This is a genomic window from Streptomyces sp. NPDC093586, from assembly GCF_044764905.1.
GTDB lineage: Bacteria > Actinomycetota > Actinomycetes > Streptomycetales > Streptomycetaceae > Streptomyces.
The window spans coordinates 44,125-101,795 of record NZ_JBIWJA010000001.1; the positions used below are offsets into that span (position 1 = coordinate 44,125).

The 57,671-nt window shown below is 73.1% G+C and carries 48 protein-coding genes and 2 tRNA genes (1 of these 50 running past the window's edge); 9 read left to right on the forward strand and 41 right to left on the reverse strand.

Annotated elements, in window-relative coordinates; all coding sequences use genetic code 11:
- Positions 1-309: 309 nt before the first annotated feature.
- Together ACIRFH_RS00240 and ACIRFH_RS00245 are read right to left on the reverse strand one after the other, a co-directional pair.
- The gene (locus ACIRFH_RS00240; RefSeq protein ID WP_403516641.1) at positions 310-1,443 is read right to left on the reverse strand and encodes a carbohydrate kinase family protein; all 1,134 of its coding nucleotides are present in this window, start codon (positions 1,441-1,443) and stop codon (positions 310-312) included.
- Positions 1,444-1,715: 272 nt separating this feature from the next.
- Positions 1,716-3,005, reverse strand: a complete 1,290-nt coding sequence (locus tag ACIRFH_RS00245) for a glucarate dehydratase family protein (RefSeq protein ID WP_403516108.1) — start codon at positions 3,003-3,005, stop codon at positions 1,716-1,718.
- A 204-nt stretch (positions 3,006-3,209) separates the two neighbouring features.
- On the opposite strand from ACIRFH_RS00245, the gene ACIRFH_RS00250 reads away from it, so the two are divergent.
- Together ACIRFH_RS00250 and ACIRFH_RS00255 are read left to right on the forward strand one after the other, a co-directional pair.
- The gene (locus ACIRFH_RS00250; protein ID WP_403516111.1) at positions 3,210-3,992 is read left to right on the forward strand and encodes an IclR family transcriptional regulator; all 783 of its coding nucleotides are present in this window, start codon (positions 3,210-3,212) and stop codon (positions 3,990-3,992) included.
- A 173-nt stretch (positions 3,993-4,165) separates the two neighbouring features.
- Positions 4,166-5,515, forward strand: coding sequence for an MFS transporter (locus ACIRFH_RS00255; protein ID WP_403516114.1), 1,350 nt, complete (start codon positions 4,166-4,168; stop codon positions 5,513-5,515).
- A gap of 3 nt (positions 5,516-5,518) precedes the next feature.
- On the opposite strand, the gene ACIRFH_RS00260 is transcribed toward ACIRFH_RS00255, so the two are convergent.
- The 10 genes from ACIRFH_RS00260 to hrcA form a co-directional block, all read right to left on the reverse strand.
- Complete coding sequence (locus ACIRFH_RS00260; RefSeq protein WP_403516117.1) at positions 5,519-6,517, reverse strand: adenosine deaminase; 999 nt, start codon at positions 6,515-6,517, stop codon at positions 5,519-5,521.
- 20 nt (positions 6,518-6,537) lie between these two features.
- On the reverse strand, positions 6,538-7,443 hold the full coding sequence (locus tag ACIRFH_RS00265) for a ribonuclease Z (protein ID WP_403516120.1): 906 nt from the start codon (positions 7,441-7,443) through the stop codon (positions 6,538-6,540).
- 16 nt (positions 7,444-7,459) lie between these two features.
- Complete coding sequence (locus ACIRFH_RS00270) at positions 7,460-7,813, reverse strand: histidine triad nucleotide-binding protein (protein WP_403516123.1); 354 nt, start codon at positions 7,811-7,813, stop codon at positions 7,460-7,462.
- Positions 7,814-8,065: 252 nt separating this feature from the next.
- On the reverse strand, positions 8,066-11,305 hold the full coding sequence (locus ACIRFH_RS00275) for a S41 family peptidase (RefSeq protein ID WP_403516126.1): 3,240 nt from the start codon (positions 11,303-11,305) through the stop codon (positions 8,066-8,068).
- 87 nt (positions 11,306-11,392) lie between these two features.
- Positions 11,393-11,935, reverse strand: a complete 543-nt coding sequence (locus ACIRFH_RS00280; RefSeq protein WP_403516128.1) for a hypothetical protein — start codon at positions 11,933-11,935, stop codon at positions 11,393-11,395.
- Between the two features lie 88 nt (positions 11,936-12,023).
- Entirely contained in the window at positions 12,024-12,416 is a 393-nt protein-coding gene (locus ACIRFH_RS00285) for a VOC family protein (RefSeq protein ID WP_403516131.1), read from the reverse strand.
- A 68-nt stretch (positions 12,417-12,484) separates the two neighbouring features.
- Positions 12,485-13,234, reverse strand: coding sequence for a 16S rRNA (uracil(1498)-N(3))-methyltransferase (locus tag ACIRFH_RS00290; protein WP_403516135.1), 750 nt, complete (start codon positions 13,232-13,234; stop codon positions 12,485-12,487).
- Positions 13,231-14,361 carry a nitronate monooxygenase gene (locus ACIRFH_RS00295; protein ID WP_403516138.1) on the reverse strand — a complete coding sequence of 377 codons (1,131 nt, stop codon included), beginning with the start codon at positions 14,359-14,361 and terminating at the stop codon, positions 13,231-13,233. Before ACIRFH_RS00295 ends, ACIRFH_RS00290 begins: the two co-directional genes overlap by 4 nt.
- A 110-nt stretch (positions 14,362-14,471) precedes the next feature.
- Complete coding sequence (gene dnaJ, locus ACIRFH_RS00300) at positions 14,472-15,608, reverse strand: molecular chaperone DnaJ (RefSeq protein ID WP_403516140.1); 1,137 nt, start codon at positions 15,606-15,608, stop codon at positions 14,472-14,474.
- Complete coding sequence (hrcA, locus tag ACIRFH_RS00305) at positions 15,609-16,625, reverse strand: heat-inducible transcriptional repressor HrcA (protein ID WP_403516143.1); 1,017 nt, start codon at positions 16,623-16,625, stop codon at positions 15,609-15,611.
- A gap of 162 nt (positions 16,626-16,787) precedes the next feature.
- Between hrcA and ACIRFH_RS00310 the strand changes: the two genes are divergently transcribed.
- Positions 16,788-17,513, forward strand: a complete 726-nt coding sequence (locus ACIRFH_RS00310) for an MBL fold metallo-hydrolase (protein WP_403516146.1) — start codon at positions 16,788-16,790, stop codon at positions 17,511-17,513.
- 34 nt (positions 17,514-17,547) lie between these two features.
- Positions 17,548-18,360, forward strand: a complete 813-nt coding sequence (locus tag ACIRFH_RS00315) for a DUF3097 domain-containing protein (protein ID WP_403516149.1) — start codon at positions 17,548-17,550, stop codon at positions 18,358-18,360.
- On the opposite strand, the gene ACIRFH_RS00320 is transcribed toward ACIRFH_RS00315, so the two are convergent.
- The 5 genes from ACIRFH_RS00320 to lepA all read right to left on the reverse strand — a co-directional run bounded on the left by ACIRFH_RS00320 (position 18,338) and on the right by lepA (position 26,601).
- Positions 18,338-18,916 (reverse strand): Uma2 family endonuclease, encoded by a 579-nt coding sequence (locus tag ACIRFH_RS00320; protein WP_403516151.1) that lies wholly within the window; start codon positions 18,914-18,916, stop codon positions 18,338-18,340. The genes ACIRFH_RS00315 and ACIRFH_RS00320 overlap by 23 nt on opposite strands.
- Before the next feature lie 100 nt (positions 18,917-19,016).
- A complete protein-coding gene (gene hemW / locus ACIRFH_RS00325; protein WP_403516154.1) occupies positions 19,017-20,249 on the reverse strand; it encodes a radical SAM family heme chaperone HemW in 1,233 nt (410 codons plus the stop codon).
- A gap of 27 nt (positions 20,250-20,276) precedes the next feature.
- The gene (locus ACIRFH_RS00330) at positions 20,277-22,376 is read right to left on the reverse strand and encodes a SpoIIE family protein phosphatase (protein ID WP_403516157.1); all 2,100 of its coding nucleotides are present in this window, start codon (positions 22,374-22,376) and stop codon (positions 20,277-20,279) included.
- A gap of 193 nt (positions 22,377-22,569) precedes the next feature.
- Entirely contained in the window at positions 22,570-24,447 is a 1,878-nt protein-coding gene (locus tag ACIRFH_RS00335; protein WP_403516160.1) for an AMP-dependent synthetase/ligase, read from the reverse strand.
- A 285-nt stretch (positions 24,448-24,732) separates the two neighbouring features.
- A complete protein-coding gene (lepA, locus tag ACIRFH_RS00340) occupies positions 24,733-26,601 on the reverse strand; it encodes a translation elongation factor 4 (protein WP_403516162.1) in 1,869 nt (622 codons plus the stop codon).
- Positions 26,602-26,852: 251 nt separating this feature from the next.
- Between lepA and rpsT the strand changes: the two genes are divergently transcribed.
- Positions 26,853-27,119, forward strand: a complete 267-nt coding sequence (rpsT, locus tag ACIRFH_RS00345) for a 30S ribosomal protein S20 (RefSeq protein WP_403516165.1) — start codon at positions 26,853-26,855, stop codon at positions 27,117-27,119.
- A 493-nt stretch (positions 27,120-27,612) separates the two neighbouring features.
- Here the strand turns inward: rpsT and holA are convergent, their stop codons facing one another.
- From holA to leuS, 8 genes are all read right to left on the reverse strand, one after another.
- Positions 27,613-28,602: a DNA polymerase III subunit delta gene (gene holA, locus ACIRFH_RS00350; protein WP_403516168.1), complete on the reverse strand. Its 990-nt coding sequence runs from the start codon at positions 28,600-28,602 to the stop codon at positions 27,613-27,615.
- A gap of 81 nt (positions 28,603-28,683) precedes the next feature.
- Positions 28,684-28,929: a hypothetical protein gene (locus ACIRFH_RS00355; protein ID WP_403516170.1), complete on the reverse strand. Its 246-nt coding sequence runs from the start codon at positions 28,927-28,929 to the stop codon at positions 28,684-28,686.
- 42 nt (positions 28,930-28,971) lie between these two features.
- Positions 28,972-29,853, reverse strand: coding sequence for a YceI family protein (locus tag ACIRFH_RS00360; RefSeq protein ID WP_403516173.1), 882 nt, complete (start codon positions 29,851-29,853; stop codon positions 28,972-28,974).
- A gap of 188 nt (positions 29,854-30,041) precedes the next feature.
- Entirely contained in the window at positions 30,042-32,789 is a 2,748-nt protein-coding gene (locus tag ACIRFH_RS00365) for a ComEC/Rec2 family competence protein (protein WP_403516175.1), read from the reverse strand.
- Positions 32,786-33,886, reverse strand: a complete 1,101-nt coding sequence (locus tag ACIRFH_RS00370) for a helix-hairpin-helix domain-containing protein (RefSeq protein ID WP_403516178.1) — start codon at positions 33,884-33,886, stop codon at positions 32,786-32,788. Before ACIRFH_RS00370 ends, ACIRFH_RS00365 begins: the two co-directional genes overlap by 4 nt.
- Before the next feature lie 128 nt (positions 33,887-34,014).
- Positions 34,015-34,860 carry a DegV family protein gene (locus tag ACIRFH_RS00375; protein WP_403516181.1) on the reverse strand — a complete coding sequence of 282 codons (846 nt, stop codon included), beginning with the start codon at positions 34,858-34,860 and terminating at the stop codon, positions 34,015-34,017.
- Between the two features lie 104 nt (positions 34,861-34,964).
- Positions 34,965-35,696, reverse strand: coding sequence for a hypothetical protein (locus ACIRFH_RS00380; protein ID WP_403516183.1), 732 nt, complete (start codon positions 35,694-35,696; stop codon positions 34,965-34,967).
- A 152-nt stretch (positions 35,697-35,848) separates the two neighbouring features.
- Positions 35,849-38,728: a leucine--tRNA ligase gene (gene leuS, locus ACIRFH_RS00385; RefSeq protein ID WP_403516186.1), complete on the reverse strand. Its 2,880-nt coding sequence runs from the start codon at positions 38,726-38,728 to the stop codon at positions 35,849-35,851.
- Between the two features lie 546 nt (positions 38,729-39,274).
- Between leuS and ACIRFH_RS00390 the strand changes: the two genes are divergently transcribed.
- Both ACIRFH_RS00390 and ACIRFH_RS00395 read left to right on the forward strand, forming a co-directional pair.
- The gene (locus tag ACIRFH_RS00390; protein ID WP_403516188.1) at positions 39,275-40,516 is read left to right on the forward strand and encodes a cytochrome b/b6 domain-containing protein; all 1,242 of its coding nucleotides are present in this window, start codon (positions 39,275-39,277) and stop codon (positions 40,514-40,516) included.
- A complete protein-coding gene (locus ACIRFH_RS00395; RefSeq protein WP_403516191.1) occupies positions 40,513-42,123 on the forward strand; it encodes an NADH-ubiquinone oxidoreductase-F iron-sulfur binding region domain-containing protein in 1,611 nt (536 codons plus the stop codon). Before ACIRFH_RS00390 ends, ACIRFH_RS00395 begins: the two co-directional genes overlap by 4 nt.
- Before the next feature lie 55 nt (positions 42,124-42,178).
- On the opposite strand, the gene ACIRFH_RS00400 is transcribed toward ACIRFH_RS00395, so the two are convergent.
- From ACIRFH_RS00400 to ACIRFH_RS00445, 10 genes are all read right to left on the reverse strand, one after another.
- Positions 42,179-42,251, reverse strand: a tRNA-Ala gene (locus ACIRFH_RS00400).
- Between the two features lie 127 nt (positions 42,252-42,378).
- A complete protein-coding gene (locus ACIRFH_RS00405; RefSeq protein ID WP_003976229.1) occupies positions 42,379-42,612 on the reverse strand; it encodes a hypothetical protein in 234 nt (77 codons plus the stop codon).
- Between the two features lie 3 nt (positions 42,613-42,615).
- Positions 42,616-42,789 (reverse strand): hypothetical protein, encoded by a 174-nt coding sequence (locus ACIRFH_RS00410; RefSeq protein ID WP_403516194.1) that lies wholly within the window; start codon positions 42,787-42,789, stop codon positions 42,616-42,618.
- Between the two features lie 211 nt (positions 42,790-43,000).
- Positions 43,001-43,073, reverse strand: a tRNA-Ala gene (locus tag ACIRFH_RS00415).
- Positions 43,074-43,193: 120 nt separating this feature from the next.
- Positions 43,194-43,865, reverse strand: coding sequence for a histidine phosphatase family protein (locus ACIRFH_RS00420; protein ID WP_403516196.1), 672 nt, complete (start codon positions 43,863-43,865; stop codon positions 43,194-43,196).
- Entirely contained in the window at positions 43,862-44,308 is a 447-nt protein-coding gene (gene rsfS, locus ACIRFH_RS00425) for a ribosome silencing factor (RefSeq protein ID WP_077798827.1), read from the reverse strand. The genes ACIRFH_RS00420 and rsfS overlap by 4 nt, the downstream gene beginning before the upstream one ends.
- A 334-nt stretch (positions 44,309-44,642) precedes the next feature.
- Positions 44,643-46,418, reverse strand: coding sequence for an LCP family protein (locus ACIRFH_RS00430; RefSeq protein ID WP_403516199.1), 1,776 nt, complete (start codon positions 46,416-46,418; stop codon positions 44,643-44,645).
- A gap of 16 nt (positions 46,419-46,434) precedes the next feature.
- Positions 46,435-47,121 carry a nicotinate-nucleotide adenylyltransferase gene (gene nadD, locus ACIRFH_RS00435; RefSeq protein ID WP_403516202.1) on the reverse strand — a complete coding sequence of 229 codons (687 nt, stop codon included), beginning with the start codon at positions 47,119-47,121 and terminating at the stop codon, positions 46,435-46,437.
- Positions 47,122-47,171: 50 nt separating this feature from the next.
- Positions 47,172-47,336, reverse strand: a complete 165-nt coding sequence (locus tag ACIRFH_RS00440) for a hypothetical protein (RefSeq protein WP_094057638.1) — start codon at positions 47,334-47,336, stop codon at positions 47,172-47,174.
- 146 nt (positions 47,337-47,482) lie between these two features.
- The gene (locus ACIRFH_RS00445; RefSeq protein ID WP_403516205.1) at positions 47,483-47,644 is read right to left on the reverse strand and encodes a hypothetical protein; all 162 of its coding nucleotides are present in this window, start codon (positions 47,642-47,644) and stop codon (positions 47,483-47,485) included.
- A 142-nt stretch (positions 47,645-47,786) separates the two neighbouring features.
- Between ACIRFH_RS00445 and ACIRFH_RS00450 the strand changes: the two genes are divergently transcribed.
- Positions 47,787-48,935 carry a M48 family metallopeptidase gene (locus tag ACIRFH_RS00450; protein WP_403516642.1) on the forward strand — a complete coding sequence of 383 codons (1,149 nt, stop codon included), beginning with the start codon at positions 47,787-47,789 and terminating at the stop codon, positions 48,933-48,935.
- Positions 48,936-48,983: 48 nt separating this feature from the next.
- On the opposite strand, the gene ACIRFH_RS00455 is transcribed toward ACIRFH_RS00450, so the two are convergent.
- The 6 genes from ACIRFH_RS00455 to galE form a co-directional block, all read right to left on the reverse strand.
- Positions 48,984-50,051, reverse strand: coding sequence for a hypothetical protein (locus ACIRFH_RS00455; RefSeq protein WP_403516208.1), 1,068 nt, complete (start codon positions 50,049-50,051; stop codon positions 48,984-48,986).
- Positions 50,052-50,136: 85 nt separating this feature from the next.
- A complete protein-coding gene (locus ACIRFH_RS00460) occupies positions 50,137-50,715 on the reverse strand; it encodes a hypothetical protein (RefSeq protein WP_403516211.1) in 579 nt (192 codons plus the stop codon).
- 132 nt (positions 50,716-50,847) lie between these two features.
- Positions 50,848-52,134: a glutamate-5-semialdehyde dehydrogenase gene (locus ACIRFH_RS00465; RefSeq protein ID WP_403516213.1), complete on the reverse strand. Its 1,287-nt coding sequence runs from the start codon at positions 52,132-52,134 to the stop codon at positions 50,848-50,850.
- A 148-nt stretch (positions 52,135-52,282) separates the two neighbouring features.
- Entirely contained in the window at positions 52,283-52,798 is a 516-nt protein-coding gene (locus tag ACIRFH_RS00470; protein ID WP_403516216.1) for a hypothetical protein, read from the reverse strand.
- Positions 52,799-52,933: 135 nt separating this feature from the next.
- Positions 52,934-54,058, reverse strand: a complete 1,125-nt coding sequence (gene proB, locus ACIRFH_RS00475; RefSeq protein ID WP_403516219.1) for a glutamate 5-kinase — start codon at positions 54,056-54,058, stop codon at positions 52,934-52,936.
- Between the two features lie 356 nt (positions 54,059-54,414).
- Complete coding sequence (gene galE, locus ACIRFH_RS00480) at positions 54,415-55,386, reverse strand: UDP-glucose 4-epimerase GalE (protein ID WP_403516222.1); 972 nt, start codon at positions 55,384-55,386, stop codon at positions 54,415-54,417.
- A 330-nt stretch (positions 55,387-55,716) separates the two neighbouring features.
- Here galE and ACIRFH_RS00485 point away from each other — a divergent pair, with 330 nt between their 5' ends.
- Positions 55,717-57,671 carry the 5' portion of a CDP-glycerol glycerophosphotransferase family protein gene (locus tag ACIRFH_RS00485; protein ID WP_403516224.1) on the forward strand. 331 nt of this gene lie beyond the right edge of the window, so only the first 1,955 of its 2,286 coding nucleotides appear in the window; its start codon is at positions 55,717-55,719; its stop codon lies off the right edge, out of view.

The window sequence follows — 57,671 nt, forward strand, 5'->3', positions numbered from 1 at the left end:
GGCCCCACTCGGCACGCCGGCCACGCGGCGGCAGCCGCACATCGACCCAGCCTCGACCCGCACGTGAAGGTCGCCAAGGACCGGCAGCGCGACCCGAAGCAGCTGCGCCGGCTCGGGTTCCGACCGGCCCGGCCGGCTGCCGTACGCCGGCCCTCCGGCCCCACTCGGCACGCCGGCCACGCGGCGGCAGCCGCACATCGACCCAGCCTCGACCCGCACGTGAAGGTCGCCAAGGACCGGCAGCGCGACCCGGAACAGCCGCGCCGGCTCGGGTTCCGACCGGCCCGGCGATCCCGGCCGTCCGGGTGGTCAGGCCGGGCGGCGGAAGCCGATGGTCGGGACCGCCCGGCGCAGGGGCCACGGCCTGACCGGTTCGTCCGGGACCAGGTCCGCCAGGAACGCGTACCGGCTCAGGGCCGCCGGGTCCTGCCCCTCGACCGACTGGACCTTGCGCCACCAGGTGGCGATCTCGGACCAGCCCGGCGCCGACAGGGAGCCGCCGAACTCCTGGACGGAGAGGGCGGCGGTCAGCCCGGCGAAGGCGAGGCGGTCGGCGAGCGGCCAGCCGGCCAGGGTGCCGGTGACGAACCCGGCGACGAAGACGTCCCCGGCGCCGGTCGGGTCCAGGGCCTCCACGGCGATGGCCGGGACCTCGGCGCTCTCCCCCGTCCGCCGGTCCACCGCGTAGGCGCCGTCCGCGCCGAGGGTGACCACCGCGAGCGGCACGTGCTCGGTCAGGGCGTGCGCGGCGGCGCGGGGGCAGTCGGCACCTGTGTAGCGCATGGCCTCCTCGGCGTTCGGCAGGAACGCCTCGCAGTGCGCGAGGTCGGCCAGCCCGGCCAGGTCCCAGGCGCCGGTGTCGTCCCAGCCGACGTCGGCGAAGACGCGGGTGCCCTGCGCGGCGGCCTGGGCGATCCACGGGGCGCTCACGCCGGGCGTGAGGGAGGCGATGGCGGCCCGTGCGCGGGGCGGGCAGTCGGGGGCCGGTTCCTCGGGCGGCGGCTCGTGGCCGTGGGAGACCATCGTGCGCTCCCCCTCGTACGCCATGGAGACCGTCACCGGCGAGTGCCAGCCGGGCACGGTGCGCGAGGGGGTCAGGTCGATGCCCTCGCCCTGGGCGAGCGCGTCCCAGCAGTAGTCGCCGTAGTGGTCGTCGCCGAAGGCCGCGGCCAGCGAGGTGCGCAGGCCGAGGCGGGCCAGCGCGGTCGCCATGTTGGCCACGCCGCCCGGGCTCGACCCCATCCCGCGCGCCCAGGACTCGGTCCCGCGCACCGGGGCGGAGTCGAGCCCGGTGAAGATGACGTCGAGGAAGACGGTGCCGGTGAGATACACGTCCCAGGGCGGGTCCTGCGGGGTGCGCAGGGCGGCCAGGGGATCGACCTGTGCGTGTCGGTGCGATCCCCCGCCCTGCGGGTGGCGGTGTGTTCTCTCGTCGGCGGACATGGCGGTCATGACGGTCACGTCGGACGCCGCGGACCCGGTGGACGCTGTCACGGTGCGCTCCCTGGCATGGTGCGGATCAGGCCAGTGTGCACCACGCCGCCGGAACGCGGTGGCGTTCGCGCCGGTGGGTGTCAGGCCGCCGCGGAACCGGGTGGGTCCCGGCCGCGCCGGGGTCCGCACCCGGCCGCGGGGACGCCGGCCGCCACGGCCGGGTGCGGCCCCGGGCCCGATCGGCGGTCACGGCCGTACGAGGGGCGGGGCGACGCCGCCCGTCACCAGCGCGGCACGGACGGGGTGACCCACTCGGGGTCGGCGACCCGCATCGCCGCCGCGTCGTCGCGGTCGCGGAGGGCGCCGTCGTCGTCGAGCCAGCGGCGGTGCAGGAACTCCAGCCGGTCGCGGTCGAGTTCGACGCCGAGGCCGGGGGCGTCGGAGACGGTGACCCTGCCGCCGTCGAAGGGGAGCCGTTCGGTGAGGACGTCCTCGGACTGCCAGGGATAGTGGGAGTCGCAGGCATGGTGGAGGTTCGGCACGGTGGCCGCCACGTGGGTCATGGCGGCGAGGCTGATGCCCAGGTGGGTGTTGGAGTGCATGGAGACGCCGACGCCGAAGGCGCGGCAGACGGCGGCGAGTTGCTGGGTGTTGCGCAGCCCGCCCCAGTAGTGGTGGTCGGAGAGCACGACCTGGACGGCGCCCTTGGTGAACGCCTCCCGGATCTCGGTGAACGTCGTCACGCACATGTTGGTGGCGAGCGGCACCCCGGTCCTCGCGGCGACCTCGGCCATCGCCGGGGTGCCGAGCGCGGGGTCCTCCAGGTACTCCAGGACGTCCCCGAGTTCCGCGGCCACCTTCAGCGAGGTCTCCACGGACCAGGCGCCGTTGGGGTCGAGGCGCAGGGGGTGTCCGGGGAAGGCCTCGGCTAGGGCCTTGACGGCGGCGATCTCCTCCTGCGGCGGGAAGACGCCGCCCTTGAGCTTGAAGGACGTGAAGCCGTACCGCTCGGTGAAGGCGCGGGCCTGGGCGACGACGCCCGCCGGGTCGAGGGCGGCGCCCCAGTCGTCCTTCTCGCAGGCCACGCCCTCGGGGTGACGGGCCCACTTGTAGAACAGGTAGGCGCTGTACTCGACGGCGTCGCGGACCTTGCCGCCCAGCAGCGCGTGCACGGGCAGGCCGAGCGTCCTGCCGAGGGCGTCGAGGCAGGCGACCTCGAAGCCGGAGACGACGGACAGGCGGAGCTTGTCGGCGGTCTGGACGCCGCGCAGCCCGCCTACGTCGACCTGGCCGGAGACACGGGAGGAGTCGACGGCGACCTCGTCGGCGAGCGTGAACAGGCCGTTGAGATCGCCCACCTGCCGCCCCACCAGCTTGTCCGCGAAGGGGCGGGCCAGCTCCAGGTACTTGGTGTCGCCGTAGGTCTCGCCGACGCCGGTGACCCCGTCGGCGGTCTCCACTTCCACGATCAGGCGGGGGGTGTACGGCTGGTGCACGCCCTGGGTGTTGAGCAGCGGCGGGTCGGCGACGAGGATCGGCGTCAGGCGGACGTCGGCGACGGTGAGGTTCACGGTGCGGCTCCTGCGGGTCGGGTCCGGCGGTGAGCGGGGTCTTGGGCGCGGCCGGTCCGGCGGCCGACGGGCCGGTGAGCGGGGCACCGCGCTCGCCATCACCCGCTGTCTCTGTATGTAGATGACGTCCACGTACGGAGATGGAGAGTAGAGAGGTGGACGACAGGCGTCAATGGGCGGGCGGCGCCCGTCTACGATCGGCGCATGTCGGAGACAGGCGGCGTCCGCGAGGTGAAGTCGGCGGCGCGCACGGTCGGGCTGCTGGAGGTGCTGGCCGCGCGCGGGGACCGCCCGGCCCGGCTCCAGGAGCTGGCGGACGAGCTGGACGTGCCGCGCAGCTCGATGTACGCGCTGCTCCAGACCCTGATCTCGCGCGGCTGGGTGCGCACCGACGTCACCGGCTCGCTGTACGGCATCGGCATCCGCGCCCTGCTCACCGGCACCGGCTACCTCGACTCCGACCCCCGGGTGCGGGCGGTGCGGCCGTACCTCGACGCGGCGTCCGAGGCACTGGGCGAGACGATCCACCTGGGGCGGCTCGACGGGCGCGACGTGGCCTATCTGGCGACCCGTGAGTCGCACGAGTACCTGCGCACCATCAGCAGGGTGGGGCGCAGGCTGCCCGCCCACGCGGGCGCCCTCGGCAAGGCGCTGCTGGCCGAACGGCCGGACGCGGAGCTGCCCGAGGGTCCGTACGAGGCGCTGACCCCGCGCACGCACGCCGACCGGGAGTCCCTGGCGGCCGACCTCGCGGAGATCCGGGAGCGCGGCTGGTCCGTCGACCGCGAGGAGAGCGTGACGGGCATCGTCGGCTTCGGCTTCGCGCTGCGCTACGAGGCCCCGGCCCTGGACGCGATCAGCTGCTCGGTGCCGGTGGCCCGGCTGACGCCGGATCACGAGGCGCGGATCGTCGCGGTGATGAGGGAGATCCGGGCCAAGGTGGAGGCGTCGGTTCCGGCCGGGGGCGGCTCGGTCCACTGGCGGTGACGCCCGCTTCTACCCAGATTCCGGAACACCAAACAGCACAGTGACTCAGATCACACCCCCTCGCCTGTTTTCCGCCTCCCCGCGCTTGATACAAATTGCGCGCGCGTTCCTGTCCGTCGACGGTCGTCGCCCCCTCCCCTCCCACGTCCCTTCCGCATGCCCCGGGAACGCCCGTGTTCGCCCCCCGCACCACCCCCTGGCCCCTCGTCGCCCTTTTCACGGCCGGATACCTTCCTCCCTACCTGCTGCCCACCACCGTCGGCAGACTGGACACCGGTCTGCCGCTGACCGCCACGCAGGCGGGCGCCGTCGGCAGTGCGCTGCTGCTGAGCTCGGCGACCGCGGGCTTCCTGCTCGCCTCCCGGGTGCAGCGGATCGGCGCCCGCACCCTGGCCCGGTCCGGGCTCGTCCTGGCGGTCCTCGGTTACGGCTCCGCCGCGCTCACCACCGCCGTCCCGGCCGTCGTCGCCGGCGCCGTGCTGGGCGGTTTCGGATCGGGCACGGCCACCACCGTCGCCGCCACCCGGATCGCCGCCGAGCGGGACCCGCACCGCGCCTCCACGCTGGGTCTGCTGACCGTGTCCGCGCTGGCCGGCGCGGTGTATCTGACGGTGCCGCACCTCGGCCGGGCGCACGGTCTGCCGCTGGCCGCGATCGCGCTGACCGCCCTCGCGGTGTGGCCGCTGACCGGCCGGCTGCCCGGCGGCACGGCCACGTCACCGGCCGCGCACGACACGGGCGTCACCCCTCCGCTCCCCCGCCGTCGCTCGGGACCGGTCCTGGCGGCCACCGTGATGTGCTGGTCCCTCGCGCAGAATTCGCTGTGGGGCGTCAGCGGCCGGATCGGGCTGACGCAGGCCGGTCTCGGCGATGCCGCCCTCGGGGTCGTCTTCGCCGTCGCCCTGGGCGCGGGCCTGGTCGGCGTCCTGGCGGCCGGCGCGCTCGGGCCGCGGCTGGGGCGGGCGATGCCGATCGGGGCGGGCACGGTGCTGATCGCGTGCTGCATCGCGGTGAGCGCGTCCGCGACCACGCCCGTGACGTTCGCGGCCGGCGAGATCGCCTGGAACACGGTGTACCCGGTCGTGCTGTCGTACCTGATCGGCCTCGCCGCCTCGCTCGACCCGCGCGGCCGGTGGGCGGTGCTCGTCGGGTCGGCGTCCTCGCTGGGCACGGCGGCCGGTCCGCTGACCGGCAGTGTGCTGTCGGCGCAGGCCGGTTACCCGGGCATGGGTCTGGTCCTCGGCGCCGGTCTGCTCCTGGCCGCCGTGCCGATGACGGCCGTCGCCCTGCACACCGGCGGACGCCCGCTGCTGCCCGGCGCGGTCCGCCGCCGCGGCGGCACCCCGGCCGCCCTGGTCGCCGCCGCCACCGGCACGCCCAGCGGTGCCGTGCCCGAGGTCGGCGCCCCGGAGCAGCCGGTCGTGGAGATCGACGTGGCGGCACCCGCCGTGCCGGTGCGGCGCGCCTACGACACGGCGGGCCCCCGGGCGGCGGCGACCGCACCGGGGTCCGGAACGGGCTGAGTCCTACTCCGCCGGGAAGGCGTACGCCTCCACCTCGGCCAGGCAGCGCGCCCGCAGCTCCTCGTCGTCCTCCAGGAAGGAGGCGAGGAAGGAGTTGCGGGCCAGCTCCCGCAGCCGCTCCTCGGTGAGGCCGAGCGCGGCGCGCACGGCGTCGACGTTGTCGCCCGCGTAACCGCCGAAGTAGGCGGGGTCGTCGGAGTTGACCGTGCACATCAGCCCGGCGTCGAGCATCGCGGGCAGCGGGTGGTCGGCGAGGGTGTCGACCGTGCGCAGCCGGACGTTGGACAGCGGGCACAGGGTCAGCGGGACGCGGTCGCGCACCAGCCGCTCGACCAGCGCCGGGTCCTCCATCGCGCGCAGCCCGTGGTCGATCCGCTCGACGCCGAGCACGTCCAGGGCCTCGGTGACGTACTCCGGCGGCCCCTCCTCGCCCGCGTGCGCGACGCGGCGCAGGCCGAGGGCGGCGGCGGCCTCGTACACCTCGCGGAACTTCACCGGCGGGTGGCCGACCTCGGCGGAGTCCAGGCCGACGCCGGTGATGCGGTCCAGGTACGGCTTCGCGGCCTCGAGGGTCGCGAGGGCCGACTCGGCGGACTCGTCGCGCAGGAAGCACATGATCAGCCGGGTGGAGACGCCGTGCTTCTCCCGGCTGCGGCCCAGCGCCCGCCACAGGCCCTCCACGACCGTGCCCATCTCCACGCCCCGGGCGAGGTGCGCCTGCGGGTCGAAGAAGATCTCCGCGTGGCGTACGCCCTGCGCGGCGGCGCGGGCCAGGTAGGCGTCGGCCAGGTCCTCGAAGTCCCGCTCGGTGCGCAGAACGGCCATGAGCTCGTAGTACAGGTCCAGGAAGGACTGCAGGTCCTCGAACCGGTACGCCTCGCGCAGGGCGTCCGTGTCCGCGTAGGGCAGGGCGACCCCGTTGCGGGCGGCCAGCTCGAAGGCCAGCTCCGGCTCCAGGGTGCCTTCGATGTGGAGGTGCAGTTCCGCTATCGGCAGGGGCATCAGAGCATCGTACGGCGGTTTCACCGACGTTTCGGAACCGGTACGCGCATGAGGTCCCGGGCCACGGTCAGCTCGCCCTCGTAGCCGGCGGCCCTCGCCTGCCGCTCGAACTCCTCGGGGTCGGAGTAGCGCTGGCTGAAGTGGGTCAGCACGAGGTGGCGCACGCCCGCCTCCCGGGCGGTCCGCGCAGCCTGGCCGGCGGTCAGGTGGCCGTGGTCGGCGGCGAGTTCCTCGTCCTCGTCGAGGAACGTCGACTCGATGACCAGCAGGTCGCAGCCCTCGGCCAGCTCGTGCACCCCCGCGCACAGCCGGGTGTCCATGACGAACGCGAACCGCTGGCCGGGGCGGACCTCGCTGACCTCGTCCAGCGGGACACCGCCGAGGGAGCCCTCGCGCTGGATGCGGCCGACGTCGGGGCCCTCGATGCCGTGCGCGGCCAGGCGCTCGGGCAGCATGCGCAGGCCGTCGGGCTCGGTGAGCCGGTAGCCGTACGACTCGACGGGGTGCGAGAGCCTGCGGGCCTCCAGCGTGTAGGCGGGGGTGACCACCAGGGGTCCCTCCGTGTCGACCGGGGCCTCGGTGAGGGCGACCGTCTCGCGGTAGGCGGTGGCGTACCGCAGGCGGTCGAAGAAGCGCTGCCCGGAGCGCGGGTAGTGGGCGGTGACCTCGTGCGGGACCCGGTCCAGGTTGATGCGCTGGATCACGCCGGCGAGACCGAGGCTGTGGTCGCCGTGGAAGTGCGTGACGCAGATCCGGTTCAGGTCGTGGGCGGCGACCCCGGCGCGCAGCATCTGGCGCTGCGTGCCCTCGCCGGGGTCGAACAGGATGCCCTCGCCGTCCCAGCGCAGCAGGTAGCCGTTGTGGTTGCGGTGGCGGGTCGGGACCTGGCTGGCGGTGCCGAGGACGACGAGTTCGCGTACGGACATCGTGGGTCGTCCGGGGCTATCCGGGGGGCCATTGGAGGCCGCGGCCGCCGAGGACGTGGGCGTGGGCGTGCCAGACGGTCTGGCCGGCGCCGCTGCCGGTGTTGAAGACGATGCGGTAGCTCTCCAGCTTCTCGCCGTCGGCGACCGCCTGGGTCTCGCGCAGGACGTCCGCGGCGAGTTCCGGGGCGCCGGCGGCGAGGGCGGCGGCGTCGCGGTAGTGCGCCTTGGGGATCACCAGGACGTGGGTGGGCGCCTGCGGGTTGATGTCGCGGAAGGCGATGGTGGTGTCCGTCTCGCGGACGACCGTCGCGGGGATCTGGCCCGCGACGATCTTGCAGAACAGGCAGTCGTCCTGTGGCTCGCCGAGCATGGGCGCTCCTTACGGTGGTGATCTTCTGGGGGCATCGTAGCGAGCCCGGGTGCGTGGGGCGCCGGGTGCCGGGGTGGCTGTGGAGGTGGGTGTGCTTGCCCGCGCCTGCGGGATGCCTCCCCCGAAGGGGGTGCCCCCAGCGCCCGCCCGTGCCGCCCTGGGGGTACCTCCCAGGTCCTTGAGGCACTGGGGGAGGCACGACTGCCCGCAGCGGCGGCACGGCTACGGCTACGGCTACGGCTACGGCTACGGCTACGGCAGGCTCGGCGGGGTCTTCGCCGGTGTCGTCTCCAGCGCCTCCAGCGCCAGCCGGATCGCCTCGTCCAGCTGGGGGTCGCGCCCCGCCGCATGGTCCTGCGGCCGCTGCGGGACCTCCACGTCCGGATCGACGCCGTGGTTCTCGACGCCCCACCCCTGGCCCTCCAGCCAGAACGCGTACTTCGGCTGCGTGATCAGCGTCCCGTCGACCAGCCGGTAACGGCTGTCGATGCCGATGACCCCGCCCCAGGTGCGCGTGCCGACGACCGGCCCGATGCCGAGCGCCTTGATCGCCGCGTTGACGATGTCGCCGTCGGAGCCGGAGAACTCGTTGGCGACGGCGACGACCGGGCCGCGGGGCGCGTCCATCGGGTAGCTGAACGGCCGCATGCCGCGCGGCACGTCCCAGCCGACGATGCGCCGGGCCAGCTTCTCCACGACCAGCTGGGAGGTGTGCCCGCCGCGGTTCTCGCGGACGTCGACGACCAGGCCCTCCCGGACGACCTCGACGCGCAGGTCGCGGTGGAGCTGGGCCCAGCCGGAGCCGACCATGTCGGGCACGTGGAGGTAGCCGAGCCGGCCGCCGGACTTCTCGTGGACGTAGGCGCGGCGGTCGGCGACCCAGGCGTGGTAGCGCAGGGGCTCCTCGTCGGCGAGGGGGACGACGACGGCGTGCCGGAGGTCGCCGCCGCCCGACGGGGAGATGGTCAGCTCGACCGGCTTGCCGGCCGTGCCGACGAGCAGCGGGCCGGGCCCGGTGACCGGGTCGACGGCCTGTCCGGCGACCGCGACGATCGCGTCGCCGGCCCGCACCGCGACGCCGGGAGCGGCGAGCGGGGAGCGGGCGCCGGGGTCGGAGGTCTCCGAGGGCAGGACGCGGTCGACGCGCCAGGTGCCGTCCTCGTGACGGGAGAGGTCGGCGCCGAGCAGGCCCTGCCGGGCGCCGCCGCCGTGGCCGCCGCGCGGGGTGACGTAGGCGTGCGAGGTGCCGAGCTCGCCGTGCACCTCCCACAGGAGGTCGACCAGGTCGTCGTGGGTGGCGAGGCGGTCCAGGACGGGCCGGTAGCGGTCGAGGACGCCGTCCCAGTCGACGCCGTTCATGTCGGGCCGCCAGAAGTTGTCCCGCATGATGCGGCCGGTCTCGTCGTACATCTGGCGCCACTCGGCGGCCGGGTCGACGGTCTGCCGGATGCGGCCCAGGTCGACGGTGATGTTGGTGTCGCTGTCCTCGTCGCCGGAGGCCCGCCGGTCGCTGGGGACGACCTTGAGGCGTCCGTCGGTCCACAGCAGCACCCGCTTGCCGTCGCCGCTGACCTCGAAGTGGTCGGCGTCGCCGGCGAGGTGCTCGACGCGCTGCTGGGCGAGGTCGTAGCGCTCCAGCTCGGTGTGCGGGTCGGGGTCGTCCGGCTTGGCGCGGGAGGCGCCGAGGACGCCGATGACCGGGTGGCGCAGCCACAGGACGCCGTCCTTGGCGGCGCGCAGCCCGGTGTAGCGGGCGGCCTCCACCGGGAAGGGCACGATGCGGTCGGCGAGGCCCTCGATGTCGATGCGGGTGGTGGGGGTGCCCTCGCTGTCGGGGGTCTCGTCGCGGTCCGGGGTCTCGAAGGGGCGGCCGTGGCGCTGCGGGCCGAAGGGCGAGGGGGTGGTCGCGGCCAGCGGGATCAGGTACGGGCGGGCGCCCTCGACGAAGGCCAGGTCGAAGACGTGCTCGTCGTAGACCGGGTCGAAGGAGCGGGTGGAGAGGAAGGCGAGGTGCTTGCCGTCCAGGGTGAAGGCGGGCGAGTAGTCCCTGAAGCGCAGCGGGGTCGCCTCGGCGACCGACAGGTCGGTGGTGTTGGCGAGTTTGAGCTGACGCAGCGGGGAGGGGCCGGGGTGGGACCAGGCGAGCCAGGCGGAGTCGGGTGAGAAGACGAGGCCGGAGGCGTCGCCGTCCTCGCTGCGGTCGACCTCGCGGACCTCGCCGGTCTCCCGCTCGACGAGCAGGACGCGTCCGTCGTGCGAGGCGACGGCGGCCCGGCTGCCGTCGGGGGCCATGGCGAGGTTCAGGACCCGGCCGAGCTGTCCGGCGGCGAGGCGGCGCGGGGTGGCGCCGGGCGCGAGGCCGGTGGCGGGCGCGAACTCCAGGGCGTCGTCGCCCTCGGCGTCCGTCACCCACACCACCCACTCCTCGCCGTCGGCGCGGAAGGCGCGCGGCAGCCGGGTGCGCACGCCGGGCGTCGCCGCGAGGGCGCGGGCCGGCCCGGAGCGGTGGGTGACCCAGTGGACGCCGCCGCGCACGGCGACGGCGCTGCCGCGCGCGGTGTGGTCGGGGGACGCGGAGCCGAACCAGTGGGCGGCGTTGACGGGGTAGGGCTGGAGGTCGGTGCGGGAGCCGCCGAGCCGGATGTCGAGCCGGCGCGGCTCGGCACCGTCCAGGTCGTCCAGCGTCCACAGTTCGCCGGCGCTGGAGTAGACGACGCGGGTGCCGTCGGTCGCGGCGTGCCGGGCGTAGAAGCCTCCCCCGCTCTCGGCTTCGCTCGAGCGGGAGGTGCCCCCAAGAGGGGTGTGGCGGCGCAGGTCGGAGCCGTCGGCGAGGGAGGAGTAGAGGGCGCCGGTGCCCTCGTGGTCGGAGAGGAAGGCGATCCGGTCACCGACCCAGAAGGGGTACTCGATGTTGCCGTCGAGATCGCCGTGCAGCCGTACGAACTCTCCGTCGTCCTCGGCGTCGATCCACAGCTTGCCCGCCGTACCGCCCCGGTAGCGCTTCCACCAGGCGGCCTCGCGGCCCATCGGCGCGGACAGCAGCACGGTGCGCGGCCCGTACGCGACGTCGCCGACGGGCCCGTACGGCAGGGTGGCGGCGGGTCCGCCGTCGAGCGGGACGGCACGGGCCCAGCTGCGGCGCAGGCTGGCCTGCCCGTAGCTGCTGAGGGCGAGGACCCGGCCTTCCGGGGTCCAGCCGCGCACCTGGGTCTTCAGGTTCCCCCAGTGCGTGAGGCGTTTCGCCGGGCCGCCGTCGACGGGCGCGACGTGCACCTCGGGGGCGCCGTCGCGGGTGGAGGTCCAGGCGACGGTGGTGCCGTCGGGCGAGATGCGCGGGTGGTTCACCGGTACGTTGTCGGCGCTGACCCGCCAGGCCCGGCCGCCGTCGAGCGGGGCGAGCCACACATCGTCCTCGGCGGTGAAGGCGACCAACTCGCCGTGCGGGTGCGGAAAGCGGAGGTAGGCATGCGCTGCGGGCTGAGTCACCCCCACAGCCTATGCAGGGGCGAGGGCCGATCGACAGGGGGCGGGATCACTTCCCGCCCGGCGTCCGGGAGCGCAAGGACCGCGCCGGGCGGGCTACTTGCCCTCCACGGGCCGGCAGTGCGGATCGTCCGGGCACCAGATGGTCCGGGTGACGGTGACCGTGGGTCCCGGCCCGTCCTGGCCCGGCCGGTCCGCGGGCGGGGAGGCCCCGGCGGCGCAGTCGCCCAGTCCCTTGACGTGGAACCACTCCTTGCCGCCCACCTCGGCTCTCAGGTCGCCGCGCACGCAGGCGCCGTCGACGACGCGGGTGATCCTGCCGTCGACGGTGATGTCCTTGCCGTCGTCCGTCTTTCCCTCGCAGTGGACGGAGGCGACGGTGTTCCCGCTCGCCGAGGCGGTGGCGCCGTCGCCCTCGAAGGAGGCGGTGCACGTGAGCCACCGCACCTCGGCGTCGCGCCGGACGAGTTCACGGGTCACGGTCCGGTCGGTCGTGTACGCCACCGCAGCCGTGCTGAGCCCGCCCGGGTCGCAGGCGACGAGTCCGCCCACGACGACGACCGCGCCGACGGCCACCGGCACGGCGCGGCGGCCGCGCGGCAGGGCCGGGATGCGTCGAATGCGCCTCAATGCCCCCATGGAGGGCAGCCTGCCACCGGACCGGCGGGCGCGGTAGAGCGCATACGGCCATGCGCGCGCCGCGCGTGAGCGGGTACGCCCGCGGTGCTCACGGGCGCGGCGACAGCCACTCCTGGAGTTCCACCAGGTTGCCCTCGGGGTCCTTCAGGTGGGCGACGCGCATACGGTCGGTCATGGGGGCCGGTCCGTGCAGCAGGACGGCTCCGCGGGCGACGATCTCCTCGCAGCAGGCGCCGAGGTCGTCCACGCGCAGTACCACCAGGGAGCGGTGGCCGGTGGCCTCCTCGGCCAGGTCGCCCAGTATCCGGGCCATCATCGTCCGGTCCTGCAGGGCGATGCCCGCGGAGCCCGAGGCGGGGCTGAACTTCTCGTACGGCCCGTGCTCCGCGCCCGACTGCGGCTTGAGCCCCAGGACGTCGGCGTAGAAGCGGTAGCAGGCGGCGAAGTCGGTGACGAACAGCCGGACTTGGGTGAGTTCCACGATGCCCCCCACGGGTTCGCGACCGGCGGGCCGGACGGCGGTTCACGCGGTGCGCCGGCGGCGGCCGGTCAGGACCAGCGGCCGGTGCGGCCCAGCAGCAGGGCCGCCGCCGCGGTCCCGGCGGTCGATGTACGCAGTACCGTACGCCCGAGGACGCACACCCGCGCGCCCGCCTCCCGGAAGAGCGCCAACTCCTCCGGGGAGACGCCCCCTTCGGGCCCGACGACCAGCACGATGTCACCAGTGGTGGGGAGTTCGGCGGCGGCCAGCGGTTCCTCGCCGCTCTCGTGGAGTACGGCGGCGAAGGCCGCGTCGGCCAGAAGTGAGGCGACCCGCTTGCTGCTCGCCGCGTCCGCGACGTCGGGGAAGCGGACCCGGCGGGACTGCTTGCCGGCCTCCCGCGCCGTCGCCCGCCACTTGCCGAGCGCCTTCAGGCCGCGGTCGCCCTTCCACTGCGTGATGCAGCGCGACGCCGCCCACGGCACGATCGCGTCGACACCGACCTCGGTCATCGTCTCGACGGCCAGCTCTCCCCGGTCCCCCTTGGGCAGCGCCTGGACGACGGTGATGCGGGGCTGCTCCGACGGCTCCTCGTGGACGCTGTCCAGGCCGGTCACGACCAGCCGGTCCTTGCCCTCGGCGGCCTTCACCACGCCCTCGGCCCACCGACCGCGCCCGTCGGTGAGGACGACGTCCTCACCGGGCCGCAGCCGCTTCACGGAGACGGCGTGCCGTCCCTCGGGGCCGTCGAGGACGTACTCCCCGCCCGGCAGGTCCCCGGGCAGCAGCGAGTCGACCACGAACACCGGAGCCGTCATCGGTCCGTACCTCCGCTCACGTACCGCGTCAACGCCGTCCCCGCGGACGCGAGTTCGGCCATCAGGACCTCCACCAGCTCACCGGCGGGCAGTTCGCGGGCCATCCGGTGGCCCTGTCCCGCCCACAGCGCCATGCCCTGCGCGTCGCCCGCCTTCGCCGCGGCCTTGCGCAGCGGCGCGGTGAGGTGGTGCACCTCCGGGTAGGCGGCGGGGGCGTAGGGGCCGTGCTCGCGCAGGAAGCGGTTGACCAGGCCGCGGGCGGGGCGGCCGGAGAAGGCGCGGGTCAGTTCGGTGCGGACGAACAGCGGATTGGTCAGCGCGTCCTTGTGCAGGGCGTGCGCGCCGGACTCGGGGGTGGCGAGGAAGGCGGTGCCGAGCTGGGCCGCGCTCGCGCCGGCCGCGAGCACCGCGGCGATCTGGGCGCCGCGCATGATGCCGCCGGCGGCGACGACGGGCAGGCTCACCGCCTCCCGGACCTGGGCGACCAGCGACAGCAGCCCGATCCCGGCGCCGCCGGTCTCCGGGTGGTCGCGGTGGGTGCCCTGGTGTCCGCCGGCCTCGACGCCCTGTGCGATCACCGCGTCGGCGCCGGCCCGCTCGACGGCCCGGGCCTCGTCGGCGGTGGTCGCCGTGACCAGGGTGAACGTGCCGACGCGGTGGAGCGAGTCGACGACCTCGCGGCTCGGCACGCCGAAGTGGAACGACACCACGGGCACGGGGTTGTCCAACAGCACCGCGAGCTTGGTGTCGTAGCCGTCGTCCCGGCCGCAGCCGGGATCGCCCAGCTCGGTCTCGTACCAGGCGGCCTCACCGGCCAGCTGGTGGGCGTAGACGCCGACGGCCGAGGCGTTGAAGGGCGCGGCGTCAGCCGCTCCGGTGGAGCCGGTGCCCGCACCGGGCGTCTCCGGCTGCGGCATGAAGAGGTTGACGCCGAACGGGCGGCCCGTCAGTCCCCGCAGCTGCTTGATCTCCTGGTACATCCCGTCCGCGGTCTTGTACCCGGCGGCCAGGAACCCCAGCCCTCCCGCCTCGCAGACCGCGGCGGCCAACCGCGGCACGGAGACGCCGCCCGCCATGGGCGCCTGCACGATCGGGTGGGGGAAAAGATCGGTCAGTGCGGAGGACATGAGCGCATGGTGTCACGTCCTCCGCACAAGTCCGAATCCGGGCTTCCACCTGCGTACGCCGGGGGCATCCGCACCGCGGAGCCCCCGCCGACGCCCGCCGAACGGGTCGGTCAGCGCCCGTTGAACGCGTCCTTCAGCCGCGAGAACAGCCCCTGCTGACCCGGCTGGAACTGGCCCTGGGGCCGTTCCTCGCCGCGCAGCTTGGCCAGCTCGCGCAGGAGGCGTTCCTGCTCGGGGTCGAGCTTGGTCGGGGTCGTGACCTCGACGTGGACGATGAGGTCGCCCCGGCCGCCGCCGCGCAGATGGGTGACGCCGCGCCCGTGCAGCGGGATCGACTGGCCGGACTGGGTGCCCGGCCGGATGTCGACCTCCTCCAGGCCGTCCAGCGTCTCCAGCGGCACCTTGGTGCCGAGGGCCGCCGCCGTCATCGGGAGGGTGACCGTGCAGTGCAGGTCGTCACCGCGGCGCTGGAACTGGGCGTGCGGCAGCTCGTGGATCTCGACGTACAGGTCGCCGGCGGGGCCGCCGCCGGGGCCGACCTCGCCCTCGCCCGCGAGCTGGATCCGCGTGCCGTTGTCGACACCGGCCGGGATCTTCACCGTCAGGGTGCGCCGGGAGCGGACCCGGCCGTCGCCCGCGCACTCGGGGCACGGGGTCGGGACGACGGTGCCGAAGCCCTGGCACTGGGGGCAGGGCCGGGAGGTCATGACCTGGCCCAGGAAGGACCGGGTGACCTGCGACACCTCACCGCGGCCGCGGCACATGTCACACGTCTGGGCACTGGTGCCCGGGGCCGCGCCCTCGCCGTTGCAGGTGTTGCAGACGACGGCCGTGTCGACCTGGATGTCCTTGGTCGTGCCGAACGCGGCCTCGTCCAGCTCGACCTCGATGCGGATCATCGCGTCCTGGCCCCGGCGGGTGCGCGAGCGCGGACCGCGCTGCGACGCCGTGCCGAAGAACGCGTCCATGATGTCCGAGAAGTTCCCGAAGCCACCGGCGCCGAAGCCGCCGGCACCGCCGCCGCCCGACTGGGACAGCGGGTCGCCGCCGAGGTCGTAGACCTGCTTCTTCTGCGGGTCCGACAGCACCTCGTAGGCGGCGTTGATCTCCTTGAACCGCTCCTGGGTCTTCGGATCGGGATTGACGTCCGGGTGCAGCTCGCGGGCGAGCCTCCGGAACGCCTTCTTGATCTCGTCCTGGGACGCGTCGCGGCGTACGCCGAGTACGGCGTAGTAGTCCGTGGCCACCTACGACTCCGCCAGGATCTGTCCGACGTACCGTGCCACTGCGCGTACCGCTCCCATCGTTCCCGGGTAGTCCATGCGGGTCGGTCCGACCACGCCGAGCTTGGCAACCGCCTCGCCGCCCGAACCGTAGCCCACCGACACGACGGACGTGGAGTTGAGTCCTTCGTGGGCGTTCTCATGACCGATACGGACGGTCACGCCCGGATCCTTCGCCTCGCCGAGCAGCTTGAGGAGCACCACCTGCTCCTCCAGCGCCTCCAGCACCGGCCGGATCGTGAGGGGGAAGTCGTGCCCGAAGCGGGTGAGATTGGCGGTGCCGCCGATCATCAGCCGCTCCTCGTTCTCCTCGACCAGCGTCTCCAGCAGCGTGGAGAGCACGGTGGAGACCGTACCGCGGTCCTCGGCCTCGAAGGCCTCCGGCAGATCCTCGACCAGGCCCGGGACGTCCGAGAACCGGCGGCCCGCGACCCGGCTGTTGAGCCGCGCGCGCAGGTCCGCGAGAGACGCCTCCCCGAACGGCGCCGGACAGTCGACCATGCGCTGCTCGACCCGCCCGGTGTCCGTGATCAGCACGAGCATCAGGCGCGCGGGCGCCAGGGAGAGCAACTCCACGTGCCGCACGGTCGAGCGGGTCAGCGACGGGTACTGCACGACGGCGACCTGCCGGGTCAGCTGCGCGAGCAGCCGCACCGTGCGGGCCACCACGTCGTCGAGGTCGACGGCGCCCTCCAGGAAGTTCTGGATGGCACGCCGCTCGGGCGCGGTCATCGGCTTGACGCCGGCCAGCTTGTCGACGAAGAGCCGGTAGCCCTTGTCGGTCGGGATCCGCCCGGCGCTGGTGTGCGGCTGGGCGATGAACCCCTCGTCCTCCAGGGCCGCCATGTCGTTGCGCACGGTGGCCGGGGAGACGCCGAGGTTGTGCCGCTCGGTGAGGGCCTTGGAGCCGACGGGCTCCTCGGTGCCGACGTAGTCCTGGACGATCGCGCGCAGCACCTTCAGCCTGCGTTCACTGAGCATCGCGCACACCTCCAGAAACCGTCCGCCCGGTGTTCTCCCTGGCACTCTCCGTGTTCGAGTGCCAGACTTCCCCGGCCCAGTGTACGGCCGCGGGGTACACCCCCGGCAAGGCCGGGGCGCCGCCGTCGTGCCCGGGGCGTCCGCGGCGCTAGCGTCGCCGTCGTGACGGTGACTTGGGAGGACCTGGGATGGGAGCGACTGGCGGCCGGGGTGGGCCGGTGCCGCCTGCCGGTGTGGGACTGCACGGCGGGGCTGGTCGTCGGCGCGGACGCGGCGCTGTCGGTCGACGCCGGGTCGGGCCTCGGCGAAGGCGCCCGGTTGCGTGTGGCGGCGCAGGAGCTCGCCGGCCGCCGTGTGACGCATCTCGCGCTGACCCACCCCCACTTCGACCACGTCCTCGGCGCCGCCGCGTTCGCGGGCGCGGAGGTCTTCGGGGCGGTGGGCGCGGGCGCGGTCCTGGCGGGGGGCCGGGAGGCGCTGCGGGCGGACGCGGTGGCCGAGGGCCTGGACGCCCGGCTCGCGGAGGAGGCCGTGGACGCCCTCGTCGCGGTGCGCCACGAGGTGTGCGGCGAGTGGACACTCGACCTGGGCGGCGGCCGGCAGGTGCTGCTGGCGAACGTGGGCCCCGGCCACACCGGTCACGACCTCGCGGTGCTGGTGCCGGGCGAGGTGGAGGTCGTCTTCTGCGGGGACCTGGTCGAGGAGTCCGGCGAACCGCAGGCGGGCCCCGACGCCGTACCGTCCCACTGGCCCGCCGCCCTCGACCGGCTGCTCGACCTGGGCGGCGAGGACGCGCTGTACGTCCCCGGCCACGGCGCGGTGGTGGACGCGGCGTTCGTCCGGGCCCAACGGGACACGCTGGCCGCCCGCTTCGGCGTGTCGCGTTGATCACGGCGCGGGCGTTCCTCGTATCGTCGGGAGAATGCGCCAGTACTCCGCCGACCTGACCCCTCCGTGGAAGAAACCGCAGCCGGTGCCCGAGGTCCCGGCCGACCCCGGTCTGGTGGTCGAGGAGCCCGTCACCGGCTTCTGCGGCGCGGTGATCGGCTGCGAGGCGGGCACGGTGACGCTGGAGGACCGCTTCGGCAAGCACCGGGTGTTCCCGCTGGAGCCGCGCGGTTTCCTGCTGGAGGGCCGCGTGGTGACCCTGGTCCGGCCGGCCTCGGGCCCGGTGCGGCCCACCCGTACGGCATCGGGGTCGGTGGCCGTCCCCGGCGCACGCGCGCGCGTGGCCCGCGCCGGGCGCATCTACGTCGAGGGGCGGCACGACGCCGAGCTGGTCGAGAAGGTGTGGGGCGACGACCTGCGGATCGAGGGCGTGGTCGTGGAGTACCTGGAGGGCGTGGACGACCTGCCGTCGATCGTCGCCGACTTCGCGCCGGGCCCGGACGCGCGGCTGGGGGTCCTCGTGGACCACCTGGTGCCGGGATCGAAGGAGTGGCGGATCGCGGAGTCCGTGACGAGCGAGCACGCGCTGGTGGTGGGCCATCCCTACATCGACATCTGGGAGGCGGTGAAGCCGTCGTCCCTGGGGATCGAGGGCTGGCCCCGGGTGCCGCGCGGGCAGGACTGGAAGACGGGGGTGTGCCGGGCCCTGGGATGGCCGGCCGAGAACACCGGGGCGGTGTGGCAGGCGATCCTGGCCCGGGTCCACTCGTACAAGGACCTCCAGCCGGCGCTGCTGGGGCGGGTGGAGGAGCTGATCGACTTCGTCACGGGTAGCGGTGGGGCCTGACGCCGGAGAACGTACCGAATTCGCTGGTGTCCAGGTCGAGCCCGAGCATCTCCAGCGGCAGCGGATCACCGAACTTCACCGTCAGCTGCGCCTGGTAGTCCGCGTCGTCTCCGTCTCCGGCGGGCAACGTGAACAGCACGCAGTGCGCCATGATCGGATCGACCACGAGGTACGCCGGGACCTTGCCCGCAGCGTAGATCGAGCGCTTGACGGTGTAGTCCCGGATGACACTGGTCTTGGACACGACCTCGACCACCAGCGTCAGCAGCCCGGACGGCAACAGACGTCCCGATCCCGGCAGGGAGTCACGACGGAGGATCACCAGATCCGGCACCGGCTCGCTGGCCTCGTCGACGATGTCGACGTCCTGAGTCTGCAGACGAGACCAACGCTTGCGCGGGATCTGGTCCAGAACGTCTTCCACGATCATGTTGTGGACCAGGTCGGGGCTGGCCATCATCACGATTTCCCCCCGGAGAAGCTCGACCCGCACGCCCTCGGGAGGTTCGAGCTCCTCGAAGTACTTGGTCATCCCACGCTCGTCCACAGCGGTCATCTCCGTGGTCCTCCACATCCGCCGCGTCCTTTTGACGGCAGCTTAGGAATCAGGGTAGGGACCGAACCGGCGTTCAGCAGGCATTCACTCCACCGAGTGATCAGTCCACCAGGTCCCGCACCACCGCGTCCGCCAGCAGCCGGCCCCGCAGGGTCAGCACGGCCCGCCCCTCCTCGTACGGTCCCTCCTGGAGGAGTCCGTCGGACAGGGCCCGGCGCGACGCCGCGAGTCCTGCCTCCCGGAGCAGCGCCAGCGGCGCCCCCTCCCGCAGCCTCAGCTCCAGCAGGATGCGCTCCACCCGCCGGTCCTCGTCCGTGAGGATCTCGCGTCCGGCCCCCGGCGACCTCCCCGCCGCCAGCGCCCCCGCGTACGCGCCGGGGTGCTTCACGTTCCACCACCGCACCCCGCCCACGTGGGAGTGCGCCCCCGGACCCGCCCCCCACCAGTCGGCGCCCCGCCAGTACAGCTCGTTGTGCAGGCACCGGCCCGCCTCCGAGGTGGCCCAGTTCGACACCTCGTACCAGTCGAAGCCCGCCGCGGACAGTGTCTCCTCGGCGATCAGGTACCGGTCGGCGTGGACGTCGTCGTCGGTCATCGGGACCTCGCCGCGCCGGATGCGCCGGGCGAGCTGCGTGCCCTCCTCCACGATCAGCGCGTACGCGGAGACGTGGTCGGGTCCGGCGCCGAGCGCCGCGTCCAGCGAGGCCCGCCAGTCGTCGTCGGACTCCCCCGGCGTGCCGTAGATCAGGTCGAGGTTGACGTGGTCGAAGCCGGCCGCGCGGGCCTCGGCGACGCACGCCTCGGGGCGGCCCGGGGTGTGGGTGCGGTCCAGGACCTTCAGGACGTGCTGCCGGGCGCTCTGCATGCCGAAGGAGATCCGGTTGAAGCCGCCCTCGCGGAGAGTGGCGAGGTAGGCCGGGTCGACGGACTCCGGATTGGCCTCCGTCGTCACCTCCGCGTCCGCCGCGAGGCCGAACTCGTCGCGGATCGCGTGCAGCATCCGCACCAGGTCGCCGGCGGCCAGCAGGGTGGGCGTGCCGCCGCCGACGAAGACCGTGCGGACCTCGCGCGGGTCGTCGCCGAGCACCTTGCGGGCGAGGCGGACCTCGTCGACGAGCGTCTCGGCGTAGTTGTCGCGGGAGGCGAGGACGCCGCCGGTGCCGCGCAGCTCGGTCGCGGTGTAGGTGTTGAAGTCGCAGTACCCGCAGCGGGTCGCGCAGTAGGGGACGTGCAGGTAGAAGCCGAGGGGGCGGGCGGCGGCCCCGGCGAGCGCGGACGCGGGCAGGGCGCCGTCGGCGGGGACGGGTTCGCCGTCGGGGAGTGCGGAGGGCATGCGTTCCATTGTCCCGTACGGCCGCGACTACTCGGCCTGGAGCACCAGCAGGGCGAGGTCGTCCTCCGGGGGCCGGGCCCCGAACTCGTGCACCAGCCGCCGGATGCGCTCGGCGATCAGCCCGGCGTCCAGCCCCGCGCACCCGGCGAGCGCCGCGGCGAGCCCGTCGCCGTCGTCGAACTGGCGGGAGCCGCTGCGCCGCTCGGTGACGCCGTCCGTGACGCACAGCAGGGTCTCGCCGGACCGCAGCTCGAAGGTCTCGCTGGTGTACGTCGCGTCCTCGAGGACGCCGAGGAGGGTCTGCGGCTCGGCGACCGCGCGGACGGTGCCGTCGGGGGCGAGCAGCAGCGGCAGCGGGTGTCCGGCGCAGGCGAGGGTGCAGCGGACGACGCCGTCGCCGACCGGGACGAGTTCGCCGTAGAGCAGGGACAGGAAGCGGGTCTGCGGTCCGTCGCCCGGGGCAACCGGACGGCCGCCGACGGCGATCAGGGCGCGGGCGGCGGCGTCCGCGGCCTCGGTGGCGTCGTCGAGGAGCAGCTGGTTGAGGCGGTCGAGGACGTCGGGGACGCCGTACCCCTCGCGGGCCAGCAGCCGCAGCCAGGGCCGGGCGAGCCCGATGACGACGGCGGCCTCGGGGCCCTTGCCCTGGACGTCGCCGACGGTGAAGCACCAGCGGCCGTCGCCGGCCGGGAAGAGGTCGTAGAAGTCTCCGCTGGGGCCGCCCTTGTCGCACGGTTCGTAGACGAGGGCGCTGCGCACCCCCGGGATCTCGGCGACGGCGCCGGGCAGCAGGCCGCGCTGGAGGACGGCGCTGATGGTGGCCTGGCGGGCGTACTGGCGGGCGGCGCCGATGGCGAGCGCCACCCGGCGGCTGAGGTCCTCGACCAGGCCGCCGATCTCGTCGGGGAAGGCCGGGACGCCGGCCCGTCCGATGACCAGGGTGCCCAGCGGCCGGCCGCCGGCGACCAGGCGGTAGGCGAGCGCGGCGCCGTGCGGGCCGAGCGCGGCCTCCGGCCAGGGATGGGCGACGGGGCCGGACCGCCAGGGGTCACGGGCGCGGGGCGGGTCCTTCTCCAGGGCCTGCCACAGGTCGTCGACGCGGCTCTCGCTGCTGTGCCAGACGCGGGCCGGCCGTGCTCCCCCGGCCGCCCCGGCGTCGTCGCCCCAGGCTCCCCGGCCCAGGGACTCGTCGTCGAGCCACACGGCGCACCAGTCGGCGAGGCGCGGCACGATCAGCTGGCCGGTGAGGGAGGCGACCAGGTCCTCGTCCAGCTGTCCGGCCAGCAGGTCGGAGGCCTCGGCGAGGAAGGACAGGGCGCCGCGGCCCAGCCACTCCCGATCGCGGACGCCGCGCCGCCCGGGTCCGGCCGTGGCGTCCCCCCAGTCCGGCCAGTCCGGGTGGTCCGGGTGGTCCGGCCCGTCCGGCCCGGCGGCCACTTCGGCGGCCTCCGTCACGTCCGCCTCGTCGGCCCCGCACTCGGTGACGGCCGGGGGGCCGGTGACGGCCGGGGGGCCGGTGACGGCCGGGGGGCCGGTGACGGCCGGGGACTCGGTGACGGCCGGGGGGCCGGAATGATGCGGGCCCGGCTCCCCGGCGTACGCCTCGGTCCGGTCGGCGGTCTCGCCGCCCGCCGCGGGCAGGCGGGCCCACACCGTCTTGGTACCCGGCCGGTAGGTGATGCCCCAGGCCTCCGAGAGCGCGGCGACGAGTCGCAGGCCACGCCCGTCCTCGGGGGTCTCGTGCGGCGCCTCGTGGCCGCCGCCCCTGGGCGCGCGGACGGGGTGGTGGTCGGTGACCTCGACGACGAGCGTGCCCGTCGCCTCCAGCCGGCAGACCACCTCGACGTCGGTCCCGGCGTGCACGACGGCGTTGGTGACCAGCTCGCTGACGACCACCAGCGCGTCGGCGCAGAGGTGGCCGGTCAGCTGGTGCGCCCCGGGCAGGCCGAGCCCGGCCCAGTCGGCGAGCGTGGCCCGCACCATCGCGCGGGCGGCGCCCGGCGCGAGGGAGCTGCCGAGCAGGGTCACGCGCGCCCGCGCGTACTCCTGGGCGGACATCTCGGCAGCGGGCGCGGACGCCCCGCTGCCACAGGAGACGGTCTCCCGTTGTGTCGGAATGGCCCCCATGGACGGCTCCCCGGACAGTTCGTGCGAATACTCCGCAGTCGTTGCCGACAGAGTGACAGACCGACCCCGCCCGGACGCACGGAGTTACCGAAGTGGGCCGCCATGGGTGAGAACCGTGCTAGGCGAACGCTCGAACACGGCCGCAGGACGGACATGTTCGAGCATCGGCCGTACGCACCGCGCCACGCGGACGCTACGCCTCGCGAGAGCCCTCGTACATCTCCTCGATCAGGTGCTTGTACTCGCGCTCCACCACCGGCCGCTTCAGCTTCAGGCTCGGGGTGATCTCGCCGTGCTCCACGTCGAGGTCGCGGGGCAGCAGGCGGAACTTCTTGATGGTCTGCCAGCGCTGGAGGCCCTCGTTGAGCCGCTTGACGTAGCCGTCGACCATCTCGACCGTCTCCGGTGCCGCGACGACCTCCGCGTACGGCTTGCCCTCCAGGCCGTTCTCCTTCGCCCACTCCATGATCGCGTCCTCGTCGAGCGCGATGAGCGCCGTGCAGAAGTTCCGGTCGGCGCCGTGGACGAGGATGTTGGAGACGTACGGGCACACCGCCTTGAACTGTCCCTCGACCTCGGCGGGGGCGATGTACTTGCCGCCGGAGGTCTTGATGAGGTCCTTCTTGCGGTCGGTGATGCGCAGGTAGCCGTCGGGCGAGAGCTCGCCGATGTCGCCGGTGTGGAACCAGCCGTCGGACTCCAGCACCTCGGCGGTCTTCTCGGGCAGCTTGTGGTAGCCCTCCATGATGCCGGGGCCGCGCAGCAGGATCTCGCCGTCGTCGGCGATGCGCACCTCGGTGCCGGGCAGCGGCTTGCCGACCGTGCCGGTGCGGTAGGCCTCGCCGGGGTTCACGAAGGAGGCGGCGGAGGACTCGGTGAGGCCGTAGCCCTCCAGGATGTGGATGCCGGCGCCGGCGAAGAAGTAGCCGATCTCGGGCGCGAGGGCGGCCGAGCCCGAGATGCAGGCGCGCAGCCGGCCGCCGAAGGCCTCGCGGATCTTGGCGTAGACGAGGGCGTCGGCGGCCTTGTGCTTGGCGGCGAGGCCGAAGGGGGCGCTCGCGGTGCCGGTGCGCCTGAAGTTGTCCTGGGTGACCTTGGCGTATTCGCGGGCGACGCCGGCCGCCCACCGGAAGATCTTGTACTTGGCCCCGCCGCCCGCGCGGGCCTTGGCCGCGACGCCGTTGTAGACCTTCTCGAAGATGCGGGGGACGGCCGCCATGTAGGTCGGCCGGACGACCGGCAGGTTCTCGATGATCTTGTCGACGCGGCCGTCGACGGCGGTGATGTGACCGGCCTCGATCTGGCCGGAGGTGAGCACCTTGCCGAAGACGTGGGCGAGCGGCAGCCACAGGTACTGCACGTCGTCCTGGGTGATCAGGCCGGTCGCGGCGATCGCCTTCGCCATGTACGACCAGTTGTCGTGCGGGAGGCGGACGCCCTTGGGCCGGCCGGTGGTGCCGGAGGTGTAGATGAGGGTGGCGAGCTGGTCCCTGGTGAGCGCGCCGACCCGTTCCTTGATGAGCTGCGGGTCCTTCTCCAGGCGGGCCGCGCCCCGGCGCTCCAGCTCGTCGAGGGTGAGGATCCAGTCCTCGGCGGTGTCCGCGCCGGTCGCGTCGATCAGGACCACGTGGGTGAGGTCGGGCAGCCCGGCCCGTTTCTCCCTGGCCTTGGCGAGCTGGGCGGCGTCCTCCGCGATCAGCACCCGGCTCTCGGAGTCGGACAGGATGTACGCCGACTCCTCCGCGTTGGTCTGCGGGTAGACCGTGGTCGTCGCGGCGCCGGCGCACATGATGCCGAGGTCGGCCAGGATCCACTCGATGCGCGTGGCGGAGGCCAGCGCCACGCGCTGCTCCGGTTCGACGCCGAGCTCGATCAGACCGGCCGCGATCGCGTGGACCCGCTCGGCGGCCTGCGCCCAGGTGAGCGACTTCCAGTCGTCCGGGCCCTCGCCGGAGGCCGGCGGCACCGGGTAACGGTACGCCTCGGCGTCCGGCGTGGCCGCCACCCGCTCCAGGAAGAGTCCCGCCACGGAGGGCGGACGGTTCTCGATCAGTGTCTGCGTGTCGCTCACGACATCCTCCGGGCCCGCGACGGTGCGGCTGACTCAGGTGCGGCTGGTTTCACTCTCGGACGTTGTTCGGGCTGGTGCTCTCTCGACCGTTTCCGACCGTTGCTTAACTCACGAGTAACTACGGGGCAGGCTTCAGGGTAGAGGGCGACCGGCCCGCGCGTAAGACTCCGCGCCCTGTCACTTCACACCATGGCCCGCCCGTGACGTGCGAAGGGGCCCGCCGCGCTCTCGTGCGGCGGGCCCCTTCGCACCCGTTTCACCCGGGGTGTACGGGAAGGACCGCGGTCACTTCTTGGCCTTGCCCGATCCCGCGCTGTCGTCGCTGGAGAGAACGGCGATGAAGGCCTCCTGCGGAACCTCCACGGAACCCACCATCTTCATCCGCTTCTTGCCTTCCTTCTGCTTCTCCAGCAGCTTCCGCTTACGGGAGATGTCACCGCCGTAGCACTTGGCGAGGACGTCCTTGCGGATGGCGCGGATGGTCTCGCGGGCGATCACCCGGGAACCGATGGCGGCCTGGACCGGCACCTCGAAGGCCTGCCGCGGGATGAGCTCCTTGAGCTTGGCGACGAGCCGCACGCCGTACGCGTACGCCTGGTCCCGGTGCGTGATCGCCGAGAAGGCGTCGACCTTGTCGCCGTGCAGCAGGATGTCGACCTTGACGAGGCTGGAGGTCTGCTCGCCGGTGGGCTCGTAGTCCAGCGAGGCGTACCCCCGCGTCTTCGACTTCAGCTGGTCGAAGAAGTCGAAGACGATCTCGGCGAGCGGGAGGGTGTAGCGGATCTCGACCCGGTCCTCGGAGAGGTAGTCCATGCCGAGCAGGGTGCCGCGCCGGGTCTGGCACAGCTCCATGATCGAGCCGATGAACTCGGTCGGCGCGAGGATCGTGGCGCGCACGACCGGCTCGTACACCTCGTTGATCTTGCCCTCGGGGAACTCGCTCGGGTTGGTGACGGTGTGCTCGGTGCCGTCCTCCATGACCACCCGGTAGACCACGTTCGGCGCGGTGGCGATGAGGTCGAGCCCGAACTCGCGCTCCAGGCGCTCGCGGATCACGTCGAGGTGCAGCAGGCCCAGGAAGCCGACGCGGAAGCCGAAGCCGAGGGCGGCGGAGGTCTCCGGCTCGTAGACGAGGGCGGCGTCGTTGAGCTGGAGCTTGTCGAGGGCCTCGCGCAGCTCGGGGTAGTCCGACCCGTCCAGCGGGTAGAGGCCGGAGAACACCATCGGCTTGGGGTCCTTGTAGCCGCCGAGCGCCTCCGTCGCCCCCTTCTGCTGGCTGGTGACGGTGTCACCGACCTTGGACTGGCGGACGTCCTTCACACCGGTGATCAGGTAGCCCACCTCGCCGACGCCGAGGCCGTCGGCGGACAACATCTCCGGCGAGTTGGTGCCGATCTCCAACAGCTCGTGCGTGGCGCCGGTCGACATCATCTTGATGCGCTCGCGCTTGTTGAGCTGGCCGTCGATGACACGGACGTACGTCACGACACCGCGGTAGGAGTCGTAGACCGAGTCGAAGATCATCGCGCGGGCGGGGGCGTCCTTGACGCCGACCGGGGCGGGGATCTCGGCGACGACCTTGTCCAGCAGCGCCTCGACGCCGAGACCGGTCTTGGCGGAGACCTTCAGCACGTCGTCGGGCTCGCAGCCGACCAGGTTGGCGAGCTCCTCGGCGAACTTCTCGGGCTGCGCGGCCGGCAGGTCGATCTTGTTCAGGACGGGGATGATCGTGAGGTCGTTCTCCATCGCCAGGTAGAGGTTGGCGAGGGTCTGGGCCTCGATGCCCTGGGCGGCGTCGACGAGGAGGATGGTGCCCTCGCACGCGGCGAGCGACCGCGAGACCTCGTAGGTGAAGTCGACGTGCCCGGGGGTGTCGATCATGTTGAGGATGTGCGTGTCGCTCTTGTCGTGGGTGGGGGCCCACGGCAGACGCACCGCCTGGGACTTGATCGTGATGCCGCGCTCGCGCTCGATGTCCATGCGGTCGAGGTACTGGGCGCGCATCTGCCGCTGCTCGACCACACCGGTCAGCTGGAGCATCCGGTCGGCGAGCGTGGACTTGCCGTGGTCGATGTGCGCGATGATGCAGAAATTGCGGATCAGAGCCGGGTCGGTACGGCTCGGCTCGGGCACATGGCTAGGGATCGCGGGCACGCAGGGTCCTGATTCTTGAGGCGTCCGCAGTGTCTGCGGTCTCGGGTCGGATCGTTACGTAGCCTCCATGGTCCCACGGGTGGGGAGCACGGAGGGGTGTGGGAGGGGTCGGGGGCGGGTTTGGGCCAGTCATCCGGCCGCTGGTAGTGTGGGTGGCTGTGTCTCATGCCCTCTCAGCGCGAGGCACTCCTCAAGAAATCATCGGCCCGGGACCCGTGCGGCCCCGTGCCTGAACCTGAAAAGGCTCATTCGTGGCGAACATCAAGTCCCAGATCAAGCGGAACAAGACCAACGAGAAGGCCCGGCTGCGCAACAAGGCCGTCAAGTCCTCTCTGAAGACCGCGATCCGCAAGGCTCGTGAGGCCGCTGCCGCGGGCGACGTCGAGAAGGCCACCGAGTACCAGCGCGCTGCCGCGCGTCAGCTCGACAAGGCCGTCTCCAAGGGCGTCATCCACAAGAACCAGGCCGCCAACAAGAAGTCGGCGCTGTCGCAGAAGGTCGGCGCCCTCAAGGGCTGAACCTCTTATCTGGTCTGATCGCCGGAAGGACCCAGAGCGGGCCCTCTCTCATCCGCTCCCGTCCGGCACCCCGGGCCCATGCGCGGCCTGCGTTCGCCACGCGGGCATGGGTCCTCGAGCTTGATCCGAAGGCCCCGGTGGCCGTCCTCCCCAGGACGGCCACCGGGGCCTTCGGTGTGAACGGCCCGCCCGCACGGGCCGCGCCGCGGCCATGGGCACCGAGGGGCCGGCGCCGGTGCACGGCCCGGAGACCGGTGCCGATGCACGGCCCGGGAGACCGGTGCCGCTCCAGGACCCGAGGGCTCGCGCCGGTCCGGGACGCGGGGAGGCCCACGGCCGGTCCGAGGCCCGGGATCTTGCGCCGGTCCAGCGCCTGGAAGGCCCGCACCGGTCCAGTACCTGGCGGAGCTGCGCCGGCCCAGGACCGAAGGGCGTGCGCCGGCCCAGGACCGAAGGGCGTGCGCCGGCCCAGGACCGAAGGGCGTGCGGCGGTCTACGCCCGTCCTCGTGAACGCGCCGCCCGGGCGATGGTCACCACGGCCTTCTCCAGCGCGTACTCCGGGTCGTCGCTGCCTCCCTTGACCCCGGCGTCCGCCTCGGCCACCGCGCGCAGGGCCACGGAGACACCGTCCGGTGTCCAGCCGCGCATCTGCTGCCGGACGCGGTCGATCTTCCACGGCGGCATCCCGAGTTCACGGGCGAGGTCGGCGGGGCGTCCGCCGCGGGCGGTCAGCACCTTCCCGATGCCCCGCACGCCCTGGGCGAGCGCGCTGGTGATCAGCACCGGCGCCACTCCGGTCGCCAGCGACCAGCGCAGCGCCTCCAGGGCCTCCGCCGCCCGTCCCTCGACCGCCCGGTCGGCGACCGTGAAGCTGGATGCCTCGGCGCGTCCGGTGTAGTACCGCCCGACGACCGCCTCGTCGATCGTGCCCTCGACGTCCGCGGCCAGCTGGGACACCGCCGACGCCAGCTCCCGCAGGTCGCTGCCGATGGCGTCGACCAGCGCCTGGCACGCCTCCGGGGTGGCCGACCGCCCGGCGGTGCGGAACTCGGCCCGCACGAACGCCAGCCGGTCCGCGGGCTTGGTCATCTTCGGGCACGCCACCTCGCGCGCCCCCGCCTTGCGCGCGGCATCCAGCAGGCCCTTGCCCTTGGCGCCGCCCGCGTGCAGCAGGACGAGGGTGATCTCCTCGGCGGGCGCCCCGAGGTAGCCCTTGACGTCCTTGACCGTGTCGGCCGACAGGTCCTGCGCGTTGCGGACGACCACGACCTTGCGTTCGGCGAAGAGCGAGGGGCTGGTGAGCTCGGCGAGCGTGCCGGGCTGCAACTGATCGGGGGTCAGGTCGCGTACGTCCGTGTCGGCGTCGGCGGCCTTCGCGGCGGCCACCACCTCCTGCACGGCACGGTCGAGCAGGAGGTCCTCCTGGCCCACGGCAAGGGTCACCGGGGCGAGAGGGTCGTCGTTCGCAGTCTTCCTGGCCATCGCGACAAGCATCCCACGCACCACCGACAACGGACCCACCGACCGACGGCCCCCGCGGTTCCCCACGGCCCGGACGACGGGCTACGGCTCCTCGCGCCAGCCGTCCCACTCGCGCGCGAACTCGTCGAGCGCGCCGGCGTCCAGCCGTTCGTCCTCGTCCCGCAGGACGACGAGCCACTGGGCGTCCTCGGCGTCGTCCTCGCCGGCCAGGGCGTCCCGGACGAGCTGCGGCTCCTCGGCGAGCCCGAACCGTTCCCCGAGCTCCTGCGCCACCTCTTCCGCGGCATCGCGGTCGGGCAGCACCAGGACATGTCTCACGTCGCTCACGCGCACCATTGTCGGCCACCGCGCGAACGGCGAACCGCCGGGTCAGCCCTTCTGCACGATCTGCACGTCCAGATCGATCCGGATGCTGGGCCCGACCGTGGCGATGCCACGCGCCAGCATCGTCTGCCAGCTGATCGTGAAGTCGTCGCGGTGCAGCTCGGTGGTGGCGCGGCAGGCCGCCCGCACCTCGCCCTCCATGCCGTTGCCGAGACCGAGGTACTCCGCGTCCAGCGTGACCGTGCGCGTCACCCCGTGCAGCGACAGCGCGCCGGTGACGGCCCACCGGGTGCCGCCGCGGTGCGTGAACCGGTCGCTGTAGAACTCCAGGGTCGGGTACCGCTGGACGTCCAGGAAGTCCGCCGACCGCAGGTGGTCGTCGCGCATCCTCACGTTGGTGTCGATGGACGCCGCGTCGATCACCACGTGCATCGCCGACCGCTCCATCTCCTCGCCGATCCGCACGGCGCCCGCGAAGGAGTTGAACCGACCGTGGATACGGGCCAGGCCGATGTGCCGCGCGGTGAACGCGATCGAGGAGTGCGTCGGCTCGATCTCCCAGTCACCCGCCGTCGGCAGCTCCGGCGGCTGGGCCACCTGCAGTGTCACGTCACCGAGGGATGCGAGGGTGTCCTCGGCGACGGTCACGGAGGCGCGGTAGGGCGTGTACCCCTCGGCGGACACCGCGAGCCGGTACTCCCCCGCCGGCACCGTCGACACGAACGACCCGAAGGGGTCCGTCCCGCCACCGACCACCTTGCGCCCCATGGTGTCGCTGACCGTGAACTCCGCGTGCGGCACCGGTTCGCTGACCGGGTCGAGCACCCGGCAGCTCAGCACTCCGGCACGGGGCGGGGTCCGTACCGCCGCCAGAGGACTCGTCCGTTGCATCCGCTTCGTTCGGCTTTCCAGCCAGCGGCTGATCATCTACGACACCCTCTGCCCGAGTGACAACACATGTACTGGGGATACATTCGATCACCGATGAGGCTTTCGAGGCAACACGAGGTCACATCACGGGAAAGGAACGCATGTGCCGCGAGTACTGCCGAGTGGCCCCGTGTGCCATGAACTGTCCCTTCCGGTCGGGATTCCCCACCGTCGGCGCACAGGCCTCAGTCGTCCGCCACGCGCAGTGCCCCGCCCGTGCCCGCGACCGCCAGCGCGCCGTCCCGGTCCGTCCGCAGCACCATCGCCCCCTGGGCACGCAGCGCCCCCACCGTGCCGGGGTCCGGGTGTCCGTACGAATTGTCCTCACCGCAAGAGACGAGTGCCAGGCGCGGCGCCACCCGTCGTATGAGGCCGGCGTCCTGATGGGCGGAGCCGTGATGGGCCACCTTGAGCACGTCGACGCCTTCCAGCTCCGCCGCCACCGGTGACCTCGCCAGCTCCTGCTGGGCGGGGGGTTCGAGATCACCGAGCAGCAGCAGGCGCATCCCCGCCGTTCGCACCAGCAGGGTGACACTGGCGTCGTTGGGTCCCTCCACGGCCGGTGACGGATGCGCCGCCCCGCCCGTCGGCGGACCCGGTGGAACCGAGGGAGTGCGCGGAACCGCCGGGGCCGGTGGCGGCCACACCACCTGCCAGGACAGTGCGCCCGTCCGCCGCTGTTCCCCGGCGGCGGCGCGCCGCACGGGGATCCCTCGTGCGGCCGCCTGCCTGCGGACGGACTCCGCCTGGTCCGCGGGCTCCTCGAACCCGGTCGTCTCGATCGCGCCCACCGGTCGCCCCCGCAGCACCCCGGGCAGCCCCGCCACATGGTCGGCGTGGAAGTGGGTCAGTACGACGAGCGGGACCCTGGTGATGCCGAGCGAGCGCAGACAGCGGTCGACGAGCGCCGGATCGGGCCCGGCGTCCACGACCACCCCCGCACCCGGGCCGGCCGCGAGCACCAGGGCGTCCCCCTGCCCCACGTCGCACATCACCATCCGCCAGCCCGGCGGCGGCCACCCCGTGAACATCCGCGGCAGCGGTCCCGGTCGCACCACCGCCAGCATCAGCAGCAGCGCGCAGACACCGCACCACCACGGGTGTCTCAGCAGCCGTCGGCCGACGACCAGGACGCCCGCCGTGGCGAGGGCGAGCAGCGCCGCCCCCGTCCAGCCGCCCGGCCAGTCCACTCCCGCGCCGGGCAGCGCGGCCCCGGTGCGGGCGACCCCCGCGATCCATCCGGCCGGCCACCCCGCGCACCAGGCCGTCGCCTTGGCCACCGGCATCGCCGACGGTGCCGTCGCCAGGGCCGCGAAGCCCAGGACCGTGGCCGGCGCCACCGCGAACTCCACGAGCAGGTTGCACGGCACCGCCACCAGGCTCACCCGTGCCGACAGCACGGCGACCACCGGTGCGCACAGGGCCTGCGCGGCCCCGGCCGCGGCCAGCGCCTCGGCGAGCCGGGGAGGAACCCGGCGGCGGCGCAGCGCCGCGCTCCACCGTGGCGCGAGCGTGAGCAGGGCGCCGGTGGCCAGCACGGAGAGCAGGAAGCCGTAGCTGCGGGCCAGCCACGGGTCGTACAGCACCAGCAGCAGGACGGCCGTCGCCAGTGCCGGGATCAGGGACCGGCGGCGTCCGGTGGCGAGGGCGAGCAGGGCGACGGATCCGCAGGCGGCCGCCCGCAGCACGCTCGGGTCGGGCCGGCACACGACGACGAAGCCGAGCGCGAGCACCCCGCCGAGCAGCGCGGTCGCACGCAGGGAGATGCCGAGACGGGGCGCCAGTCCCCTGCGTTCGCTGTGCTGGGCGAGCCCCGGCGGCCCGAGCAGCAGGGCGAGCAGGATGGTGAAGTTGGCGCCGGACACCGCCAGCGTGTGCGCGAGGTCGGTCTCCTTGAACGCCTCGTCCAGGTCCGGGGTGATCCGGGATGTGTCACCGACGACCAGACCCGGCAGCAGTGCCCGCGCGTCCCCCGACAGCCCGTCGGTGGCCTCCCGCAGTCCGGCGCGCAGCCGCCCGGCCAGCCGCTGCGGCCCGGACGGCCCGGCCACCACGTCCGGTGCCTCCCGGCCCCGTACCCGCAGCACGGCGGCGACCCGGTCCCCGCTCGTCCTCGGAGGAGCCGTCCGTGCGACGACGCGCAGCCGCGTGGTCGGCAGCAGAGCGAGCCAGGGCTCGGCACCCGGTCCGCCACCGGATAGGCGAGGGCCTTCGGCCGCGGAGGCGGAAGGAGACACCCGGCCGCCCGGTGCTCCGGGGTCGGGACCGGCATCGGCATCGGCATCGGCATCGGCATCGGCATCGGCATCGACGAGCATCAGCACCGGCGCCCGGGTCACCACGGCCTTCCCGTTCACCTCCTCGAGCCGGCGTACGTCACCCTCGATCACCACGGCCGGCGGTGTCGCGCGGTCCCCGCGGACGCGGGACCGGGTGAGGCGGGGGTCCGCGGTGATCTCCACCTCGGCGGTCACGGTGGCGTACTGCCGGGCCAGCGCGGGCACGGGGCCGCGGCGCAGGTCCGCTCCGTGCAGCGCGGCCGAGGTGGTGGACGCGGCCACGCAGAGCAGCACGACGGCGGCCGGTACGCGCATCCAGCCACGCGGGGCCCGCCGTCGCGCCCCCAACAGCAGCACACCGGCCGCCGCCACGCAGCCGAGCACCACGCCGAGGGACCACTCCGGCGCCACGTCCAGCATCAGTGCCGCCGTTGCCCAGGCGGCCACCGCGGGCGGCACGAGCCGCAGGTCCGTGGGGGCCTCCTGCCGAGGCCGGGCGGCACCGAGCCGGTGCCCGGACGCGGCGTGCACGGCAGCGCGGGCGGGGGCCGTGCCGTGGGCGGGAGCGCCTCCGCCCACGGTGTCCTCCCCCACGGGCCTGTCCGCGCGGGCCCCGGCGCCCGCCCCCGTCGCCGTACCCGTGGGCGCGCTCATGGCCGGACGAGGTCGCGCAGATCGGCGAAGCGGCGCTCGCCGATGCCGTTGACCTCTCGCAGCTCGTCCACCGACCGGAAACCGCCGTGCTGCGTGCGGTAGTCGACGATGTGCTGGGCCAGGACCGGACCGACACCGGGCAGTGTCTCGAACTGCTCCGCGGTCGCCGTGTTGAGGGAGACCGGGGCCGCCCCCGGCGCCGTGCCGGCCGGACCACCCGGGGCCGTACCGGCCGGCCCTGTTCCCACGCCGGGTGGCACGGACGCACCGACGATCACCTGTTCGCCGTCCACGAGGAAGCGGGCCCGGTTCAGTCCGTCGGTCTTCGTGCCGGGGCGCACGCCTCCGGCCGCTCGCAGGGCGTCCTCGACCCGTGAACCGGCGGGCAGGCGGTGGATCCCGGGTTCGCGGACCTTTCCGCCGACGTCCACGACGATCTCGGCACCGGTCGGAGCCGACGCCGTGGGCCGGGGCACGCCGGTGGCCGTGCCCTTGCCGGCCGCCGCCTCGCCCCGTGCCTCCGTGCCGTAGGAGGCCGCTTCCCGCACCACCTCGGGTGCCGCCACCGTCTCGGTGCGGCCGGTCCAGAAGTGCTGCACGGCGAAGACCGCGGCGACGACGAGCAGCACCGTGAGCGCGGCCACGCTCCGCCGCTCCATCCCGCACCGGTTCTGCAGCCACAGGGGCATCCGCTCCCGCAACGCGGGCCCGACCCGCTCCCGCCAGGTCGGCGCGACGGACCCCACGGGCGCGACGGAATCAACGGGGTCGACAGGGACGACGGGACGGTCCGGACCGACAGGGACGACGGGCTCGGCGCGACCTCCCGGCGGCCCCGTCCCCGACTCCCGCCGCGCCTCGGCGTGTTCAGCGTGCCCGGCGCGTTCGGCGCATCCGGCATGTCCGGTGCGCTCGGTGTGTCCGGCGAAGAGCGCCTCCGCCCGCCGGCGGAGCTCCTCCGCCGGGGCGTGGCGGTGCCGTGCCCGGCCGTGCGGGCGCGGGCGGTGCCGGGAGGGGAGGGTGCGGCCGTCGGACGCCGGTCCACGGCCCGGTCCGCTGCTCGCGGCCGCTGTGCGGGAACGTGATCGAAGAGCCATGCGCCGAGGATCGGACACCTCTGCCGACTCGCGATGATCATGGTCGATTTCCGTGGACCGTCACCGGGTTGTGGATATCTCTCCCACCCTCACGGGTGACGGAGGACAGCGGCGAGCGACTCCACCGCCTACCGCGGCGAGACCACGACCCCCAGCAACCCGGGCCCCGTGTGCGCCCCGATCACCGCGCCGACCTCGCTCACATACAGGTCGGCCAGCCCCGGCACCCTCTCCCGCAGGCGGTCCGCCAGGGCCGACGCCCGGTCGGGGGCGGCGAGATGGTGGACGGCGATGTCGACCGGAGCGCTGCCCGCGCGGTCGGCGACGATCTCCTCCAGGCGTGCGATCGCCTTCGACGCCGTCCGCACCTTCTCCAGCGGTTCGATCCGGCCGCCGCCCAGCTGGAGCAGCGGCTTCACCGCGAGCGCGGAACCGAACAGCGCCTGTGCCGCGCCGATCCGGCCGCCGCGGCGCAGATAGTCGAGGGTGTCGACGTAGAAGTAGGCGGACGTCCCCGCAGCCCGCTTCTCCGCCGCCGTGACCGCTTCGTCGACCGTGCCGCCCGTCTCCGCCGTCTCGGCCGCGGCGAGCGCGCAGAATCCGAGGGCCATCGCGATCATCCCGGTGTCCACGACCCGCACGGGGACCGGCGCCTCGCGCGCGGCGACGACCGCCGCGTCGTAGGTGCCCGAGAGCTCGGCGGACAGGTGGAGCGAGACGATGCCGTCGGCACCGGACTCGGCGATCTTCCGGTAGGTCTCGGCGAAGAGTTCGGGGCCGGGGCGCGAGGTGGTGACCGGGCGTCGCTTCTGCAGGGCCTGGGCCAGCGAGCGGGTCGAGATCTCGGTGCCCTCCTCCAGGGCCCGGTCTCCCAGGACTACCGTCAGGGGTACTGCGGTGATGCCGTGCCGCTCCATCGTCCGGGCCGGGAGGTAGGCCGTTGAATCCGTGACGATCGCGACATGGCGGGACATGAGCTGGAGGTTACCTGGCGTAGTGCCCGTACGGCAGACCGGCCCCGACGACCGGGCGACAGCAGGTGGCACCAGGTGGCACCCGGGACGGCCGGGGTCCCCGGTCAGGTCGTGTTCTCCGGGCGGGCCTTCTTCTGCCAGGGGTGCACGGGCCGCGGTCCGGGCGGGGTGATGGCGGGCCGCGCCGGCTCCCGGGCCTCGTCCTGCCGCGGCGGCTCGGACCGACTCCGCCGGGCGGCCGGGGCGGCGGCCGGCGCCTCGGGCCAGGAGGGCGGCGCGGCGGCGGGCCCGGTCTCCGTCCAGTGCCGCAGGGCGCCGGCCTCGACGTCGATCTGGGCGCTGAGCGAGTCCAGGTCGTCGTCCGCGAAGCGGCGGGCGCGGTCACGGGCCGCCCAGCGCAGGGACTCGGCCGACCGGGTGATGCGCTCGGTGCGCTCGCGCAGCGCGGGCAGACGCTCGGCGAGCGTGGCACGGTCGGGCTCGGCCTCCAGCCGCCTGAGCTCACCGTCCAGTTCGAAGCCGTGCGCGCTGAGCCGCTCGAAGAGGGCGAGGGACTCCTTGAGGGACTCGTCCTCGGCCACGCCCGCGTGCAGCGCGTCCTGCGTGGCCCGCATCGACGTGCGCAGGGTGAGCCGCAGCTGCGCGAGTTCCGCCGCCGGGCCTGTCTGGACGAGGGACTTGGCCCGCAGTGTGTGGTCCTCGACGGTGCGGCGGGCCTGGGTGATGCCGCGGTCCACGGTGCGCTTGGCGGCGCCGACCGCCTTCACGGTGGCGTAGACGCCCAGCACGAGGGCGAGCACGAAAAGCAGGGCGAGGACTGCGATCACTGCTTCCACGGAGCTCCTCCTCGAACCGTCCGGCCCGCCACCGGGCAGGCCGCGGCACCCTGCGCGCCGCTCTTCCACGGTAAACGCAGCGGGCAGGCCCAGGGTTCCGGCAGAACCCCGAACCTGCCCGTAGGGAACTACCCCGAGCGCTGCTCAGCCGGTCACGCCGGGACGATGTTCACCAGCTTCGGCGCCCGCACGATGACCTTCCGGATCCCGGCCCCGTCCAGCGCGGCCACGACCTTCTCGTCGGCCAGCGCCGTCTTCTCCAGCTCCTCGTCGGAGATGGACGGGGAGACCTCCAGCCGCGCCTTGACCTTGCCCTTGATCTGCACGACGCAGGTCACCGTCTCGTCCACGACGTACGCCGGGTCGGCGACCGGGAAGTCCCGGTGGACGACCGAGTCGGTGTGGCCCAGACGGCGCCACAGCTCCTCGGCGATGTGCGGGGCCAGCGGCGCGACCATCAGCACCAGCGGCTCGGCGACCGACCGCGGGATCGGACCGCCCGACTTCGTCAGGTGGTTGTTCAGCTCGGTGACCTTGGCGATGGCGGTGTTGAAGCGCATGCCCTCCAGGTCGCCGCGCACCCCGTCGATCGCCTTGTGCAGGGCGCGCAGCGTCTCCTCGTCGGGCTCGGCGTCGACGACCGTCACCTCGCCGCTGTCCTCGTCGACGATGTTGCGCCACAGCCGCTGCAGCAGCCGGAACTGGCCCACCACCGCGCGTGTGTCCCACGGCCGGGAGACGTCCAGCGGGCCCATCGCCATCTCGTACAGGCGCAGCGTGTCGGCGCCGTACTCGGCGCAGATCTCGTCCGGGGTGACCGCGTTCTTCAGGGACTTGCCCATCTTGCCCAGCAGCCGGGAGACCTTCTCGCCCTGGTAGAAGTACGCGCCGTCGCGCTCCTCCACCTCGGCGGCCGGCACCGCGATGCCGCGGCTGTCGCGGTAGACGTAGGCCTGGATCATGCCCTGGTTGAACAGCTTGTGGAACGGCTCGGCCGACGAGACGTGCCCCAGGTCGAACAGGACCTTGGACCAGAAGCGCGCGTACAGCAGGTGCAGCACGGCGTGCTCGGCGCCGCCGACGTACAGGTCGACGCCGCCGTGCGGCAGGCCCTCGCGCGGGCCCATCCAGTACTGCTCGATCTCCGGGTCGACCAGCCGCTCGCTGTTGTGCGGGTCCAGGTAGCGCAGTTCGTACCAGCAGGAGCCGGCCCAGTTGGGCATGGTGTTGGTCTCGCGGCGGTACGTCTTCGGGCCGTCGCCCAGGTCCAGGGTGACGTTGACCCAGTCCTCGTTGCGCGACAGCGGCGTCTCGGGCCGGGTGTCCGCGTCGTCCGGATCGAAGGTGCGCGGGGAGTAGTCCTCGACCTCGGGCAGCTCCAGCGGCAGCATCGACTCGGGCAGGGCGTGGGCGACGCCGTCCTCGTCGTAGACGATCGGGAAGGGCTCGCCCCAGTAGCGCTGGCGGCTGAACAGCCAGTCGCGCAGGCGGAAGTTGACGGTGCCCTCGCCGGCGCCGGTGCGCTCCAGCCACTCGGTGATGCGGGCCTTGGCGTCGACGACGCCCAGGCCGTCCAGCGAGACGTCCTCGCCCGAGGAGTTGACGATCTTCGCGTCGTACGAGGCGAAGGCGTCGTCCCACGTCGAGGTGTCGGTGCCGCGGCCGTCGGTCGGCTCGACGACGCAGCGGATCGGCAGCTCGAAGGCGCGCGCGAACGCGAAGTCGCGGGTGTCGTGCGCCGGGACGGCCATGATGGCGCCGGTGCCGTAGCCCATCAGGACGTAGTCGGCGATGAAGACCGGGACCCGCTCGCCGTTGACCGGGTTGGTGGCGTACGCGCCGATGAAGACGCCGGTCTTGTCCTTGGCCTCGGCCTGGCGCTCGACGTCCGACTTGGAGGCGGCCTGCGCGCGGTACGCGGCGACGGCCTCGGCGGGGGTCGCGTGGCCGCCGGTCCACACCTCGTGGGTGCCCTCGGGCCAGGCGTCCGGGGTGAACTTCTCGACCAGCGGGTGCTCGGGCGCCAGCACCATGTAGGTCGCGCCGAACAGGGTGTCGGGGCGGGTGGTGAAGACGGTGATGCGCTCGCCGTCGATCGGGAAGTCGACGCGGGCGCCCTCGGAGCGGCCGATCCAGTTGCGCTGCTGCAGCTTGATGGCCTCGGGCCAGTCCAGCTCGTCCAGGTCGTCCAGCAGCCGGTCGGCGTAGGCGGTGATGCGCATGTTCCACTGGCGCAGCTTGGACTTGAAGACGGGGAAGTTGCCGCGCTCGGAGCGGCCGTCGGCGGTGACCTCCTCGTTGGCCAGCACGGTGCCCAGGCCGGGGCACCAGTTGACGGGCGCGTCGGAGGCGTAGGCCAGGCGGTACTCGCCCAGGACGTCGGCGCGCTCGGCCTCGGTCAGCTCGTTCCAGGAGCGGCCGCCGGGCAGGGCGCGCTCACCGGAGGCGAACTGCTCGACCAGCTCGGCGATCGGGCGGGCCTTCTTCGCCTCCTCGTCGTACCAGGAGTTGAAGATCTGCAGGAAGATCCACTGGGTCCACTTGTAGTACTCGGGGTCGATCGTGGCGAACGACCGGCGCTTGTCGTGGCCCAGGCCCAGCCGGCGCAGCTGGATCTGCATGTTCTTGATGTTGGCCTCGGTCGACACGCGCGGGTGCGTGCCGGTCTGCACGGCGTACTGCTCGGCGGGCAGGCCGAAGGCGTCGAAGCCCAGGGTGTGCAGGACGTTGTGTCCGGTCATCCGCTGGAAGCGGGCGTAGACGTCGGTGGCGATGTAGCCCAGGGGGTGGCCGACGTGCAGACCCGCGCCGGAGGGGTACGGGAACATGTCCATGATGAACTTCTTGGGCTTGGCGACCAGCTCCGGGTCGCCCGCCAGGTCACCCTCGGGGTTCGGCGCGGCGTACGTCCCCTCGGCGTCCCAGAAGTCCTGCCAGCGTGCCTCGATCTCGGCGGCCATGGCGGCCGTGTAGCGGTGCGGCGCGGCGTCCGCCGACACGGGGGCGGTCGCCGCGGGGTTCGTCTCGCTCATGATCCTCAAAGCTCCATCGATCGTCTCTGCCAGCGGCTGCGACTTCCAAGACCAGCGGCTGCGACTGCCGGGAAATGAAAAATCCCCTCGCACAGGAGGGGACGCCGCGCCGATTCCGGCCACCGGACTACGACCGGGGCCGGGACTGATCAGCGCGGCTCGCTAAGCAGAAGGCGTACGGCACGCATGGCGTCAGGGTACCGCAGTCGCCGATCGGGCCGCGACGCGCTTCCCGGGCCACCGGAACCCGCCGGGATCCGCCGGGATCCGCCGGGATCCGCCGAGGCTCGCGCGAAACCGGAACCAAAGCCAAAGGTTACTTCACGTAACGATCCCTAAAGGGCATCGCAACGAGCGCATTGTCATTTGATAACAACGCAATAACTCAAACCTCGTACTCGCGAGTACGGCGCGACCTAGAGTGCGGCTGCGGGACCGCCTTCCCGAACCTCTTCGGAGTCGCCCCATGAACCCTCCCCCGCACGCCACTCGCGGTGTCCGTCCGTCCCCCTGCGCCTGCGCCGTGCCACGCGGAGGTGTGCGGCGGTGACGAACGACAGCACGGCGGACGACACCTTCGCCCAGTTCCTGGACTTCGGCGCCGGTGTCCTCTCCCTCGTCCTCCTGAGCTGCTCGGTGATCTGGGGGCTCGTCGCCCAGGACCGGATCGTCCTCGACACGCGCCGGCGGATCCTGGCCCAGGCGGTGCACCGGAGCACCGCCGTCGCCTCGATCGTGTTCCTCGTGCTCCACATCGCGGTCAAGCTGGTGCTGGACCACACCACGTGGGTCGCCGCGGTGATCCCGTTCGGGCTCCTGGCGACGGAGGACGAGGCGTTCGGCGGCAGGGCCGTCCTGATCGGTCTCGGCACCCTGGCCAGCATGCTCATGATCTTCGTGGGCGTCACCGGCGCTCTGCGCAACCGCTTCGCCTCCCCCGCCACGGTCGCCGCCCGCTGGCGGGCCATGCACATGCTGGCCTACCCGGCCTGGTGCGCCGCACTGCTGCACGGGCTCTCCGCGGGCCGCGCGGCGAAGCCGGTCTTCATGGTCCTCTACGCCCTCTCCCTGCTCGGCGTCATGGCCGCCCTGGCGCTGCGCGCGGCCCCCCGCCCGGTCAAGCGCAGGATCGCCGACAAGGTCGCCGGATTCCTCGCCGCGGCGGACCGGACGGCCCGTGAGGAGCCGGCGGCGGGCCGCGCCCGGGCGGCGGCCGGCACCGCACCGCCGGGCCGGGAGCGCCGCGAGGCCCCCGCCCCGCGCACGCCGTCCCCGTCCGCCCCCCTGTACGAGCCCGCGGAACGCCTCGCCCCACCGCCCCAGGAACCGCCGAGCGGCTTCGCGGCGGCCTACCGTGCCGTCTCCGGCGCCTCCCGGACGCGCCGGCGGCCCCTGACCGCCCACCGGACCGTGCCGGCCGAGCCGCCGCCGGGCCCGTGGCCCACCGAGGCGATACCCCTCGCCGACACCGGCGCCGGCGCCCCGGGCGGCTGGCCGGTCCCCTCGCCGCCCCCGGTCGGCGAGGCGCCCCCGTCGGCCTACGACCCGCTCCAGGACACCGGACACACCGTCCCGGCCTACGGCGATCCGGGCGCGTCCGGCCACGGCGGACGTGACGTGCACGACACCGGTGAGACGACCGGCCCCTACGCCGCGTACCACCCGTACGACACGCACAACAGCGGTCCCGCCACTGAACCGACCCCCGGTGCGTCCTCCGGGTCCCGCGACTTCGACGCACCGGGTTCGGGCGAACCCTGGAACACGCCTTCCGGAGGCTCTTGGTGAACGAGGCCCTGCCCGACGTCCCCGAAGTCCGCGTCGTCGGCCTTCCCCAGCTCACGTCGGGCTTCGACCTTGTCGAACGACTGGATCTGCCCATGCACCTCAAGGTGCACGGGCCGCTCGAACCGCTGGGCGGCGAGCAGCTCGCGCAGCTCGCCGAGCGCATCAACCTCAGGGGCCGCGGCGGCGCGGGCTTCCCCTTCCACAAGAAGCTGCGCTCGGTCGCCGAGTCGGCGATCAGGCGCGGCGTGCGGCCGGTCGTCGTCGTCAACGGCAGCGAGGACGAACCTGCCTGCCGCAAGGACACGGTGCTGATCAACCGTGCCCCGCACCTGATCCTGGACGGCGCGCTGCTGTGCGCCGAGGCCATGGGCGCCCGCACCCTCGTCATCGGGGTGACCCGGGAGTCCACGCAGCGCTCCATGGAGACCGCCCTCGCCGAACGCGGTCTGGGCAACGGACGCCGCTCCGCGCTGCGCGCCCGTGTGCAGCGCAACCCGGTGCGGATGGTCACCGGCGCGGCGGCCTCGCTGATCCGCTCCATCGACGGCGGCCCGGCGATCCCGCCCGGCCGCAAGGTCAGCGCGTCGAGGAGCGGCGTCGGCGGCGCACCGACCCTGCTGTCGAACGCCGAGACCTTCGCCCAGCTGGCGATCGCCGCCCGCATCGGCCCGGAGCGCTACGGCAATACCGGCCTGTACGACGAGCCGGGCACCGTGATGCTCACGGTCTCCGGCGCGGTGGCCCGCCCGATGGTGATCGAGGTGCCCACCGGCGTGCCGCTGCGCTACGTCCTCCAGCTGGCCGGCGCCCCGCCGGTGCCGCAGGGCGTGCTGACCGGCGGCTACCACGGCAGGTGGATCGACGCGGCGGCCGTCGACGAGGCGATCGTCTCCCGCGTCTCGCTGCAGCGGGTGGGCGGGTCCCTCGGCGCGGGCGCGATCCTGCCCCTGGGGCAGGGCACCTGCCCGCTGGGCGAGTCGCTGCGGGTGGCGCAGTGGCTGGCCCAGGAGAGCGCGGGCCAGTGCGGTCCCTGCCGCCTCGGTCTGCCGGCCGCCGCGCGCGGCATGGAGGACGTCCTGAACGGCGGCGGACCGGCCGCCCTGGAGGCGCTCAGACAGATCGCCCGGAACGTCAAGCGGCGCGGCGCCTGCTCGCACCCGGACGGTTCGGCGATGTTCCTGGAGTCGACCGTCGAGGCGTTCACGGACGATCTGGCCGCCCATGTCCTCGGCAGCGGCTGCGGGCGGCCCGTGGAGGGCGTCCTGCCGCTCTTCGAGGGCGGCGCGTCCCCGACGGGCGTCCCGGGCGGCGGTGAGGAGAACGGCCCCAGTCGGCAGAAGATCCACGTCGACTGGACCCTGTGCCGGGGCCACGGCCTGTGCGCGGACATCTTCCCGGAGGTCTTCGAGCTCGGCGCCGACGGTTTCCCGACGGTGGCGCAGGCGGACGTGCCGCGTTTCGCGGAGGCCAAGGCGGTGCGCGCGGTGCGCCGCTGCCCGGCGCTCGCCCTGCGCATCGAGGAGGTCACCCGCGGGCAGGCGCCGTCCTCCCGCACCCCTCTGCCGGCGCTCTCCCCGGGCCGGGGCCGCCGGGCGCTCGGACGCTGAGCAGGAACCGGACATGAACAAACCCCCCGGATCGGTGATCCGGGGGGTTTCTCTGTGGAGCTAAGGAGAATTGAACTCCTGACCTCCTGCATGCCATGCAGGCGCTCTACCAACTGAGCTATAGCCCCTTGTTCCTGCGTTCCGCCCGGTTTCCCCGGCGGCGACGCCAACATTACACGGTCCACCGGGTCCAACACCAAATCGTTTCCGATTTGCCCGTTTCGCCCCCTTGTGGCGGTCGTTCTGTGACGGCCGTTACGCCGTCACGAACGAGTAGAACCGCTTGAGCGTGCAGTGCTCCTCCAGGAGCCGGCCGTAGATCGGCTCGCCCTCGAGTTCGCGGTACGTCTCGATCGGGTCGCCCTTTATGATCAGCGCCCGCGCGCACTCCTCGCACCAGTACTGGTAGTCCGGGTTGACCGGCTCCATGTCCCGCACGATCGGGGTGCCGCTGCCGCACCAGTCGCACTTCCGCCTGTGTGCACCCATCGGTCAGCTCCAGCTGTGGCCGCAGGCCGTGCACACGTAGGAGATGCCGCCGTTGTCACCGAGGACCTGGGCGACGTGCGCGGAACCGCAGGAAGGGCAGCGGAGACGGGTGACCGTGTTCCGTGCCACCGCTCCGTCGAGGAGGTGACCGACCTCCTCGAGGATGCTCGCAGGCATCGCCACTCCCTCCCGTCGGGCCGCGGTCCCCTTCCGGCCGTCTGATTCTGCCACGAGCGGACCAATACGGTCAGCGACGCCTCAGTACCATTCCGGACACGGGGGCTCGCGAGGCCTCACGGGGGTGTACGCCCGCGGGAGCACGGACGCTCAATCGCGGGGCAACGAAAAATCCCGCCCCCCGAGGGGGACGGGATTCTTCCGTGGGCTGTGGAGCTAAGGAGAATTGAACTCCTGACCTCCTGCATGCCATGCAGGCGCTCTACCAACTGAGCTATAGCCCCTTGCGGCCACCCGGCCAGGCCGTGTGGTGTTTCGCTCCGCTCGGCGGGGCGAACAAGAAGAACTTTAGCCTGTGACCTGCCGGAAAGTGAAATCCGGGTCCCGGGCCCGCCGCCTGCGGCTCAGTCGTCGTCGCCGAGCACCGGTTCCGGCAGCGTGCCGGCGTTGTGCTCCAGCAGGCGCCAGCCGCGGGCGCCCTCGCCCAGGACGGACCAGCAGCAGTTGGTCAGACCGCCGAGGCTCTCCCAGGTGTGCGGCTCCAGCCCGAGGAGGCGTCCGATGGTGGTGCGGATGGTGCCGCCGTGGCTGACCACGACGAGGGTGCCGTCCTCGGGGAGCTTCTCGACATGCCGGAGCACCACGGGGGCGGCGCGGTCGGCCACCTCGGTCTCCAGCTCACCGCCGCCGCGGCGGACCGGCTCGCCGCGCTTCCACGCCGCGTACTCCTCGCCGTGCCGGGCGATGATCTCCTCGTGCGTCAGGCCCTGCCAGACGCCCGCGTAGGTCTCCCGCAGGCCCTCCTCCAGCGTCACCGTCAGGCCGGTGAGCGCGGCGAGCTCGGCGGCCGTGTTCGCGGCGCGGCTGAGGTCGGAGGCGACGATCGCGTCGGGTCCCAGGCCCACCAGCAGCCGGGCGGCGCGGCGGGCCTGGGCGACACCGGTCTCGGTGAGCTCGACGTCCGTGGAACCCTGGAAGCGGCGCTCCACGTTCCACGAGGTCTGGCCGTGCCGCCACAGGATGATGCGCCTGCCGCGGCCCTGCTTCCCGGCGCTCACCTCACCGGTGGCGCTCATCGCCAGTCCCCGTCGGTCTCCGTCGCCTCCTCGGCGGCCTGGAGCCTGGCGTGCTCCTCCGCCTTGCCGCGGGTCTCCTTGGCGTCGGCGGGCAGCTCCAGCTCGGGGCAGTCCTTCCACAGGCGCTCCAGCGCGTAGAAGACGCGCTCCTCGCTGTGCTGGACGTGGACGACGATGTCGACGTAGTCGAGCAGGATCCAGCGCGCGTCGCGGTCGCCCTCGCGGCGGACCGGCTTGGCGCCGAGTTCCTTGTTCAGCCGCTCCTCGATCTCGTCGACGATCGACTTGACCTGGCGGTCGTTGGGTGCGGAGGCCAGCAGGAAGGCGTCCGTGATCGACAGCACGTCGCTGACGTCGTAGGCGATGATGTCGTGCGCGAGCTTGTCGGCTGCCGCCTGCGCGGCGGTGTTGATGAGTTCGATGGAGCGGTCGGTCGCGGTCACTGCCTGGCTTTCGGGTCGGCGGTCGGTTGACCTCAAGGGTCTCACGACCGCCGACGATGCCCCACGGGATAACGCGGGCGGCCCCGGGGCCTGTCGTCCGGATCGTGCCCGCGCCGCGGGGCGGGGCACGCGCTCCCCCGCCCGAGGACGTGGGCGGCACCCCCGGCCGCGTCGTCGTCGGCCGCCGGGGCTCCGCGCCCCGGTGCCCCTCCTCCGCCTGGCAGCCGCACGCTCCCCGCGCTCGGCTTCGCTCGCGCGGGAGGGCCTCCACCGCCCCGCCCGGGCCGGCCGAGGGGGCGGTCCCTCACGGCCGGCCTGATCCGAACGGCAGGCCCTACGTCGCCGGCTTGTAGTCCTGGCCGAGGGTCACCGAGACGTCGGCGTTCGCCGGGACCTTGCCCTGGGTGACGGATCCGTCGGGCAGGCCGAGGGTCCTGGCGACCTGGACGGCGTTCTCCTTGTCGGCGGCTTCCGCGTACAGGACCTGCGAGGTGGCCTCGGTGCCGGAGGCGGTGCCGCCCTCCTGGAAGGTGAAGCCGCCGTTGAGGAGGGTGACGCGGGCCTTGCCCGCGCGGTCCTCCACGCCGGTGGCGTTGCGGACGGCGACGCTGACGGCCGCGTCCTCGTCGGGGCTCTTGGCGGTGCCGCCGAGGACGTCCTTGACGACGCTGTCACCGGTCCCGGCGCTGAGCCGGCCGTCGTTCCCGACGGGCAGCAGCGTGGCCGTGAAGTCACCCTCCTTGGCGAGCTCGGAGAGCCCTGCGAGGAAGGAGCCGAGGTCCTCCTCGGTCAGCGGCGGGTCGAGGACCAGGCCGAGCGTCTGGACCGTGGTCGTCGCGCCCTGCGGGTCGGAGGACATCTTGCGCAGCACGCCGTGCAGGACCTGTCCGAACCGCTGCAGCTGGGCGTCGGCGGACTCCCCCGGGCCGCGGTAGGTGGCGTAGGCGACGGCCGCCTTGCCGCTGAGGGTCTGCTTCTTCCCCTTGCGCACGAGGGGCGCGGCGCCCTTGTCCTTGACGGCCGGGTCGGGCACGTCGGCGTCGGTGTCGGCCTCGATGTTGCCGACGAGGTCCACCAGGATCTGCAGGAACGGGGTGTCCAGCCGCCAGGTGCCCTCGATGTCGGTGCCGAGGGCCGAGTCGAGCGCGGTCCGGGTGGCGTCGGGGCCGTCGTCGCCGACGGACTCGGCGAGCGTGGTGGCGGTGCCGTCGTCGCCGGTCAGGGCCAGGGAGTTGGGCAGCAGTACGACGGTGCCCTTCCGGGTGGTCGTGTTGTCGACGAGCAGCGCCGTCGAGGTGCCGCCCTTGGCGGTGTCGTGCAGGTGGACGGCGATCACGTCGCGCTTCTGGGCGCCCGCCGCCGTCGTACCGCCCGTCTTCGGGTCCGACGAGGACAGGCCGGGGAGCTTCCCGGCGTACCAGAGGTAGCCGACGCCGCCGACGGCGACGAGGGCCAGGGCGACGACCAGGGCGACGACGCGCGTGCGGGCGCGGCGCCGGGCCTCCTCTCGGCGCTCGGTGCGGTTCTCGGTGAACTTGAGCCAGTCGATGACGTCCTCGGAGTCGTCGGTCGGCTCCTCGACGAAGGCGAACTGCTCGGTCCGGTACTCCGGTTCCGCGTCGCCGGGTGCCGCGGTCTCCGGTTCCCCGGGCGGGCCGGCCTGCTGCGGGATGTGGGCGGTCTGCTCGGCGACGAGCGGCTGCCGGCCGCTCGTCGCGGCCTGGCCGTACGGGTCGTACGACGGCTGCGCGGCGTGGCCGTGGCCGCCGTCGTACAGGCCGTGGCCGGTGTCGGGGACGGGGACGGGTGGCTGCTGCCCGGTGTCCTGGCCGCCCTGGGCGGGGTAGGGGTCGTACGGCGCGGCGGTCTGCGGGGTGCCGGTGGCGTAGGCGTCGTAACCGTGGCCCTGCCCGTAGGGGTCGTACCGCTGCCCGTACTGCTGCTGTCCGTACTGCTCCTGCTGCTGTGCGTAAGGGTCGTACGGCTGCCGGTCGGGCAGGTCCGGGGCCTGGGCCTGGCGGTAGACCGGCCGGCCGTACTCGTCGTAGCCGACGAGCTCGTACGGGTCGGGCCGGCCGTCGCCGTACCCCGCGTCGTATGGGTCGTTCACCGGTGCCCCTCTCGGCTCAGTCGCCGCGGTACAGCTGGCGCTTGTCGATGTAGCGCACGACTCCGTCGGGCACCAGGTACCAGACGGGGTCGCCCTTGGCGACTCTCGCGCGGCAGTCGGTGGAGGAGATGGCGAGGGCGGGGACCTCGACGAGCGAGACACCGCCCTTGGGAAGCCCGGCGTCCGTCAGCGTGTGGCCGGGCCGGGTGACGCCGATGAAGTGCGCCAGGGAGAACAGCTCCTCGCTGTCGCGCCAGGTGAGGATCTGGGCGAGGGCGTCGGCGCCGGTGATGAAGAACAGGTCCGTGTCCGGGTTGAGCGCGCGCAGGTCGCGCAGGGTGTCCACGGTGTAGGTGGGGCCGCCGCGGTCGATGTCGATGCGGCTGACCGAGAACTGCGGGTTCTCGACGGTGGCGACGACCGTCATCAGGTAACGGTCCTCGGCCGCGGAGACCGTGCGGTGGCTCTTCTGCCAGGGCTGCCCCGTGGGGACGAACACCACCTCGTCGAGGTGGAACTGCGCGGCGACCTCACTGGCCGCCACGAGGTGCCCGTGGTGGATCGGGTCGAAGGTGCCGCCCATGACGCCGAGGCGGCGCTTGCCCGAGCGCGCCGGACCGTTGCCCGGAGCGGGCAACGAGCGGTTCTGTGTGCCCCTCGCCGCGTCGTGCGCCGGACCGGTAGGCATGTCCTGCTCTCCCATGCGTGCAGACCCTACCGGCCCGGTCCGGGCCTGGAGATCCCCCCTCTCGCTCAGCGGTCGCGGTTGAAGCGCGTGGTGATCCACAGCAGGAGCAGCAGGATGAACAGCGCGGCGCCGCCGGTGAGGTAGGGGCTGAGGCTCTCGTGGTTGCCGCCGTGCTCCTCGCCCTCGGCAGCGAGAGTGACCAACTGGGCAGCGGTGCTGTGGAAGCTCATCTTCGGCAGGACCTATCACGTGTGGGCGGGATAAAGACGTCGCGGCTCATCGTATGCGGGCGCCCCGCGGACGATCACGCCGACTCCGCCGTTGGGGAACGGCCGCGGTCCCCGGCGGCCGTTCCGCGGGGAACCTTCCGCCCGCCTCAGTCGTCCTTCCGCTTGTACCCCCGCAGCAGGAACCACGCGGTCAGCACACAGCCCAGCACCATCACGATCAGGACGATCCGGAGCAGATTGCCCGGCCCCTGCTGCTCGGCCGCGGTCGCCGCCTCGGCGAGCCAGGCGGTGTGGGGGGTGTGCTCCATGGCGGTGACTCCTTCGCTGTACTGCCCGTCCACGGTATATCCGCCTAGGCTGGGCTCGGCTCCGGGGGCGCAAAGGGCCGCACAAGGGTTCGTAAAGGGCCTGTTCCACGCGCAGGCCAGACACACGCACATGGGGGAAGACATGTCCGACGGCCACCAGCACAACGGGCACGAGAAGGTGCCGGGCAGGCAGCGCAGACGCTTCCCCGGGATCTCCTCGCGCGCGTACGAGCACCCGGCCGACCGCAGCGCCCTGGTGGCACTGCGGAAGCTGAGCGGTTTCGACACGGTGTTCAAGGCCCTGAGCGGTCTGCTGCCCGAGCGGAGCCTGCGGCTGCTGTTCCTGTCCGACTCGGTGCGCGTCTCGGACCGGCAGTTCGCCCACCTGAACGACATGCTGCGGGACGCCTGCTACATCCTGGACCTGGAGAAGGTCCCGCCGATGTACGTCAACCAGGACCCGAACCCCAACGCGATGTGCATCGGCCTGGACGAGCCGATCATCGTCGTCACCACGGGGCTCGTGGAGCTGCTGGACGAGGAGGAGATGCGGGCGGTGATCGGGCACGAGGTCGGGCACGCGCTGTCCGGGCACTCGGTGTACCGGACGATCCTGCTCTTCCTGACGTCCCTCGCCGTCCGGGTCGCCTGGATCCCGCTGGGCAACGTGGCGATCATGGCGGTCGTGACCGCGCTGCGCGAGTGGTTCCGCAAGTCGGAGCTGTCCGCCGACCGCGCGGGTCTGCTGGTCGGCCAGGACCTCCAGGCGTCCATGCGGGGCCTGATGAAGATCGCGGGCGGGAACCACCTGCACGAGATGAACGTGGACGCGTTCCTGGAGCAGGCCGACGAGTACGAGGCCGGGGGCGACCTGCGCGACTCCGTGCTGAAGATCCTGAACGTGCTGCCCCGCTCGCACCCGTTCGCCACGGTGCGGGCCGCCGAGCTGAAGAAGTGGGAGGCCTCCCGGGACCACCAGCGGATCATGGACGGCCACTACCCGCGGCGCGAGGAGGACAAGGACGCCTCGGTCCGGGACTCCTTCCGCGAGTCGGCGGCCGGCTACGCCACCCATGTGCGCAGCTCCAAGGACCCGCTGATGAAGCTGGTGAGCGACATCGCGGGCGGCGCCGGCGACCTGGGCGACCGGGTGCGGCGCGGTTTCGGCGGCTTCACGTCCTCCGCGCCGAGGCCGCCCAGGAGCGCGGACGGTACGGGCGGCACCGACGACTCCGAGGGGCCGGGCGGCCCGGGGACACCGGACGACCGCCCGCCACGCGACGGCGCCTGAGCCCGCCGCTGGCGGGGTGCCCCCGCCCACTCCGTCCCGCGCGCTCGCTCACACCGACGGCTGGGCGCCCGTCGCCAGGGTGCCGCACACGGCCGGGGCGCTGCCGGTGGTGTACGGGTCGGTGCCGGCGGGGCCGCCGGCCTTGGCGGTCCCGCCCGCGAGCAGCGGGCGCAGGTGGTTGGCCGAGTCCTCGGCGCAGGACAGCGGACCGGCCTGCACGGAGGAGGACACGAGCTGCGTCTGGTGCAGGCGCAGGTCGTCCCGGTCGAAGCGGAAGCGCAGCTCGCGCCGGACGGTGAACAGCGACACCTGGGCCCGCGCGTCGCCGGCGGGCCGCAGCGGGTAGACGAGGGTGTGGTCGGCGGTGACCTCGAGGGTGGTCGCGTCGCTCTCCACCACCGCCAGGCTGCCCCGCACCCTGATGTCGTCGCCGGCCGGCTCGACCCGCGAGGGGTCGAAGCGCACCAGCCAGCCGGTGGGCGCGTGCCGGCCGTCGGGGGCGGGGTGGGCGAAACTCTCGTCGAACTGGCCGAGCTGGTCGGGGTCGAGCAGCACCCGCACCGAGCGGACGTCGCGGCCGCCGAGCACGTCCGGGTCGAGGGCCGAGCGGACGATGTAGTTCCTGGCGGTGGTCAGCGCGTTCATCACCTGGTCGTCCGAGAAGTGCGCGGTGCGGCGGACACCCGGCAGCGGGATGCCCTGGGCCCCGGTCGCGAAGTGCGCGGCGGGGCTGTGCGCGTACAGGTACGCGGGATCGTCGGCGCCGGGGACCTTTCCCCGGGGGGCGAGCGGGACGACGGTCATGCGCACCTGGTCGGTCCGCGGCCGTGCGGCGGGGCTCTGGTACGGGTGCCGTACGCCCATGTAGATCGCGGTGCCGAAGGCGAGGACGATCAGCACGAAGAGGATCAGCACCTGCCGGGGCAGGCCCCGGCGCAGCGGCGGGCGGCGGCGTACGGCGGGGGCGTGGTCGGTGATGCGCTCCCGGGCGGAGAACTCCTGGAGCCGGGCAGCGCGGACGAACGACTCGTCGAAGACGACGGATCGGTACTCGTCCTCTCCGCCTCCGGGGACGCCCTCGGGCGTCCCTCCGGGCGGGCCGCCAAGCCCTGCCATATCTTCAGGGTAGGTCTGGGAGGAGGCGCGTAAACGCGTTGGCACAGGTCAAGTTGGGACAGGTTCGGGCCGTCGGACCGGCAGGTCAGGGGCTGCGCGGGATCACCGGGACGGGGGGCCCGGAGTAGTCCGCGGAGGCCGAGGGGGTCACCGCGCCGCCCTGCTCCGGCCCCGTCGAGGCGGGCGGCGGCACCTGCTGGGGGCCGCTGCCCGAGGAGGCGCCCCGGTAGACCGCCGCGAAGGCCAGCGCGACCATGCCGACACCCATCACCAGGGCGAGCATCCAGGCGACGGGCCGGTGCCAGCGGACCTGCTTGCCGGTGGCCGGCGGTGCGCCGTACGGGCGGTCGAGGAGGTCGCGGTCGTCGTCCGGGTCGTCGAGGTCGGGATCGTCGGGATCATGGCCGAAATCGCCGTACCCGTCGTCGTAGCGCTCGGCCCGGGAGCGGCCGCGGCGGGCCGCTTCGGCCTCGGTGGCCTCGGCCCTGGCCTCGGCTGCCGCCAGGAGGCGTTCGACGGCGGTCGGCTCGTGCACCGCGGCCGCCCGCACGAAGGCCTCGTCGAAGACCACGGAGGCGAACTCTTCGTCCGACACCCCGCGGTCGTGTTCGTCGTCGGGCTCCCAGCCGTCAGGGAACGGCCTACCCCCCACGTCCTCCGGCACGGGTCCAGCGTAGACCTGGGGGGTCGATTTGGGCAGACGGCGGGGAAATTCATCCGGTGGGTGAGATGCCCCGTTCGGAGCAGTGGCGCCCCGCGCGGCGCGTGCCGCTCACATATGCCCCCGGTGTGCGCCTCAGCGCCGCACGTGTCCGTCGCCGGTGACGATGTACTTGGTGCTGGTCAGCTCCGGCAGGCCCATCGGGCCGCGGGCGTGCAGCTTCTGGGTGGAGATGCCGATCTCGGCGCCGAAGCCGAACTGGCCGCCGTCGGTGAACCGGGTGGAGGTGTTCACGGCGACGGTGGTGGAGTCGACCAGCTGGGTGAAGCGGCGGGCGGCCTGCTGCGAGGTCGTCACGATGGCCTCGGTGTGGCCTGAGGTCCACAGCCGGATGTGCTCGACGGCCCGGTCGAGGGAGTCCACGACGGCCGCGGCGATGTCGTACGACAGGTACTCGGTCTCCCAGTCCTCCGGGGTGGCCTCCACCACGGTCGCCTTGGTGTCCTTGGCGTGCGCCATGACCCGCTCGTCGGCGTGCACGGTGACGCCGGCCTCGGCGAGGGCGTCCAGGGCGCGGGGCAGGAACTCGGCGGCGATGTCCTGGTGGACGAGGAGGGTCTCGGCGGCGTTGCAGACGCCGACGCGCTGCGCCTTGGAGTTGATCAGGATGTCGACGGCCATGTCGAGGTCGGCCTGCGCGTCGACGTAGACGTGGCAGTTGCCGGTGCCGGTCTCGATGACGGGGACGGTGGACTCCTGCACGACCGTGTTGATCAGGGAGGCGCCGCCGCGCGGGATGAGCACGTCGACCAGGCCGCGGGCGCGCATCAGCTCGCGCACGCTCTCCCGGCTCTCGCCGGGCACCAGCTGCACGGCGTCGGCGGGCAGCCCGGCCCCGCCGACGGCGTCGCGGACGACCCGGACGAGGGCGGTGTTCGACCGGTAGGCGGAGGAGGAGCCGCGCAGCAGGACGGCGTTGCCGGACTTCAGGCACAGGGCGGCGGCGTCGACGGTGACGTTGGGCCGGCCCTCGTAGATGATGCCGACCACACCGAGCGGCACCCGGACCTGGCGCAGGTCGATGCCGTTGGGGAGGGTGGAGCCGCGCACGACCTCGCCGATCGGGTCGGGCAGCGCGACGACGTCGCGCACGTCGGAGGCGATGGCGCGGACCCGCTCCGGGGTCAGCGCGAGCCGGTCGATGATGGCCTCGCTCGTCCCGGCGGCACGGGCCTTGGCCACGTCCTGGGCGTTGGCCTCCACGATCTCGCTCGTACGGACCTCCAGCGCGTCCGCGACGGCGAGCAGCGCGTCGTCCTTCGCGGCCCGCGGCAGCGGCGCGAGGTCGGCCGCGGCGGCCTTGGCCCGGTAGGCGGCCCGGGTGACCGGGGACATCGAGTCGTACGGCGAGAGCGTGGTCATGAGGGAAAGCGTAGTGGGCCGGACGAGGCCGTTCACCGGTCGTCCCACACCGCGAGACCCCGCTTTGCGCCTGAGCCGGCGCCGCTCTCGCGGACCTGGTTGCCCGCCGTGGGGGTTGCGCAATGGATGGTTGGGGTCCGCGGTCACCTCAGAACGGATGCACCCCGACAGGTGTGGCCGGGGCCGGGCCGTAGCCTGCGGCGATGCGCTGGTGGTAGGTGACGCGGTCGATGACCTCCAGGCCGACGATCTCCCAGGGCGGCAGCCCCGCGGTCTGCCGGTGCTCGCCCCACAGGCGCAGGGCGACGGCGGCGGCGTCGTGCAGGTCGCGGGCCTCCTCCCAGTACCGGATCTCGGCGTGGTCGTCGGCGTACCGGCTGGTCAGCAGGAAGGGGTGGTCGTGGGCGAGCTGCTCCAGGGCCCGGCGGACCTCGGGGAGCGGGGCGCGGGCGCCGGAGACGCTGAGGGTGACGTGCCACAGGCGCGGGGTGTGGGCCGGTTCCTCGCCCCGGAAGCGGTCGCCGGCCGCGACGCTCGTCAGGGCGCGTTCCTCACCGCCCGCACGGGCGCCGCCGCGGGCACCGGTGGCGCCACGCGGTCCGGTACCGCCCCGGGAGCCGGTACCACCGCGGGACGCCGCCGTCCCAGGGCGCACTCCGCTCACGACGGCCTCCTTCACGCACACGGCTGGGCCCGGTGGTCGGCCGGGCTTGTCCCTGAGGAAAGTTGAGCAGGCCGCAGGAGATCCCGTGGCGGTTTTGCGGAACGTCCACCGCCGATTCAAGGACGTTTCGACCCATTACGGATGCAGGATCACCAGATCGTCCCTGTGTACGATCTCGCGTTCGTACGCCGGTCCGAGCTCGCGCGCCAGCTCCCGGGTGGAGCGGCCGATCAGCCGGGGGATCTCCTTGGCGTCGAAGCCGACGAGTCCCCGGGCCACCGCGCGCCCCTCGCCGTCGCGCAGTTCCACGGGGTCGCCCGCGGCGAACTCGCCCTCGACGCCGGCGATCCCGGCCGGGAGCAGTGACTTGCGGCCCTCGACGACCGCGCGCACCGCCCCGGCGTCGAGCACGAGCGCGCCGCGCGGGGCGGAGGCGTGCTGGAGCCACAGCAGGCGGTCGGTGGAGCGCTTGCCGGTGGCGTGGAAGTAGGTGCCGGTGTCCTTGCCGGCCAGGGCGTCGGCGGCGTGGACCGCGCTGGTCAGCACCACGGGGATGCCGGCGGCCGCGGCGATCCGGGCGGCCTCGACCTTGGTGACCATGCCGCCGGTGCCGACGCCGGCCTTGCCGGCGCTGCCGATCTCGACGTGCGCGAGGTCGGCCGGTCCCCGCACCTGAGCTATCCGCGAGGTGCCCGGCCTGCTCGGGTCGCCGTCGTAGACGCCGTCGACGTCGGACAGCAGCACCAGCAGGTCGGCGCGGACGAGGTGGGCGACGAGGGCGGCGAGCCGGTCGTTGTCGCCGAAGCGGATCTCGTCGGTGGCGACGGTGTCGTTCTCGTTGACGACCGGGAAGGCGCCCATCGCGAGGAGCTTGTCGAGGGTGCGGGAGGCGTTGCGGTGCTGGGAGCGACGGCTCATGTCGTCGGACGTCAGGAGCACCTGGCCGACCCGGACGCCGTAGCGGGCGAAGGAGGCGGTGTAGCGGGCCACCAGCAGGCCCTGGCCGACGCTGGCGGCGGCCTGCTGCCGGGCCAGGTCCCTCGGCCGGCGGCGCAGGCCGAGGGGGGCGAGGCCGGCGGCGATGGCGCCGGAGGAGACGAGGACGACCTCCTTGTCGGCGCCCCGCACCTTGGCGAGGACGTCGACGAGCGCGTCGACGCGGTCGGCGTCCAGGCCGCCGGCCGCCGTGGTCAGCGACGAGGAACCGACCTTGACGACGATCCTGCGGGCCTCGCCCACGGCTTGCCTTGCCCCTGCCACTGTGCCGCCTGCCCTCTCGCGTCGACGCGCGCCGGTGTCTGCGCTCGCCAGGCAATCTACGCGAACGGCGCCGTTCGCCGCGGGGCACGTCCAGGCTGCGGACAGGCCCGCGGCCCTTCGCCTCGCGCGGGCCCGCACGTACCGGCGGACGCCACCGGGACGTCCGCCGCACGCCCGGACACCCGTCGGCGTCCCGGTACGGCGCGCCGGTGCGTACGGCATCGGGCCCTGCCGGGCCGTGGCACACCGGTGACGCCTCCGCCCCGGTGCCGGTCCTCGGCCGTCACGGGTCGGCGACGGACCCGCGGGCGGCACCCGCACGCGGGTGCGGCCGCCCGCTCACCGCGGCGCCCCGTTCAGCCGCGCCGGTGGCACCAGCCCCGCCAGGCCGACTCGATCATGTCGTCCAGGCCGTACCGGGCGGACCAGCCCAGTTCCTCACGGGCGCGGTCGGCCGAGGCCACGACGCGGGCCGGGTCACCGGGCCTGCGCTCCGTCACCAACGGCGCGACATCCTCCTTGCCGGTGACCTTGAGGATGCGGTCCACCATCTCCCGGACCGAACTTCCCTCACCGCGCCCGATGTTGAGCGTGAGCGACGTGCCCTTCGGGGCGTCCTCCAGCCGCCGGGCCGCCGCGAGGTGCGCCGAGGCGATGTCCTGCACGTGGATGTAGTCCCGTACACAGGTGCCGTCGGGTGTGGCGTAGTCGTCACCGAAGACACGCGGGGCGTCGCCCGCTTCCAGGCGTTCGAAGACCATGGGGATGAGGTTGGAGGCGCCGCTGTCGGACAGTTCGGGGCCGGCCGCTCCCGCGACGTTGAAGTAACGCAGGGAGGCGGCGCGGACGCCGTGGGCCCGGGCGGCCGCCGCGATCAGCCACTCGCCGATCAGCTTGCTCTCGCCGTAGGGGCTCATCGGCAGACACGGGGTGTCCTCCGTGACCAGGTCCACGTCCGGCATGCCGTAGACCGCGGCGGACGAGGAGAAGACGAGGCGGTCGACACCACCGGCGGTCATGGCCTCCAGAAGGGTCTGCAGACCCGTGACGTTCTCCCGGTAGTAGTGGAGCGGCCGCTCCACCGACTCCCCCACCTGCTTCTTGGCCGCGATGTGCACCACACCGGTCACGGCGTGGTCCCGCATCGCGCTTCCCAGGAGGGGGCCGTCCAGCACGCTGCCGACGACCAGGGGCACACCGTCGGGCACCTTGTCGGCGCTCCCGGTGGACAGGTCGTCGAAGACGACCACGCGCTCACCGCCGTCGGCCAGGGCACGCACCACATGCGCACCGATGTATCCGGCTCCGCCCGTGACCAGCCAGCTCATCCTCTTGCCTCCCAGTTGTCGTCTCGGAATGCAGACTCGTCCGTGCGCAGCCGAAAATCGAGTCGGGCACAAAGGGCGGAAAACGTCAAAAAGGGCATTCGCATCGGAGGTGAGGAAGTCCCGGTCCGGCACCGGCCGGCCGCTCCCCTTCCGTCACCGCTCCGTGTCCGGGCCGCTGGACGGCCCCTTCGAACCCGGCCACCTCTCCCACGGAAACTTCATGTGAAACCTTTACGCTGAAACGGCGGAACGCCCGGGTCCGCCGACACCGGAGCGTGTTCCGGTCCCAGCCCGCGTTCCCGTAGTCCAGTCTCGGAACAGGTTGCAAGGATGCCCAAGTTCACTCTCGTCGTCCCCGTGTACAAGGTGAGGGGCTACCTGCCCGAATGCCTCGACTCCGTCCTGGGGCAGGACTACACGGACTTCGAGGTCATCGCCGTCGACGACTGCTCACCGGACGGATCGGGCGTCATCCTCGACGAGTACGCGCAACGGGACGGCCGGATCCGTGTGATTCATCTCATGCAGAATGTCGGCCTGGGGCGCGCGCGCAACGCGGGACTGGAAAAGGCTCAGGGCGAGTACGTGCTCTTCCTGGACAGCGACGACACGCTGACCGACGGAGCGCTCGAGGCGATCGCGGACCGTCTCGAGGAAACCGGGAATCCGGAGATCCTCGTCTACGACTACGCCCGCACCTTCTGGGACGCGAGTGTCCACCGCAACGCGCGGGCCGGCCTGCTCACGCAGGAGGGCCCCGACACCTTCTCCCTCGCCGAGCGGCCCGAGCTGCTCGATCTGCTGCAGATCGTCTGGAACAAGGCGTACCGGCGTGACTTCATCACCCGGACCGGGCTCACCTTCCCGCCGGGGTACTACGAGGACGCCCCCTGGACGTTCTGCTCGATGATCAGCGCCGAGCGGATCGCCGTGCTGGACCGCGTCTGCGTGCACTACCGGCAGCGCCGCGAGGGCGGGAACATCCTCAAGACGGTCAGCCGTAAGCACTTCGACGTCTTCGACCAGTACCGCCGCGTCTTCGGCTTCCTCGACGCGCACCGGGAACCGGAGCAGTGGCGCGGCCCGTTGTTCCGCAAGATGGTCGACCACTACCTGACCATCCTGGAGCGCCCCGGCCGACTGCCGCGCGAAGCCCGGGCGGAGTTCTTCCACCGGGCCGCCGCCGACTATCGCGCGCGTCTGCCCCGGGGCTTTCAGCCGCCGGCCGACCGCCGCCGTCACAAGTACGCGATGCTGGAACGCGACGCGTATCCGGCCATGGTGGGCGCGCTGGCCGCGTCGAGGGTCCGTCAGAGCGTGCGGACACGCGCCCGGAGCACGGTCCACCGCTCCAGGCGCGGCGTGATGGGTGCCTTCTACCGGTCGCAGCTGCGGCTGCCCCTGGACGAGAACCTGGCGGTCTTCTCCGCGTACTGGAGCCGCGGCGTCTCCTGCAACCCCGCGGCCATCGACGCCGAACTGGCCCGTCTGGCGCCCCACGTCCGCCGGGTGTGGGTCGTACGGCCGGAAGCGGTGGAGCAGGTGCCCGCGGGCGTGGAGTACGTACGCGTGGGCTCACGGGGGTACTGGGCCGCCGTGGCACGGGCCAAGTACCTCGTCAACAACGTGAACTTCGCGGACTCGGTGGTGAAGCGAGCGGGCCAGATCCATGTGCAGACCCACCACGGCACTCCGCTCAAGAGCATGGGCCTGGACCAGCAGAAGTACCCGGCGTCCACGAACATGGACTTCCACAAGCTGCTGCGGCGCTGCGACCGCTGGGACTTCAGCATCAGCTCGAACCGGTTCTCGACCAGCGTGTGGGAGCGGGTCTATCCCAGCTCGTACACCACCCTGGAGACGGGCTACCCGCGCAACGACATCCTCCTCACCGCCGGGGCCGAGGACGTGCGCGCGGCCCGCGAGGACCTGGGACTGCGCGAGGGCACTACGGCCTTCCTCTACATGCCCACGCACCGCGAGTACCAGAGCGGCTTCGTGCCCCGCCTCGATCTGGAGCGGCTCGCCGAGCGGCTGGGCCCCGACGTCACGCTGCTGGTGCGGGGCCACTACTTCTACGGCGGCTCCCCCCGGCTCACCGAGCTGCGGTCCGCCGGACGGATCGTCGACGTGTCGGCCCACCCGTCGGTGGAGCGGCTGTACCTCGCCTCCGACGGCCTGATCACCGACTACTCCTCGGCCATGTTCGACTACGCGAACCTGGACCGTCCCATCATCGTCTTCGCCGACGACTGGGACACGTACTCCGTCGTCCGCGGCACCTA

Bases quoted from the DNA above. Each gene is read 5' to 3' on its own strand.
- ACIRFH_RS00250 (WP_403516111.1), top strand. From the start codon at position 3,210: ATGTCGGAGACAGGCGGCGTCCGCGAGGTGAAGTCGGCGGCGCGCACG.
- ACIRFH_RS00280 (WP_403516128.1), bottom strand. From the start codon at position 11,935: ATGGGGGCATTGAGGCGCATTCGACGCATCCCGGCCCTGCCGCGCGGC.
- ACIRFH_RS00315 (WP_403516149.1), top strand. From the start codon at position 17,548: ATGCGCCAGTACTCCGCCGACCTGACCCCTCCGTGGAAGAAACCGCAG.
- nadD (WP_403516202.1), bottom strand. From the start codon at position 47,121: ATGGGAGAGCAGGACATGCCTACCGGTCCGGCGCACGACGCGGCGAGG.
- ACIRFH_RS00375 (WP_403516181.1), bottom strand. From the start codon at position 34,860: ATGTCCCGCCATGTCGCGATCGTCACGGATTCAACGGCCTACCTCCCG.
- ACIRFH_RS00465 (WP_403516213.1), bottom strand. From the start codon at position 52,134: ATGACCACGCTCTCGCCGTACGACTCGATGTCCCCGGTCACCCGGGCC.
- ACIRFH_RS00450 (WP_403516642.1), top strand. From the start codon at position 47,787: ATGTCCGACGGCCACCAGCACAACGGGCACGAGAAGGTGCCGGGCAGG.
- ACIRFH_RS00440 (WP_094057638.1), bottom strand. From the start codon at position 47,336: ATGAGCTTCCACAGCACCGCTGCCCAGTTGGTCACTCTCGCTGCCGAG.
- ACIRFH_RS00370 (WP_403516178.1), bottom strand. From the start codon at position 33,886: ATGGCTCTTCGATCACGTTCCCGCACAGCGGCCGCGAGCAGCGGACCG.
- ACIRFH_RS00270 (WP_403516123.1), bottom strand. From the start codon at position 7,813: ATGCTCGGCGAGCCACAGGACGACTGCCTGTTCTGCAAGATCGTCGCG.
- galE (WP_403516222.1), bottom strand. From the start codon at position 55,386: ATGAGCTGGCTGGTCACGGGCGGAGCCGGATACATCGGTGCGCATGTG.
- ACIRFH_RS00295 (WP_403516138.1), bottom strand. From the start codon at position 14,361: ATGTCCTCCGCACTGACCGATCTTTTCCCCCACCCGATCGTGCAGGCG.
- ACIRFH_RS00240 (WP_403516641.1), bottom strand. From the start codon at position 1,443: ATGTCCGCCGACGAGAGAACACACCGCCACCCGCAGGGCGGGGGATCG.
- ACIRFH_RS00330 (WP_403516157.1), bottom strand. From the start codon at position 22,376: ATGGGGGCCATTCCGACACAACGGGAGACCGTCTCCTGTGGCAGCGGG.
- ACIRFH_RS00260 (WP_403516117.1), bottom strand. From the start codon at position 6,517: ATGCCCCTGCCGATAGCGGAACTGCACCTCCACATCGAAGGCACCCTG.
- hrcA (WP_403516143.1), bottom strand. From the start codon at position 16,625: ATGCTCAGTGAACGCAGGCTGAAGGTGCTGCGCGCGATCGTCCAGGAC.
- ACIRFH_RS00420 (WP_403516196.1), bottom strand. From the start codon at position 43,865: ATGAGCGCCACCGGTGAGGTGAGCGCCGGGAAGCAGGGCCGCGGCAGG.
- ACIRFH_RS00320 (WP_403516151.1), bottom strand. From the start codon at position 18,916: ATGACCGCTGTGGACGAGCGTGGGATGACCAAGTACTTCGAGGAGCTC.
- leuS (WP_403516186.1), bottom strand. From the start codon at position 38,728: ATGAGCGAGACGAACCCCGCGGCGACCGCCCCCGTGTCGGCGGACGCC.
- holA (WP_403516168.1), bottom strand. From the start codon at position 28,602: ATGGCCAGGAAGACTGCGAACGACGACCCTCTCGCCCCGGTGACCCTT.
- ACIRFH_RS00445 (WP_403516205.1), bottom strand. From the start codon at position 47,644: ATGGAGCACACCCCCCACACCGCCTGGCTCGCCGAGGCGGCGACCGCG.
- ACIRFH_RS00360 (WP_403516173.1), bottom strand. From the start codon at position 29,853: ATGATCAGCCGCTGGCTGGAAAGCCGAACGAAGCGGATGCAACGGACG.
- ACIRFH_RS00455 (WP_403516208.1), bottom strand. From the start codon at position 50,051: ATGGCAGGGCTTGGCGGCCCGCCCGGAGGGACGCCCGAGGGCGTCCCC.
- ACIRFH_RS00265 (WP_403516120.1), bottom strand. From the start codon at position 7,443: ATGTCCGTACGCGAACTCGTCGTCCTCGGCACCGCCAGCCAGGTCCCG.
- hemW (WP_403516154.1), bottom strand. From the start codon at position 20,249: ATGCCCTCCGCACTCCCCGACGGCGAACCCGTCCCCGCCGACGGCGCC.
- ACIRFH_RS00365 (WP_403516175.1), bottom strand. From the start codon at position 32,789: ATGAGCGCGCCCACGGGTACGGCGACGGGGGCGGGCGCCGGGGCCCGC.
- ACIRFH_RS00410 (WP_403516194.1), bottom strand. From the start codon at position 42,789: ATGCCTGCGAGCATCCTCGAGGAGGTCGGTCACCTCCTCGACGGAGCG.
- ACIRFH_RS00290 (WP_403516135.1), bottom strand. From the start codon at position 13,234: ATGACGGCTCCGGTGTTCGTGGTCGACTCGCTGCTGCCCGGGGACCTG.
- ACIRFH_RS00405 (WP_003976229.1), bottom strand. From the start codon at position 42,612: ATGGGTGCACACAGGCGGAAGTGCGACTGGTGCGGCAGCGGCACCCCG.